The organism is Flavobacterium sp. (assembly GCF_025352015.1).
Lineage (GTDB): Bacteria > Bacteroidota > Bacteroidia > Flavobacteriales > Flavobacteriaceae > Flavobacterium.
This window is the reverse complement of record NZ_JANXUG010000112.1, coordinates 57672-115342: the sequence shown is the minus strand read 5'-3', so window position 1 is coordinate 115342 and position 57671 is coordinate 57672. Positions and strand designations below refer to the sequence as shown.

Annotated in this window: 48 protein-coding genes (2 of these 48 cut by a window edge); 24 read left to right on the top strand and 24 right to left on the bottom strand. The window is 35.5% G+C overall.

Going from position 1 to position 57671, the window contains the following annotated elements; all coding sequences use genetic code 11:
* Both Q0Q96_RS11675 and uvrC read right to left on the bottom strand, forming a co-directional pair.
* On the bottom strand, positions 1 to 593 hold the 5' end (the start) of the coding sequence (locus Q0Q96_RS11675; protein WP_293875596.1) for a patatin-like phospholipase family protein. It extends 1621 nt beyond the left edge of the window; 593 of the gene's 2214 nt are visible here — the first part of the coding sequence; it begins with the start codon at positions 591 to 593; its stop codon lies beyond the left edge, outside the window.
* A gap of 8 nt (positions 594 to 601) precedes the next feature.
* Positions 602 to 2401, bottom strand: coding sequence for an excinuclease ABC subunit UvrC (gene uvrC / locus Q0Q96_RS11670; RefSeq protein WP_293875594.1), 1800 nt, complete (start codon positions 2399 to 2401; stop codon positions 602 to 604).
* A 58-nt stretch (positions 2402 to 2459) separates the two neighbouring features.
* Here uvrC and Q0Q96_RS11665 point away from each other — a divergent pair, with 58 nt between their 5' ends.
* Positions 2460 to 3029 carry a 5-formyltetrahydrofolate cyclo-ligase gene (locus tag Q0Q96_RS11665; protein WP_293875592.1) on the top strand — a complete coding sequence of 190 codons (570 nt, stop codon included), beginning with the start codon at positions 2460 to 2462 and terminating at the stop codon, positions 3027 to 3029.
* On the opposite strand, the gene Q0Q96_RS11660 is transcribed toward Q0Q96_RS11665, so the two are convergent.
* The 6 genes from Q0Q96_RS11660 to gdhA form a co-directional block, all read right to left on the bottom strand.
* Complete coding sequence (locus Q0Q96_RS11660; RefSeq protein WP_293875590.1) at positions 3001 to 3624, bottom strand: lipoprotein signal peptidase; 624 nt, start codon at positions 3622 to 3624, stop codon at positions 3001 to 3003. The two genes, Q0Q96_RS11665 and Q0Q96_RS11660, sit on opposite strands and share 29 nt — an antisense overlap.
* Positions 3625 to 3711: 87 nt before the next feature.
* Complete coding sequence (locus tag Q0Q96_RS11655; RefSeq protein WP_293875588.1) at positions 3712 to 4092, bottom strand: TraR/DksA C4-type zinc finger protein; 381 nt, start codon at positions 4090 to 4092, stop codon at positions 3712 to 3714.
* A 7-nt stretch (positions 4093 to 4099) separates the two neighbouring features.
* Positions 4100 to 7501, bottom strand: coding sequence for an isoleucine--tRNA ligase (ileS, locus tag Q0Q96_RS11650; RefSeq protein ID WP_293875586.1), 3402 nt, complete (start codon positions 7499 to 7501; stop codon positions 4100 to 4102).
* 126 nt (positions 7502 to 7627) lie between these two features.
* On the bottom strand, positions 7628 to 8341 hold the full coding sequence (recO, locus tag Q0Q96_RS11645; RefSeq protein ID WP_293875584.1) for a DNA repair protein RecO: 714 nt from the start codon (positions 8339 to 8341) through the stop codon (positions 7628 to 7630).
* A gap of 72 nt (positions 8342 to 8413) precedes the next feature.
* Positions 8414 to 10708: a two-component regulator propeller domain-containing protein gene (locus Q0Q96_RS11640; protein WP_293875582.1), complete on the bottom strand. Its 2295-nt coding sequence runs from the start codon at positions 10706 to 10708 to the stop codon at positions 8414 to 8416.
* A 120-nt stretch (positions 10709 to 10828) separates the two neighbouring features.
* Complete coding sequence (gene gdhA, locus Q0Q96_RS11635) at positions 10829 to 12172, bottom strand: NADP-specific glutamate dehydrogenase (RefSeq protein ID WP_293875580.1); 1344 nt, start codon at positions 12170 to 12172, stop codon at positions 10829 to 10831.
* Between the two features lie 252 nt (positions 12173 to 12424).
* On the opposite strand from gdhA, the gene Q0Q96_RS11630 reads away from it, so the two are divergent.
* Positions 12425 to 13207, top strand: a complete 783-nt coding sequence (locus Q0Q96_RS11630) for a glutamate dehydrogenase (protein ID WP_293875578.1) — start codon at positions 12425 to 12427, stop codon at positions 13205 to 13207.
* A gap of 3 nt (positions 13208 to 13210) precedes the next feature.
* Here Q0Q96_RS11630 and hflX read toward each other — a convergent pair whose 3' ends face one another.
* Positions 13211 to 14440, bottom strand: coding sequence for a GTPase HflX (gene hflX, locus Q0Q96_RS11625; RefSeq protein ID WP_293875576.1), 1230 nt, complete (start codon positions 14438 to 14440; stop codon positions 13211 to 13213).
* 189 nt (positions 14441 to 14629) lie between these two features.
* Between hflX and Q0Q96_RS11620 the strand changes: the two genes are divergently transcribed.
* Genes Q0Q96_RS11620 through Q0Q96_RS11610 form a run of 3 tightly spaced genes read left to right on the top strand, consistent with a single transcriptional unit; the run spans position 14630 to position 25416 of the window.
* Positions 14630 to 22561 carry a CUB domain-containing protein gene (locus Q0Q96_RS11620; protein ID WP_293875574.1) on the top strand — a complete coding sequence of 2644 codons (7932 nt, stop codon included), beginning with the start codon at positions 14630 to 14632 and terminating at the stop codon, positions 22559 to 22561.
* 40 nt (positions 22562 to 22601) lie between these two features.
* Entirely contained in the window at positions 22602 to 23522 is a 921-nt protein-coding gene (locus tag Q0Q96_RS11615) for a type IX secretion system membrane protein PorP/SprF (protein ID WP_293875572.1), read from the top strand.
* Positions 23523 to 23541: 19 nt separating this feature from the next.
* Complete coding sequence (locus Q0Q96_RS11610; RefSeq protein ID WP_293875570.1) at positions 23542 to 25416, top strand: OmpA family protein; 1875 nt, start codon at positions 23542 to 23544, stop codon at positions 25414 to 25416.
* A 498-nt stretch (positions 25417 to 25914) separates the two neighbouring features.
* Here the strand turns inward: Q0Q96_RS11610 and Q0Q96_RS11605 are convergent, their stop codons facing one another.
* The 3 genes from Q0Q96_RS11605 to Q0Q96_RS11595 are packed head-to-tail and all read right to left on the bottom strand — an operon-like array spanning position 25915 to position 30718.
* The gene (locus tag Q0Q96_RS11605) at positions 25915 to 27252 is read right to left on the bottom strand and encodes a DUF5689 domain-containing protein (RefSeq protein ID WP_293875568.1); all 1338 of its coding nucleotides are present in this window, start codon (positions 27250 to 27252) and stop codon (positions 25915 to 25917) included.
* 20 nt (positions 27253 to 27272) lie between these two features.
* A complete protein-coding gene (locus Q0Q96_RS11600; RefSeq protein WP_293875566.1) occupies positions 27273 to 27866 on the bottom strand; it encodes a choice-of-anchor J domain-containing protein in 594 nt (197 codons plus the stop codon).
* Positions 27867 to 27877: 11 nt separating this feature from the next.
* Positions 27878 to 30718, bottom strand: a complete 2841-nt coding sequence (locus Q0Q96_RS11595) for a carboxypeptidase-like regulatory domain-containing protein (protein WP_293875564.1) — start codon at positions 30716 to 30718, stop codon at positions 27878 to 27880.
* A gap of 137 nt (positions 30719 to 30855) precedes the next feature.
* Here Q0Q96_RS11595 and Q0Q96_RS11590 point away from each other — a divergent pair, with 137 nt between their 5' ends.
* From Q0Q96_RS11590 to Q0Q96_RS11580, 3 genes are all read left to right on the top strand, one after another.
* Positions 30856 to 31965 (top strand): endonuclease/exonuclease/phosphatase family protein, encoded by a 1110-nt coding sequence (locus tag Q0Q96_RS11590; RefSeq protein WP_293875562.1) that lies wholly within the window; start codon positions 30856 to 30858, stop codon positions 31963 to 31965.
* A 65-nt stretch (positions 31966 to 32030) separates the two neighbouring features.
* Positions 32031 to 32567, top strand: a complete 537-nt coding sequence (locus Q0Q96_RS11585) for a 3-hydroxyanthranilate 3,4-dioxygenase (RefSeq protein WP_293875560.1) — start codon at positions 32031 to 32033, stop codon at positions 32565 to 32567.
* 188 nt (positions 32568 to 32755) lie between these two features.
* Positions 32756 to 34309 (top strand): aldehyde dehydrogenase family protein, encoded by a 1554-nt coding sequence (locus Q0Q96_RS11580; protein ID WP_293875558.1) that lies wholly within the window; start codon positions 32756 to 32758, stop codon positions 34307 to 34309.
* Between the two features lie 90 nt (positions 34310 to 34399).
* Here the strand turns inward: Q0Q96_RS11580 and Q0Q96_RS11575 are convergent, their stop codons facing one another.
* Both Q0Q96_RS11575 and Q0Q96_RS11570 read right to left on the bottom strand, forming a co-directional pair.
* Positions 34400 to 34894 carry a DUF6646 family protein gene (locus tag Q0Q96_RS11575; RefSeq protein WP_293875556.1) on the bottom strand — a complete coding sequence of 165 codons (495 nt, stop codon included), beginning with the start codon at positions 34892 to 34894 and terminating at the stop codon, positions 34400 to 34402.
* A gap of 80 nt (positions 34895 to 34974) precedes the next feature.
* The gene (locus Q0Q96_RS11570) at positions 34975 to 35703 is read right to left on the bottom strand and encodes a metallophosphoesterase (protein WP_293875554.1); all 729 of its coding nucleotides are present in this window, start codon (positions 35701 to 35703) and stop codon (positions 34975 to 34977) included.
* A 12-nt stretch (positions 35704 to 35715) separates the two neighbouring features.
* On the opposite strand from Q0Q96_RS11570, the gene Q0Q96_RS11565 reads away from it, so the two are divergent.
* Complete coding sequence (locus Q0Q96_RS11565) at positions 35716 to 35970, top strand: hypothetical protein (protein WP_293875552.1); 255 nt, start codon at positions 35716 to 35718, stop codon at positions 35968 to 35970.
* Positions 35971 to 36055: 85 nt separating this feature from the next.
* On the opposite strand, the gene Q0Q96_RS11560 is transcribed toward Q0Q96_RS11565, so the two are convergent.
* On the bottom strand, positions 36056 to 36244 hold the full coding sequence (locus Q0Q96_RS11560; RefSeq protein WP_293875550.1) for a hypothetical protein: 189 nt from the start codon (positions 36242 to 36244) through the stop codon (positions 36056 to 36058).
* 68 nt (positions 36245 to 36312) lie between these two features.
* Between Q0Q96_RS11560 and Q0Q96_RS11555 the strand changes: the two genes are divergently transcribed.
* The 3 genes from Q0Q96_RS11555 (at position 36313) to Q0Q96_RS11545 (ending at position 37618) form a co-directional block, all read left to right on the top strand.
* Complete coding sequence (locus Q0Q96_RS11555) at positions 36313 to 36513, top strand: hypothetical protein (RefSeq protein ID WP_293875548.1); 201 nt, start codon at positions 36313 to 36315, stop codon at positions 36511 to 36513.
* 185 nt (positions 36514 to 36698) lie between these two features.
* Positions 36699 to 37040, top strand: a complete 342-nt coding sequence (locus tag Q0Q96_RS11550) for a hypothetical protein (RefSeq protein WP_293875546.1) — start codon at positions 36699 to 36701, stop codon at positions 37038 to 37040.
* Positions 37041 to 37093: 53 nt separating this feature from the next.
* Positions 37094 to 37618: a hypothetical protein gene (locus Q0Q96_RS11545; protein ID WP_293875544.1), complete on the top strand. Its 525-nt coding sequence runs from the start codon at positions 37094 to 37096 to the stop codon at positions 37616 to 37618.
* A gap of 146 nt (positions 37619 to 37764) precedes the next feature.
* Here Q0Q96_RS11545 and Q0Q96_RS11540 read toward each other — a convergent pair whose 3' ends face one another.
* Positions 37765 to 38904: an ATP-binding protein gene (locus Q0Q96_RS11540; protein WP_293875542.1), complete on the bottom strand. Its 1140-nt coding sequence runs from the start codon at positions 38902 to 38904 to the stop codon at positions 37765 to 37767.
* Positions 38905 to 38909: 5 nt separating this feature from the next.
* Positions 38910 to 39776, bottom strand: a complete 867-nt coding sequence (locus Q0Q96_RS11535) for an aldo/keto reductase (protein WP_293875540.1) — start codon at positions 39774 to 39776, stop codon at positions 38910 to 38912.
* A 243-nt stretch (positions 39777 to 40019) separates the two neighbouring features.
* On the opposite strand from Q0Q96_RS11535, the gene Q0Q96_RS11530 reads away from it, so the two are divergent.
* From Q0Q96_RS11530 to Q0Q96_RS11480, 11 genes are all read left to right on the top strand, one after another.
* A complete protein-coding gene (locus Q0Q96_RS11530; protein WP_293875538.1) occupies positions 40020 to 41024 on the top strand; it encodes a MoxR family ATPase in 1005 nt (334 codons plus the stop codon).
* A gap of 76 nt (positions 41025 to 41100) precedes the next feature.
* Positions 41101 to 41967, top strand: a complete 867-nt coding sequence (locus Q0Q96_RS11525; RefSeq protein WP_293875608.1) for a DUF58 domain-containing protein — start codon at positions 41101 to 41103, stop codon at positions 41965 to 41967.
* A 438-nt stretch (positions 41968 to 42405) separates the two neighbouring features.
* Positions 42406 to 44037, top strand: coding sequence for a hypothetical protein (locus tag Q0Q96_RS11520; protein ID WP_293875509.1), 1632 nt, complete (start codon positions 42406 to 42408; stop codon positions 44035 to 44037).
* Positions 44034 to 45035 (top strand): VWA domain-containing protein, encoded by a 1002-nt coding sequence (locus Q0Q96_RS11515; RefSeq protein ID WP_293875507.1) that lies wholly within the window; start codon positions 44034 to 44036, stop codon positions 45033 to 45035. Before Q0Q96_RS11520 ends, Q0Q96_RS11515 begins: the two co-directional genes overlap by 4 nt.
* Before the next feature lie 5 nt (positions 45036 to 45040).
* Entirely contained in the window at positions 45041 to 46081 is a 1041-nt protein-coding gene (locus Q0Q96_RS11510; RefSeq protein ID WP_293875505.1) for a VWA domain-containing protein, read from the top strand.
* A 15-nt stretch (positions 46082 to 46096) separates the two neighbouring features.
* A complete protein-coding gene (locus Q0Q96_RS11505; protein WP_293875503.1) occupies positions 46097 to 46864 on the top strand; it encodes a tetratricopeptide repeat protein in 768 nt (255 codons plus the stop codon).
* A 35-nt stretch (positions 46865 to 46899) separates the two neighbouring features.
* Positions 46900 to 48666 carry a BatD family protein gene (locus Q0Q96_RS11500; protein WP_293875501.1) on the top strand — a complete coding sequence of 589 codons (1767 nt, stop codon included), beginning with the start codon at positions 46900 to 46902 and terminating at the stop codon, positions 48664 to 48666.
* A gap of 17 nt (positions 48667 to 48683) precedes the next feature.
* A complete protein-coding gene (locus tag Q0Q96_RS11495; protein ID WP_293875499.1) occupies positions 48684 to 49430 on the top strand; it encodes a tetratricopeptide repeat protein in 747 nt (248 codons plus the stop codon).
* Between the two features lie 119 nt (positions 49431 to 49549).
* Positions 49550 to 49906, top strand: coding sequence for a hypothetical protein (locus tag Q0Q96_RS11490; protein WP_293875497.1), 357 nt, complete (start codon positions 49550 to 49552; stop codon positions 49904 to 49906).
* Between the two features lie 120 nt (positions 49907 to 50026).
* The gene (gene pheS / locus Q0Q96_RS11485; protein WP_293875495.1) at positions 50027 to 51046 is read left to right on the top strand and encodes a phenylalanine--tRNA ligase subunit alpha; all 1020 of its coding nucleotides are present in this window, start codon (positions 50027 to 50029) and stop codon (positions 51044 to 51046) included.
* 66 nt (positions 51047 to 51112) lie between these two features.
* Complete coding sequence (locus Q0Q96_RS11480; protein WP_293875493.1) at positions 51113 to 51520, top strand: hypothetical protein; 408 nt, start codon at positions 51113 to 51115, stop codon at positions 51518 to 51520.
* A 50-nt stretch (positions 51521 to 51570) separates the two neighbouring features.
* On the opposite strand, the gene Q0Q96_RS11475 is transcribed toward Q0Q96_RS11480, so the two are convergent.
* Positions 51571 to 52566 carry an NAD(P)H-dependent glycerol-3-phosphate dehydrogenase gene (locus Q0Q96_RS11475; RefSeq protein ID WP_293875491.1) on the bottom strand — a complete coding sequence of 332 codons (996 nt, stop codon included), beginning with the start codon at positions 52564 to 52566 and terminating at the stop codon, positions 51571 to 51573.
* A gap of 143 nt (positions 52567 to 52709) precedes the next feature.
* On the opposite strand from Q0Q96_RS11475, the gene Q0Q96_RS11470 reads away from it, so the two are divergent.
* Positions 52710 to 54254: a T9SS type A sorting domain-containing protein gene (locus tag Q0Q96_RS11470; protein WP_293875489.1), complete on the top strand. Its 1545-nt coding sequence runs from the start codon at positions 52710 to 52712 to the stop codon at positions 54252 to 54254.
* A 2-nt stretch (positions 54255 to 54256) separates the two neighbouring features.
* Here the strand turns inward: Q0Q96_RS11470 and nadD are convergent, their stop codons facing one another.
* The 6 genes from nadD to Q0Q96_RS11440 all read right to left on the bottom strand — a co-directional run.
* Positions 54257 to 54838 carry a nicotinate (nicotinamide) nucleotide adenylyltransferase gene (gene nadD, locus Q0Q96_RS11465; protein ID WP_293875487.1) on the bottom strand — a complete coding sequence of 194 codons (582 nt, stop codon included), beginning with the start codon at positions 54836 to 54838 and terminating at the stop codon, positions 54257 to 54259.
* A gap of 25 nt (positions 54839 to 54863) precedes the next feature.
* Positions 54864 to 55436: a guanylate kinase gene (gmk, locus tag Q0Q96_RS11460; RefSeq protein WP_293875485.1), complete on the bottom strand. Its 573-nt coding sequence runs from the start codon at positions 55434 to 55436 to the stop codon at positions 54864 to 54866.
* 77 nt (positions 55437 to 55513) lie between these two features.
* A complete protein-coding gene (locus Q0Q96_RS11455) occupies positions 55514 to 56374 on the bottom strand; it encodes a YicC/YloC family endoribonuclease (RefSeq protein WP_293875484.1) in 861 nt (286 codons plus the stop codon).
* A gap of 60 nt (positions 56375 to 56434) precedes the next feature.
* A complete protein-coding gene (locus Q0Q96_RS11450) occupies positions 56435 to 56635 on the bottom strand; it encodes a helix-turn-helix transcriptional regulator (protein WP_293875483.1) in 201 nt (66 codons plus the stop codon).
* Positions 56632 to 57051, bottom strand: a complete 420-nt coding sequence (locus Q0Q96_RS11445; RefSeq protein ID WP_293875482.1) for a hypothetical protein — start codon at positions 57049 to 57051, stop codon at positions 56632 to 56634. The genes Q0Q96_RS11450 and Q0Q96_RS11445 overlap by 4 nt, the downstream gene beginning before the upstream one ends.
* A gap of 50 nt (positions 57052 to 57101) precedes the next feature.
* Positions 57102 to 57671 carry the 3' portion of a DMT family transporter gene (locus tag Q0Q96_RS11440; RefSeq protein WP_293875480.1) on the bottom strand. It continues 348 nt past the right edge of the window, so only the last 570 of its 918 coding nucleotides appear in the window; the start codon falls outside the window, past its right edge; its stop codon occupies positions 57102 to 57104.

Genomic DNA, 57671 nt, shown 5'->3' with positions numbered 1-57671 from the left:
GAGAATAATGAAGGAAAAGCAGAACTTGCGAGCATCGCTTGCGCTAAATACCCGTTTTTTAAAATCACTTGCTCCCCTTTTTCAATATCAGTGGCTATGCATAAAAACGGAATCGGAAGTTTGCTAAAATCTGAAACATTCCTCACTTTGTGTGTGAGTTTTGACAGCAAACTATAATTATACATTCCTTTGGAAAGGGCAATAGGAATTGCAACTTTAAGATTTTTAAACGGCAGTGAAATCGCATACATTTCGTCGTTTCGTTTCTCGTAAAAACTTTTTGAAGACCGTGGAACGTAATCTTGAAGTAACTCATCAAAATCGGTATTATGAAATATAGAGTCTATTTGTGTAGCGCTATATCCAGTGGCATACAAACCGCCAACTACCGCTCCCATACTAGTGCCACCAATATAATCTATCTTGATGCCCGCTCTTTCTAGAACTTTTAACACGCCTATATGTGCAAATCCTTTTGCGCCGCCACCGCTAAGAATCAAACCAATTTTTGGTCTTTTTTTCTTAATCGTATCTTGAGCAACAACATTCTGAAGAAAAAAAAGACCTATCAGAATCAGCATTGTTTTTTTCATAAAAAGCATTAACGTTTACTTATGTTGTAAAATTCGGAAATTTTTTTGGCTTTTGATACACCTACAACATCAGAAATTTCTTTTTCTGTTGCTAATTTTAATCTTTTTACACTTTTAAAATATTTTAATAATAGCAACATCGTCTTTTCGCCAATGCCAGAAATAGTTTCAATAGTTGAATTTAAAGCCGCTTTACTTCTTTTATCTCGATGATGTGTGATTCCAAAACGATGTGCTTCGTTCCTCAACTGTTGAATAATTTTTAAGCTTTCCGATTTTTTGTCTAAATATAACGGCACCGAATCGCCGGGATAAAACAATTCTTCCAACCGTTTGGCAATACCAATTACAGCAATTTTACCTCGTAATCCCAAATCATCCATACTTTTTAAGGCCGATGACAATTGTCCTTTTCCTCCATCAATGATAATGAGTTGCGGTAAAGACAGGTTTTCATCAAGCATTCGTTTGTACCTTCGATAAACTACCTCTTCCATCGATGCAAAATCATTTGGCCCTTCTACGGTTTTAATGTTGAAATGCCGATAATCTTTCTTGCTTGGTTTGCCGTCTTTAAAAACTACGCATGCTGCAACTGGATTTGTCCCTTGAATATTAGAATTATCAAAACATTCAATATGACGAGGCTCGATCGAAAGTCGTAAATCCTTTTGCATTTGTGCCATGATGCGGTTCGTGTGACGCTCTGGGTCTACAATCTGAATTTGTTTCAATTGTTCCAATCGTTGGTATTTGGCATTGCGTTGCGACAATTCTAAAATTTGCTTTTTATCGCCAAGTTGTGGTACAGTAACTTTTATTTTGTCTCCAAAATCTAAAACAAAAGGCAAAATTATTTCTTTGGATGTCAAGCTAAACCGTTCCCGAAGTTCTACTACGGCAAGTTCCAAAAGTTCTTCATCGGTTTCGTCCAATTTTTTTTTGAGTTCCAATGTAAAGGATCGAATGATTGCGCCATGAGCGATTTGCAAAAAATTTACATACGCCACCGCTTCATCAGAAATAATAGAAAACACATCAATATTGGAAATTTTTGGATTTAAAATAGTAGAGCGTGATTGGTAATTTTCGAGAACTGCTATCTTTTCTTTGACTTTTTGAGCTGCTTCAAACTTCATTTCAAAAGCTAAATCCTGCATCAATTTTTTAAAATCGCGCATGCTATCTTTAAAATTTCCTTTTAGAATTTCTCGAATGGCATCCACTTGTTTTTGATAGTTTTCTAGCAATTCCAATCCCTCACAGGGTCCTTTACAATTGCCAATATGGTATTCTAGACATACTTTAAATTTATGCAATCGAATGTTACTTTCGTTCAAATCGTAGTTACACGTTCGTAACGGATATAACTCTTTAATCAAATCCAAAATAGTATGCACCGTTTTAAAACTAGTGTATGGTCCAAAATATTCAGAGCCGTCTTTGATCATTTTTCGTGTTGAAAATATGCGCGAAAATGGTTCTTTTTTGATGCAAATCCAAGGGTAGGTTTTATCATCGCGCAACAAAACATTGTAACGTGGCTGCAGTTTTTTTATTAAATTATTTTCTAATAAAAAGGCGTCTTGTTCCGATGAAACTACAATGTGTTTAATGGTAACAATCTTCTTAACTAAAACATTAGTTTTGGCTGTATCATGTAGTTTATTGAAATAAGAGGACACTCTTTTTTTGAGATTTTTGGCTTTGCCAACGTATAGAATTTTCCCAGCTGCATCATAATACTGATATACGCCAGGACTGTCCGGTAGCGATTGCAGTTGAAGTTCAAGAGAAGTGATTTCCATTTACGATTGAGAATCTGGATTGATTTCAAAGTTATAAAAATTAAAGTACTTTTGAGGGATGAATAAAAAGGACTTACGTAAAAAGTATAAAGAACTTCGCCAAGAATTATCAGTTGATGTCATTGAGGATAAAAGTTTGGCAATTGCTAACCGATTATTACAACTCGATATTTGGGAGAAAACCTATTTTCATTTGTTCCTCAACATCGAAGAGCAAAAAGAAATTGATACGGAATTTATTCTTCAACTATTAGTAGGTAAAGACAAAGAAATTGTGGTGGCAAAAAGCAATTTTGATACGCTTGAAATGACAAATTATCTGCTGACAGATAGTACTAAATTTCAAAAAAATGAATACAATGTCTACGAACCAGTTGATGGAATAGAAGTTCCTAATTTTAAAATAGATGTGGTGTTTCTTCCTTTATTAGCTTATGATACCAAAGGAAATAGAGTAGGATATGGCAAAGGATTTTACGATACTTTTTTGTCCAAATGCCGTGAAGATGTTGTCAAAATAGGCTTATCTTTTTTTGATCCTGAAGAGGTTATTGACGATGTTTCTTCAACAGATATTTCCTTGAATTATTGTGTTACACCTACGAGTGTGTATATGCTTCCACAATAGTTTTCTTAACAAATGCTTTTTTGTTAAATACAATTAAGATGCCAACGCCTGTTGAAATCGCCATATCAGCAATGTTAAAAATGGCATTAAAAAATTTAAACGATTGACCTCCGTACAGCGGCAACCATTTAGGAAAAGTTCCTTCAAATATTGGAAAGTACAACATATCAACGACCTTACCATGAAACCAAGTCCCTGAAGGTTTGTCTGCAAAAAGTGTTGCTAAATGGCTGTAACTGTCATCAAAAACAACACCATAAAAAACAGAATCAATAATGTTTCCAACCGCTCCTGCAAATATCAGCGCAATGGCGACCATCAAATAATTTGAACTGTGTTTTGTGCTTGCTTCATACAACCAATAGCCAATCCCAAAGACTGCCAAAATTCTAAAAACTGTCAATATTATTTTACCATATTCGCCCGGTATTTTAGCACCCCAAGCCATTCCTTCGTTTTCAATCAGCATTAATTTAAACCAGCTGGTGACATCAATAGTTTCATTGTAAATGAAATTGGTCTTAATAAAAATTTTGAAAAACTGGTCAAGTATTAAAATAATAGCAATGAGTAAAACAGAACTTCGTAATGACATTTTTTTAAATTTTAATGGCTCAAAAATAGTATTTTTTTATAAAAACATCACTTAAAGGGGAGTGATGCTTACTATTACATGAAGTAGTTATCGTTGCATATTTTTCGCTTCTATACTCATAGTAGCATGGGGAACTACGCGTAATCTGTCTTTGCCAATAAGTTTTCCTGTTACTTTACAAACGCCGTATGTTTTATTTTCTACACGAAAAAGTGCATTTTTTAAATCTCGCAGAAACTTTTCCTGACGAATCGCCAACTGCGAGTTGGCTTCTTTGCTCATCGTTTCGCTTCCTTCTTCAAAGGCTTTAAACGTTGGTGAAGTATCATCAGTTCCATTGTTTAAATCATTCATGTAGGCACTCTTTATCAATTCTAAATCGGCTTTTGCCTTGTCCATTTTATTTATGATAATTTCTTTGAACTCTGCTAAATCAGCATCCGAGTATCTCATTTTTTCTTCGATCATCTTTATTCTATTTTGAGATTAATATTCTTGTTTTTATGTTATCAAATTCTATTTCTGTTCCGGTTTCCATAGCAGCTACAAAAACCAATGTTTCTGTTAATGTTTCTGATTTAATATATTTTTCATTGGCAATGACTGCTTTTTCTAATTCGCTATTATACTGCAAATGAACTTTTATTTTATCAGTTACTTCAAACCCGCTGTCCTTTCTGATGTTTTGAATGCGGTTTACCAATTCTCTGGCTATGCCTTCTTTTATTAATTCTTCGGTTAGCGTAATATCTAAAGCTACTGTAATTCCGTTAGCATTTGCGACCAACCAACCCGGAATATCTTGCGAAGAGATTTCAACATCATTGGATGTTAAAATTATACTATTTCCTGAAATAACAAGCGTAAGTTCGCCATTTGTATCTAATTCATCTATTTGTTCCGAAGTTAAATTTTGTATTGCATTGGAAATCAAACCCATATCTTTGCCAAAACGGGGACCTAATGCTTTGAAATTCGGCTTAATTTGCTTTACCAAAACGCCTGATGCATCATCTAAAAGTTCGATTTCTTTAACGTTTACTTCAGCTTTTATTAGGTCTGAAACTGCTTCGATTTCTGAACGCTGACTCTCGTCAAGTATTGGTATCATTATCTTTTGCAGCGGTTGGCGCACTTTTATCATTTCTTTTTTGCGAAGCGATAATACTAATGAGGAAACCGTTTGAGCTTTCATCATTCTGCTTTCCAACGATTTATCAACAAAGTTTTCAACCGAAACCGGGAATAAAGCTAGGTGAACGCTGGTAAAATTCTCTTTTTGAGTTGTGTTAATTAAATCGCGATACAATTGATCCATAAAGAACGGAGCAATCGGTGCTGCTAATTTAGCTACATTTAGCAAGCAGGTATATAAGGTTTGATAAGCTGCAATTTTATCTGTCTCGTATTCGCCTTTCCAAAATCTTCTTCGACACAAACGAACATACCAGTTGCTCAAATTTTCCTGAACGAAGTCAGAAATAGCTCGAGCCGCTTTGGTTGGTTCGTAATCGGCGTATGCTTCATCAACTGTTTTTATCAACGTATGTAATTCTGATAAAATCCAACGGTCAATTTCTGGTCGTTCGTTCAACGGAATTTCGGCTTCTGAAAATGTAAAATTGTCAATATTTGCATATAATGTAAAGAACGAATAAGTGTTGTAAAGTGTTCCGAAAAATTTTCTACGAACCTCAGCAATTCCTTCAATATCAAATTTCAAGTTATCCCACGGATTTGCATTAGTTATCATGTACCAACGAGTCGCATCTGGACCAAATTCTTCAATAGTTTTAAAAGGATCGGTTGCATTTCCAAGACGTTTAGACATTTTTTGTCCGTTTTTATCCAAAACCAAACCATTTGAAACTACATTTTTATAAGCAACTTTATCAAAAACTAAAGTCCCAATTGCGTGCAAAGTATAAAACCAACCACGAGTTTGATCTACACCTTCGGCAATAAAATCGGCAGGAAAATCTTTATTATCGTCTATTTTATCTTTGTTTTCAAACGGATAATGCCACTGCGCATAAGGCATTGCTCCCGAATCGAACCAAACGTCAATCAAATCAGATTCACGTTTCATTGCTTTTCCTGATGGCGAAACTAGAGTGATTTTATCAACTACATTTTTATGTAAATCGACTAAATCGTAGTTTTTTTCGCTCATGTTTCCAACTTTAAAACCTTTGAAAGGATTTACTGTTTCAACGCCAGCTTGGATTGCTTTTTCGATTTCTGAATATAATTCTTCTACTGAACCAATTAATATTTCTTCGGTTCCATCTTCGGTTCTCCAAATTGGCAATGGAATTCCCCAATATCTTGAACGCGATAAATTCCAATCGTTAGCATTTTTTAACCAATTTCCAAAACGACCTTCGCCAGTTGCTTTTGGTTTCCAGTTGATGGTTTCGTTCAAGTCGAACATTCTGTCTTTGATTTCCGTAACTTTGATGAACCAAGAATCTAACGGATAATATAAAATTGGTTTGTCAGTTCTCCAACAATGTGGATAACTGTGCACGTATTTTTCAACTTTAAAAGCCTTATTTTCTTCTTTTAATTGGATAGCGATTTCAACATCGGCAGAGCGTTCTGGTGCTTCGCCATCATTGTAATATTCGTTTTTAACGTACTTTCCAGACAAATCACCCAAATCTTGAATGAATTTACCTTGTAAATCAACCAAAGGCACTGGATTTCCGTTCGCATCTAAAACCAACATTGGTGGCACTTCTGGCGTTGCTTCTTTAGCAACTTTAGCATCATCTGCACCAAAAGTTGGCGCTGTGTGAACGATTCCAGTTCCATCTTCTGTAGTTACGAAATCTCCAGCAATTACTCTAAAAGCATTTTCAGGATTTTGGTATGGCAAAGTCAATTTCATCAATTGTTCGTAACGAATTCCGACTAAATCTAAACCTTTGCATTCAGCTAGAATATGATATGGAATATTTTTATCGCCTTCTTTAAAATTTTCAAAATCGGAAGGTTCATTTGATACAAAAAATCCTTTCCCGAATTGTTTTCCGACAAGGTTTTTAGCTAAAATTACTTTGGTTGGACGAAATGTGTATTGATTGAAAGTTTCTACCAAAACATAATCGATTTTTGGTCCAACAGTCAACGCTGTGTTTGAAGGTAAAGTCCAAGGAGTGGTCGTCCAAGCCAAAATATGAACCTCGCCAAAACCTTGTAAAAAACTTGGTAAGGTTTCTGTTTTTGCAAGAAATTGAGCAACAACCGTTGTGTCAGTAACATCTCTGTAACTTCCGGGTTGGTTTACTTCGTGAGATGATAAACCTGTTCCAGCTTTTGGAGAATATGGTTGAATGGTGTAACCTTTGTAAAGTAAATCTTTGTTATAAATTTGTTTCAACAACCACCAAACCGATTCCATATATTTGGATTTGTACGTCACATATGGATCTTCCATATCAACCCAATAACCCATTTTTTCGGTCAAATCGTTCCAAACATCTGTGTAACGCATTACGGTTTTTTTACACGCTTCGTTATATTCTTCTACCGAAATGGTTTTTCCGATGTCTTCTTTGGTGATTCCTAATTCTTTCTCGGTACCTAATTCTACTGGTAATCCGTGCGTATCCCAACCTGCTTTTCGCTTTACTTGAAAGCCTTTTTGAGTTTTATATCGACAAAAAATATCTTTAATTGCACGCGCCATCACGTGGTGAATTCCAGGTAAACCATTTGCAGATGGTGGACCTTCAAAAAACACGAATGGAATTGCACCTTCGCGAGAAGTGACGCTTTGCTCAAAGACATTATTTTTTTTCCAAAAATCAAGGACTTCAGCCGCTACATTAGGCAGGTCAAGTCCTTTGTATTCAGTAAACTTGGTACTCATTTTTATTGTAATCTTAAATCAGTTTGCGAAAGTAATAAATAGTTGTGAGTTATAAGTTATGAGTTATAAGTTTTTGCAACACCAGGTAAAGGGTAAGTTTTATTTGAAAAGGCATTATTTAAATCATTAAGCGAAAACCTCTTTCAAAACGTCAAGCGATTTTGGTTTTTTAAACCCATCTAGATGAGTGGTGTAGTAAGAAAGCAGCATTTTTAAGAGGATTTGTCTTTCTGTACCTGCAAATATTTTTTGGTCACTATCAAATTTTAAATAGAGAAGCTTTTTGAACATTGCTGTCTCGTGTTCGTTCCAACAATTAGTTCCTGTAAGATTTGTAAAAATTCCTTCTTTGATGTCAAAAAAATTAAATTCAATAGCCGTAATATCGGGATAAAACCCAAGAAATTTGCTCATTTCTAGCATTAATATCAAATGAAAATTTGCTACATCGTCATGGGCATCGAACCATAAAAGTGCTGACTCTAGAAACAGGAATAAGTTTTCGTTTTTTTCTTCTTCTCGAATGCTGTGATGAATAATCTCTGAGAGAAATAGTATGATAGTGCTTTTGACAATGTTGGTGCTAATGCTTTGGTAGGCGTGCGCTAATTTTATTTCTTTGAAATGTTCGAGTGTTCCTTTGTTTTTGTGGCTAGCTTCGATTTCTAGGATTGATAAAGGTTGAAAGTAAGCAATTTTTTGACTTGCTTTTTTTGCTGAAAATGCATTGAGCACAAAATAACTTTTTAAACCATCCGATTGGGTTAAGCATTTTACAATCAGGCTTTTTTCTTGGTATTTTAGTGATGATAAAACGATGGCTTTGGTTTTGACTAACATTTGAATGGGGAATGGTGAATGATGAATGATGAACTGTGCTGAAATTCACAATTCATAATTTACAACTCACAATTATCTTATTATCATGACTTTTTTGACGGCAGTTGCGGAGCCATCTTGCGCCGCAATAAAAATCATGTAAACGCCCGAAGCTACTTTGTATTTGCCAAAAGCGGTCGTGTCCCATTCTATGGTTCCGCCTTCGGAAGTGGTTTCGTACACTAAATTACCTTCGATATCGCTGATTTTTATATTGGCTTTTGATATTAATCCGGCAACTTTGACGGTTCCTGTAAATTCTGGGCGAACAGGATTTGGATAGATGTAAACCGCGTCTAAATTATCATTGGGTTTTGTAGCTGTTCCTTTGAATGAAACGAGCCCTTTATCTGTTGCAAAAAAAACTTCTCCGGTAGTTTCATTAATTTCTATATCATTGACTACATTACTTGGTAACGGAGAATTGTCTGTGGTAAAATGATAAATTTTATCCTGACCATTTGATGAAAATAAAAAAACCCCAGAATCTGCGGTTGAAATCCACTTTTGATTTGAACCATTGACTGCAATATCGGTAATATATTGTTGGTATAAAAGTTCACTTGGTGTTCCGTTTTCCAATATAATTATCGAATTGGCTTTTATTTGATCGGGAGAGCTGTAACTTGCTGTGCTCGAAATAACTCTTAATCCTCGGTAAGTTCCTATCCAAACTTGGTTTCTATTATCTATTGCCAATGCTCTAACGTCTTTTGAGGGTAGGTTTCCTGTTTCTGGGTCTTCGGTTATTTTTTTAAAAACATTGGTGTTTTCGTTAAATGCGATAACACCGTCTTGAAAAGTTGCCATCCATTTTGTGCCACTATTATCAATGGCAATGCGGGCAAAATCACCACTCTCATAACTTGCTAAGATAGTATCCATATTGTAGGCTTGCCATTGACCACCAGATTTTAGAACATTGAGTCCATTTTTTACACGACTGTTGGTTACCCATAAATTCCCGGATCTATCAAAAGCGGTAGCCGAAATTCTAATATTAGTATTTGACGGCGAGGTCAATGATTTCAAACTACTATTACTTTCGTTATAGAGCGTCGTGGGTAAGCCTGAATCAAGTTTTAATAACCCCCTGTTGTACGAACTTATGTAAACTTTATTTTCATCGTTTGGGTTTACTGTAATTCTAGTTAAAGCTTCTGCATTTGGCAAATCGCTATAAGGAATATAGGACCACAAATTGGTTTCATTGTATTTGCTTATTCCAAATTGTGAAAGCGAATAACCAAGGTAAGTATAAGGATTATATGAAATATCATAACCCCCATAAACAGCCCATAAATTTGACGAAGAACTGTTTATAGAAAACATATTGTTCATTTTTGGACCATTTGGCATTAAAAATTCAAAGTTGGTGGGATTACTTAATGTTGCCGAGATTATTCCGTTTTGATCTGTTCCTATGTATATAGTATTGTTGACAACTGTTGCGCAGGTAAATGTGACTACTGTGCTGGTAATTTGAGAAGTTGTAATATGAGCGACCTGAAGTAAGGAAGTATTGTAAACTAAAACATTATTGGCTGATGTTGCCACCAAATAATTATCGTAGGTTCTAATATCTAAACCAGCTTGTCCTAAACTACCTATTTGTTGAAAACTAGTGCCGCTATATTTATAAATATTATTGTTAGTATTGATTCCTATCAATTGATTGTTAAAGGTTACTAAACCGGTCCAGTAACCACCATCAAATACTAGCCATTGGGCATAGTCGTTCAAGTTTGGGTTGGTAATAGCGGCTTTTCTAATACCATAATATTGCGTATTGGCATAAATATCTCCATTTAAAATAGTAGTTTGAAAGACCTTGACCTCTAGTCCGTTTGGACCTATAAAGTAAGTGTCGCCAAATTCTAATGTGTTTAGTTTATATTGTACAATACCAAAATCACAAGAAACATAAACAATCCCATTATATTCCATAAAATGGTTCACTCTTTTGATATTATTCGGGATGTTTTTATTAATAATGTCAACTACTTTTAACATAGTTCCGTCGGCATCATTTATAACAATTAGTAAACCGTTTTCATAACCAACAATTGTCTTGTTAAATGTTTCACTATGATAAATGACAGAAATGGTTTGACCAGAAAGACCATCAATTGTATTGGTCGTTTTCAGCTCATTGGTGGCTATATTTTTGGAAAAAAGTGCATTTTCGGCAGCGGCATAAACTCTTGTGGTTGATTCAGAAACATCTTTTATTTTGTTATAAGAAAAATAGCCTTTCCAATTTTGATTTTGTTGAGCAAAACAAAATTGAATCATCAGCAGTGAAAAACAGAATAAAAACTTTTTCATCCGAAAAAAATTAGTACACAAATATAGTATAAACGTAAAAATTATGCATTTGTTGTATAACCATAAAAAACGTCTTTATTGCTAAAGACGTTTTCAGGTTATGGTTGGGTTTGTTATTATTTATACGATTCCTTGTGCGAGCATGGCATCAGCTACTTTCACGAAACCAGCAATGTTGGCACCTTTTACATAATCTGTATATCCTGTGGGATCTGTTCCATACTTTACACAAGCTGCGTGAATATTAGTCATGATGTCTTTCAATCGTTGATCTACTTCTTCAGATGTCCAGCTTAAACGCAACGAGTTTTGTGACATTTCTAGACCAGAAGTAGCAACACCACCAGCATTTGAAGCTTTTCCTGGTGCGAAAAGAATTTTTGCTTTTAAGAATTCGGTAACAGCTTCAGGAGTTGAAGGCATGTTTGCTCCTTCGGCAACACAAATACATCCGTTGGTGATGAGGATTTTTGCTTCTTCACCATTCAGTTCGTTTTGAGTAGCACATGGTAATGCAATATCGCATTTCACATCCCAAGGACGCTTTCCTGCTACAAATTTTGCAGAAGGATATTTACTAACATAATCAGAAATTCTTCCGTAGTTTACATTTTTTATTTCCATGATGTAAGCCAATTTTTGAGCGCTGATTCCGTCTGCGTCGTAAATATATCCCGAAGAATCGGAAGCGGTAACTACTTTACCACCAAGTTCTGTTGCTTTTTCGATAGCGTATTGTGCAACATTTCCAGAGCCGGAAACCACCACTGTTTTTCCGGAAAAACTTTCTCCTTTGGTGGCTAACATATTTTGAGCAAAATATACATCGCCATAACCCGTTGCCTCAGGACGAATTAATGATCCTCCAAAAGTGATTCCTTTTCCAGTTAATACGCCTGTAAATTCGTTTCTTACTCTTTTGTACTGTCCAAACATATAACCAACTTCTCTTCCTCCTACACCGATATCTCCGGCAGGAACGTCAGTATCTGCACCAATATGTTTTGATAATTCAGTCATAAAAGCTTGACAGAATTTCATGATTTCGTTATCTGATTTTCCTTTTGGATCAAAATCGGCACCACCTTTTCCGCCACCCATGGGCAATGTTGTTAAACTATTTTTGAACGTTTGCTCAAAAGCCAAGAATTTTAGTATGCTTAAATTTACCGACGGGTGAAAACGAATTCCTCCTTTATAAGGTCCAATGGCTGAATTCATTTGAATTCTGTAACCTCGATTTACTTGTGTTTTTCCTGCATCGTCAATCCAACATACCCGGAACATGATTACTCGTTCTGGTTCTACCATTCTTTCCAAAAGCATTTTGTTTTGGTATTTTTTATTTTGTTCTATAAATGGAATTACTGTTTCGGCAACTTCCATAACTGCTTGCATAAATTCGGGTTCATGACCGTTTCTTTTGGCAACCAATTCGATAAATGTGTTAATGCTTTGTGACATAAATTATACTATTATTGTTTTTAAGAAATCGATTTCGTAAAATCGGACAAATATACATTTTATTCAAATAAAGCGACATTTTTTTTTGCCTTGTACTTGTTTTTTTGCTTGTATCACATAAGCATTAAAAACTTTGTATTTTAAAACTCTTTATTTATTTTTTCGTATGTGAATCAAGTATTTTTTATTTTATTTTATATCTGGTTGATGTTTTTATATATTTGTCGATATTTGAATTAATTTAGTATGCAGATGCCCAAGACTTTTATCATAACCTTACTGTTGTTATTTGGTTTATCAAATACTGCTCATGCCCAATTTGGATTTTCTCATGAAATAGGAGCAATCGCGGGTCCTGTTGCTTTTCAATCTGATTATGGTGAGCGTCATAATTTTGCGACGAATGCTGGAAATACTGGCTATGGTATTGGTATTATTCACTATTTGAATTTTTCTTACCGTGCAGAGTGTAACTGTTACACGCCCGAAACGTATTTTAATGATCATTTCAAATTGCGAAGTGAGCTGTCTTATAATAAAACCAATCTTAAGCATTACGGAAAATGGGTTGACCCCAGCAAAACCGGCCTGATTGCAAATCAATTGAGAGCGATGAGAGGAAGCACTGCTGTTACTAATATTGGAATGCAATTAGAGTTTTTTCCTTTAAGTGTTAGACAATTTACGGCGACTTTGGGTTCGTTTGCGCCTTTCATTAGTTTGGGAGGACAGTTTAGTTTTTACAGTCCAAAAGCTTGGTCAGAACTTGGTCCCTTGAACACTCAAATTTCTACCCCTGATAAATATTTATATGCCACAACCAATCAAGGTGGAACCGTTTGGTCAATAGTTTCAAGTGTAGGTTGTCGATATAAATTGACACCACTATCAGACTTGATGGTTGATTTAAGAATGCAATATTATTTCTCGAACTGGGTTGACGGTTTAAATCCTGATCCTACCAGATATCCCGAAAACAGAGCAAACGACTGGAATGTTTGGTTTAATTTTGGGTATATTTATTATCTTAATTAATAGTTACAAATCGCCTTTTTCGACAGCATCTTTATAATCGGGATACAAAAATTGATTATAGGGAAACCGCGTAATGTGAATTTTTCTCACTGCTTCATAAACTTTTTCTCTGAACTCTTCGAAGTTTTCTTTATTGGTAGCCGAAATAAATAAGGCGTTCTTTTTACCAACATTACTCATCCATGTCGTTTTCCATTCCTCAAGTGTGTTGTGCTTGTTTGATCTTTCGGTAATTAAATCATCTTCTTCAATTACATGATTTTTAAAAGCATCAATTTTATTAAAAACCATAATTGTTTGTTTATAGTCACTCTTTATATCCTTCAAAATTTGATTAACAGAACTTATATGTTCTTCAAAATCAGCATGGGAAATATCAACTACGTGCAATAATAAATCAGCTTCTCTTACTTCATCAAGTGTGCTTTTAAAAGATTCTATTAATTGAGTGGGTAATTTTCTAATAAATCCGACAGTATCTGAAAGCAAAAAAGGTAGATTTTTAATAACCACTTTGCGAACTGTGGTATCAAGAGTAGCAAATAATTTATTTTCTACAAATACTTCACTTTTACTGATGACATTCATTAACGTTGACTTCCCTACATTAGTATAGCCGACGAGTGCCACACGAACCATGGTGCCACGATTCCCCCGTTGGACAGACATTTGTTTATCTATAGTTTTTATTTTTTCTTTTAATAATGCAATTCGATCGCGTACAATTCTTCTATCAGTTTCAATTTCTGTTTCTCCTGGTCCACGAAGACCGATTCCTCCCTTTTGACGTTCTAAATGCGTCCACATTCCTGAAAGTCTTGGTAACAAATATTGACATTGTGCCAGTTCCACTTGTGTTCGAGCATAAGAAGTTTCTGCTCTTTGAGCAAAAATGTCCAGTATTAAATTGGTTCGGTCGAGAACCTTGCAGTCTAAAATTTTAGATATGTTTTTTTGTTGTGAAGGAGATAATTCATCGTCAAAAATAACCGTAGAAATCTTTTTTTCTTTGATAAAAATGCTCACTTCGTCGATTTTACCAGTTCCCAAAAAAGTTTTGGGATTAGGTCTTTCCATTTTTTGTGAAAATCTTTTGACAACTTCTCCACCAGCTGTAAAAGTTAAGAATTCTAACTCGTCAAGAAATTCTGTTAATTTTTCTTCATTTTGATTTTGAGTAACGATACCAATAATTACAGTTCTCTCAAAATTTATAACTTCTTTTTCTAGCATTTTATTTTAATTCAATCACAAAATTAGGTATTTGAAAATAAAAAAATAAAAAAATATCTAAAGAATTATAAGTGAAATGTCATTTATTCAATCAAAAAAATTAATATTACTAATTATTTCATAAATTTTACTAAATTTGAACTTCAAAAAATTCTAAAAAATTCATACAATAACCAAAATTTTCATTTCATGAAAAAAATTACATTATTATTATTTTTGCTTTTCATTTCTTTTAGCGGTTATTCACAGTTACCTACCGAAGGTTTTGAAAACACAACTGGAATTTCGGGGCCACTTCCAGCGACTTGGGCATTAGGAACAGGAAACTGGGCTGTCTTTGAAAGAAATTCTAATCCATCGTTTGGCACAGTTCAAAGATGGGGTATTAATGCTTTTGCCACTGGACTTCAATATCAAGGGACTAATTGTGCCTCGGTCAATAGAGAGCAAATTGGCGCAGGAAACACTTCTGAAGATTTTCTTGCAACTCCAGCGGTAACAATCCCCGCTACTGGGATATCTGAATTACACTTTTGGACAAGAATGTTTACAAGTGGAAATCAAGGAACGATATACAAAGTGATGGTTGCACCAGTTGCAGCTGGTCAAACCACTCCAGCAAATTATTCCTTATTACAGCAATGGACTGAATTAGACCTTATAATACCAACATCTAACTTTAATGTTTACACTGAAAAGGTTGTGGATTTATCAGCTTATGCTGGTTTTGACATCTATGTAGCATTTGTTAGAGAATATACACAACCCACAGCTGCTTTGGATGGCGATCGCTGGTTAATAGATAATGTTGGAATTGCACCCCAGTGTACAGCCCCTGTCGCAGCTACTCCAACTGTATTGACTTCGACAACAGCGCAGTTAAATTGGTCAAATCCTAGTGGAGCCACTACATGGGAAATAGAAGTTGTTCCGGCCGCCGGAACTCCAACAGGAATTCCAAACTATCCTGCTTACAGCGGAACGCTTCCTTTTTTAGCAACGGTATTATTACCAAATACAGCATACAAATTTTATGTTAGAGCACTTTGTTCGACTGGATTTACTAGTCCGTGGTCGTTAGCCTCGGGTAACTTTACTACACAAGTAGCACCACCCGTGTGCGGTGGCAACTTAGTGGACTCTGGAGGTACAGCAGGAAATTATTCGAATAATGAAAATAGCACCACTACGGTGACACCTCCAGCTATGAATGTAACAACTGTTACATTTACAGCTTTTAACACCGAAGCTGGCGCCGACGTCTTGAAAATATACGATGGGCCTGATGCAACTTTCCCCCTATTAGCGACCTTATCTGGTACAACATTACCTCCTTCTTATACCTCAACGGCAGTTAACGGAGAATTAACATTCGTATTTACCTCAAATGGAACTGTTACTTCCACAGGTTATGCAGCCAATATTACTTGTGGTATAGCACCAGTATGTAGAATTCCGACCGCAGTGACTTCTAGTCTAATTACAACAACTTCTGTTTCGTTGAATTGGACACAGCCAACAAATCCTGATACAACAACATCTTCAACATGGGATATCATTGCATTACCATGTGGTTCTCCTGCTCCAACAGCTGCAAGTGTCCCAACGGTAAATGATCTTGCAATAGCTCCCCCGTATATTCTTGGTAGTTTAACTCCTGCCACTTGTTACGATATATATGTTAGAGCGGTTTGTTCTGCTAATAGTGGTTGGTCATCTGTACCGAGAACAATATCAACGCTAGTTGCGCCGCCAGTTTGTGGTGGAAACTTTGTAGACACGGGCGGATCAGCGGCAAATTATAGCAATAATTCAAATCTTACAACAATTATTAACCCATCAAATGTTGGCGATGCTGTTACAGTAACTTTTACTTCATTTAACACTCAAGCAGGTATTGATATTTTAAGAGTGTATGACGGTAATAGTGCAGCGGCTCCATTATTGGCAACTTTATCTGGAACCACTTTACCACCATCTTTCACAGCATCTTCTCCTTCCGGAAGCTTAACATTCGTATTCACATCAGATGGAACTATTACTGCCGCAGGTTGGATTGCTAACGTTACTTGTGCACCGCCACCCTCTTGTAGTGCTCCAACTACAATCACCTCTTCGGCATTTACGTATAACTCTGCCACATTAAGCTGGGTACAACCGGCAAATCCTGATTCTTCTGTTGCCAGTTCTTGGCAAGTTTTAGCATTGGCATGCGGTTCGCCTGCTCCTGCACCTACAGCTACAGGATTTGTAACTGCAAATACCAATTCAAATTTTGTGCTCACGCCACTAGCGGCTAATAGTTGTTTTAATATTTATATAAGAGCAGTTTGTGGAGCCACCACAAGCGCTTGGTCTTCAGTACCAATAACAATTAACACCCCAATTGCGCCACCTATTTGTGGAGGCAACTTTTTAGATTCTGGTGGTTTGACAACTGTAATTGGTACAGGAGTGCCAGGTCAATATGGCAATAATGAAAATATTACAACAACAATTTGTCCAACAAATCCAGGGGATGTTGTAACAGTGACCTTTACCTCTTTTAATACAGAGGCGACCTGGGATGGTTTATATGTATATAACGGAAATGCTGTTGTGCCTGCAAATATAATTGCTAGTGCCAATGGTGCAGGAAATGTTCCTGGTGGTATAGCAGGATCCTATTGGGGGAATTTAACAGGAGCTGCAATTCCTGGTCCCTTTACATCAACAAGTTCAGATGGTTGTTTGACATTTGTTTTTAGAAGTGATGGCTCTGGGCTTCGCGATGGTTGGGTTGCAAACGTTAGTTGCGCACTACCTCCAACATGTAGAAAACCAACTTCTTTAGGTACCACTGGATTAACTTTCAATTCAGTTTCCTTAAACTGGGTGCAACCTACAAACCCTGATACTACTGTTGCAACAGCCTGGCAAGTTTTAAGATTACCTTGCGGTTCACCGCTGCCAACAGCTACATCAACAGGATTTATTGATAATATCGTGAATCCATCTTTATTAACTGGATTAAGTTCTGCAACATGTTATGATATATATATACGAGCCGTCTGTAGCCCTATTGACAGTAGTACTTGGTCGGGACCAATCACGATAACAACTCTTGATGCGCCGCCAGTATGCGGTGGGAATTTTGTTGATAATGGCGGTACAACAGCAAATTATGCTGCCAATTCAAATGATACCACAACAATTTGTCCAACTAACCCAGGAGATGTTGTGACTGTAACTTTCACGACTTTTAATACCGAAGCTAACTATGATGCCTTGTATGTTTACAACGGGAATGCAGTGGTGCCGGCAAACTTAATTCCAAGTAATAACCCTCCGGCAAATGTCCCAGGAGGTTTAGCGGGCGGTTATTGGGGAACTACAATCCCTTGTCCTTTTACTTCTGCTGATGCGAATGGCTGTTTAACATTTGTTTTTAGAAGTGATGCTTCAGTACAATTAGCAGGGTGGACAGCCAATATCACTTGTGGGCCACCGCCTGCATGTAACGTTCCGTCGGCATTGACATCAAGTAATGTTAGGCATAATTCGGTTGTATTAAACTGGATACAACCTGCAAACGCAGATGCATCTGTAGCCTCTGCATGGCAAGTTTTAGCATTACCTTGCGGCTCTCCTGCGCCAACTGCAACTGCTACTGGGATTGTGGATGTCACTACTTCACCGCCTTTTCAGCTAACACCATTGACTCCTTCTACCTGTTATGATATTTATGTTAGAGCCAATTGCGGTTCAAGCACCAGCGCATGGGTTTGTACACCAGCTACGGTAACAACTTTAGCTACGCCACCCACTTGTGGAGGTGTGTTTACCGATGCGGGAGGAACAGCATTAGATTATGCAAACAACTCCAATATACCCACTTATATTTGTCCCACAAACCCTGGAGACGTTGTAACTGTAACATTTACCTCTTTTAATACACAAGCCACTTCTGATGGCCTTTATGTATATGATGGTAACGGAATTGTTCCTAGCAATCAAATTTCAAGTACTAATGGACCAGGAACTGTACCTGGACTTATACCTGGCTCATTTTGGGGTGCTTTAACAGGAGGAAATCTTCCAGGTCCATTTACCGCGACTAATCCAGATGGTTGTTTAACCTTTGTATTTAGAAGTAACGGATTTACAACTGCTGCTGGTTGGGTTGCGAACGTAACTTGTGCCCCGGCACCAACTTGTTCAAAACCAACTTTATTGAATGCTTCGGCTATTACTCAAACCTCTGCAGTACTTAATTGGACTCAAGTTCCAAACCCAAATGCATCAGTTGCGAACGCCTGGGAAGTTTTAATATTACCCACAGGTTCTACAATACCGACTGGACCAGGCATTCCCGTAACTAGTACTACATATCCTCAAGGTGGGTTAACCGCCGGAACTGCCTATGTTTTGTTTGTAAGAGCTATTTGTTCCCCAACAGATGCTAGTATCTGGGCAGCTTATAATTTTGCTACAATACCATCAAATGATGAATGTTTTAATGCAACCTTTGCAGTAGTTAACCAAAACTTAAACTGTGTACAAACAACGCCCGGAACATTGATAGGAGCAACTGGGTCTTTACCAACAACAACATGTCCTGGCGCAGCCAATGACGATGTTTGGTTTACTTTTACTGCAACTGCCGTAACACATGTTATTTCTTTTAATAATGTAACAACGCCTGCACCAGTTTTAGACTATGCTATTTTCCAAGGTAACAACTGTGGTGCATTAACACAAGTAGGATGTAACTCTGGAGCCAACTTAATTCCTGGGACAACTTATTATATCAGAGTATATTCTGATTCCGCACTTCCACAGTTTACAAATTTTAATTTGTGTATTGGTACCTTACCTTGTTCTGAAGCACCTGCTTTTTGTACTGGTCAAACTGTAACTTATGCTAATGCGACGAATGTTCCAAGTTTAGGTCAAATAGGTTGTTTATTTACTTCTCCTAATCCAGCTTTTTTCTTTTTGCAAGTAAACCAAGCTGGTCCTTTAAGTTATTTAATTTCTCAAACATCTACTGGTGGAACCGGACTAGACGTTGATTACGTAGCTTGGGGTCCTTTTACTAATTTGAGTACTGCTTGTGCTGGAGTACCCGCAAACCCGCTTGCAGGTCAATCACCACCATTGACACCCACTCAAGGTTGTAATGGAAATTTACATGCCTGTAGTTATTCGGCTGCACCTACTGAAATCATGTGTATACCTAATGCGCAATTGTGTGAGGTTTATGTTATCATGATTACAAACTATTCAAATCAAGTTGGTACTGTAACCTTTAGTCAGACAAATCAAGGTGGTGGAACCACACAATGTTTTCCTATAAATACATTTAATTATCCATCAACCTATTATTGTCAAAATCAACCAAACCCAACACCAGTGTTGGCTCCTGCTGCTACTTCTGGGGTTTATTCCTCTACTGTAGGATTGGTTTTTACAGATTCAGGTACTAATTCAACCTCAAATACAGGAGAAATTAATTTATTAGCAAGTATTCCTGGTCCTTACGTTATTACGAGTACTACTTTAACTAGTACAGGTGGTGCATGTACTAATATTCCAACGATAACTACCACAAGAACTGTGATTATTACAGCGCCCGCGAGTGCCACTATTTCTTATGCTGCAGCAACTTATTGTAACAATATAGCTACTGCACAACCTGTAAATAGAATAGGAACTTCTGGTGGAACGTATTCTTCTTCGCCTTCAGGCTTATTATTAAATTCAAATACTGGTGAAATTATTCCTGTTGCAAGTACACCAAATATTTATACGGTAACGTATACAATTCCTGCAGCAGGTGGTTGTTCTGTTTTTACTACAACAACAACGGTTGAAATTTTAGCTTCTCCAGTGGTTGTTCAAGCTTCAGTTGCTGCTTGTGATACATTTACTTTGCCTGCATTAACAGCTGGAAATTATTATGCCATAGCAGGTGGCGTAGGTTCACCTTTAAATATAAGTACTCCTATTACAAGTACTCAACCTGTATACATATATGTTGTTGGAACAAATGGTTGTATTACCGATAGACAGTTTACTGTAACTATTAATACAGTAGCAACACCTACCTATACGGTTACGCAATCTACATGTACAGCACCAACGGGATCCATAACTGTGAATTCACCTACTGGATCTGGAAGCCCAATACCTTCCAATTTATTTATTTCGGAAGTTACAGATGCAAATTCTGGTTCTTTAACCTATGTTGAGTTATATAACGGCACTGGAGCTCCTGTTAATTTAGCTAATTATAAATTGAAATTTTACACTTGGGGTTCACCTCCAACTGCAGAGAATTTATCATGTAATCTTCAATTATCGGGAACTATTGCAAATAATACTACCAATGTAATTAAAGTAAGTAACGACGCCAATATAGCAGGTGTGGTTCCAAATCAAACTTTTACAGGATGTGGAGGAGTCAATAATAACGATAATATTAGATTAACTACCGCAACGGATGTTGAAATTGATTTATGGGGTGTTACCAACGGATCTACATTTACTCCAAGTGGTCAGCCAGGTTATACCTATAGAAGATTAAATACTGCAACTGTTCCAAGTACTACTTGGAATCCTGCAGATTGGACTGCATTAGATCCAGAAGATTATACTAATTTGGGAAGTTATTCCTTACCCACTTCAAACTATCAATATAGTATAGATAACGGAGTTACTTTCGTGTCGAACCCCGTATTCAGTCCTCTTGCTATTGGGAACTATTCGTTAGTGGTTAAAGATATAGCAACGGGTTGTTTATCGGCACCTATTGCAATTGCAATTAATCCAACTAATCCAACTCCATCGGTTACAACGTTTAGTTATACTACACCTGTTTGCCAAAATGCAACGACTAATCCAATTCCAGATACTTCTGCGGCTGGATTTACAACTGGCGGTACGTTTACCTCTAATCCTGCAGCAGGAATAGACCTAAATGCTACAACAGGGGAGATTAATTTGATTAATACTATTGCTGGGACTTATGTAATAACTTACGGGGTACCATTTAACACGACAACTTGTGTCTCCGCTGGCTCAACAGATTTTACAATAGTTATAAATCCTGTTGTAAACCCAATACTTGGATTTAGTTACACTACACCAATTTGTCAAAATGCACAAGCTACGTTAGCGCCAACTTTAGTTACTGGCTTTACAACAGGCGGAACATTTACGTCTACATCTGGACTTTCAATTGATGGAGCTTCCGGTTTGATTACTTTTGCAACAAGTACGCCTGGTCCTTACACCATCACTTATACTTCCAATGCAGATTTACCATCATGTTTGGTTGGTGGATCTAATACATTTAATATTATCATCAATCCAGTAATTACTCCTGTAACGAGTTTTAGTTACGACACCCCTTTTTGTTCTAATGATGCGATTAATTTACAATCACCAGCATTAGGAACAGGATTTACTAATGGTGGAACATTTACTTCAACAACAAATTTGTCAATTGATGCTGCTACAGGGGTTATTAATACTCAAAGCAGTACACCGGGACCTTATACTATTACTTATACCATTGCTGCAAATGTAGGAACTTGTCAAATAGCAGGAACTGGAACGGCACAGGTAATGATAATACCTCCGGTAATTTTTACGATTGTCGGTGGATGTGAGAGTATAAAGTATGTTCTAACAGCAACTCCCGTTAATGGTTCTTTTAACCCAAGCACGGCGTCGTATCAATGGTACAATACTCAAGGACTAATAGTTGGCGAAAACGCTCAAAGCTTAACCGTACCGGCTACAGGTAATTACACTGTGAAGGTTACAGTTGATGGTTGCGACACGATTTCGGCTCCCTTTAATGTGCTATCAATTATTTGTCAGATACAGAAAGGTATTTCTGTAAACAATGATGGTTTAAATGACACTTTCGATTTAACTGGTTTTAATGTTAAAAAATTGACCATCTTTAACAGATTAGGAATGACAGTGTATACTAGAAATGATTATACAAATGAATGGGGTGGGAAATCTGACAAGGGCGATGACCTACCAGACGGAACCTATTATTATGTAATTGACAGAAATAATGGAGAAGTCAAAACAGGTTGGATTTATATTAATAGAGCACAATAAAACAGTATATAATTTTATTCAAAATAAAACAAAAAACAAAATGAAGAAACTATATTTCATTGCGATATTGGCTTTAGCAATTACAAAGGTAAGCGCACAGCAAGATCCGCATTACACACAATATATGTATAATATGAGTGTGATAAATCCAGCTTATGCTGGTTCAAAAGAAGGCTTGTCGGGCGGTTTTCTTTACAGAGCACAATGGGTTGGTATAGAAGGTGCACCAACAACAGGAACCTTTTTTATTCATAGTCCTGTAGGCCGAAATGTTGGTTTAGGTCTTTCAATTATTTCAGATAAGATTGGACCTGTACAAGAAAACAACTTTTATGGCGATTTCTCGTACACCTTAAATTTAGGCGGTGAACATCGATTGGCTTTTGGTTTAAAAGCTGGTGCAACCATGCATAAAATTGACTTTAATACAATTTATCCAACGCTGCCTCAACCATCAACAAATGATCCGTTTTCTGGTGCAAATCCAAACAATACCTTTTTAAACATTGGTTCTGGAGTTTTCTATTACACCGATAAATATTATATCGCTTTATCTGTTCCTAACATGTTAAAGTCAAAATATTTAGATTTTAATGGAAGGCAGTATGGAACTGAAGTAATACATTATTTCTTGACGGGAGGTTATGTGTTTGATTTAAATCCAAATCTAAAATTCAAACCTTTTGCTATGATAAAATCATCGGTAAACGCACCAGTCTCTTTCGATGTTTCTACGAACTTTATGTTTTTTGATAAATTAGAGTTAGGAGCTACGTATAGATTGCAAGATTCATTTGGAGCTATGGTAAATTTTGCTATTACACCAAGTTTACGAGTAGGATATGCTTATGATCATATCGTTTCAGATTTAAAAGTTGTAGCACCTGCTTCACATGAATTTATGCTGCTATTTGATCTAAATTTCCCGAAAAAAGTATCACGTTCACCAAGATATTTCTAACCAAAAAGTACTTCTAAAAATGAAAAATCTATACATAGCATTAAGTTTTGTAGTCATCAGTTTTACTGTTTCGGCTCAAAATAAAAATACAAAAACTGCCGATAAATTATTCAACAGATATGAATATGTTGACGCAGCAAAAGAATATTTGAGATTGACTGAAAATGGAAAAGCGGATCCTTATGTTTACAAACAATTAGCCGACACTTATTACAATATGTTCAATTCAGCCGAAGCCGTAAAATGGTATTCCAAAGCAACAGAGACTAATCAAGATGCTGAAACCTATTATCGTTATGCTCAAATGCTGAAAGCCAATGGAAAGTATGAAGAAGCTAACAAACAAATGCAAAAATTTGCTGCAGCTGTTCCAACAGATTCTCGCGCAAAGGCTTTCAAAGAGAATCCTAATTATGTTCCAAGGTTATTGGATAAAACTAAATTATACAATGTTAATTCATCCGACATAAGTAGTACGAAGTCAGATTTTGGAGCGGTTCTATATGATAATAATTTGTATTTTGCTAGTGCGAGAAATGTTGCCAGAAAAAACTATGGTTGGACAGATGAACCATTCCTTGACATTTACAAGGCAGATTACAACACCGATGGATCCATTACAAATGCAACTACCGTGTCCGATTTGAATTCAAAATGGCATGACGGTCCAGTTACCATAAGTACTGATGGAAATACTGCCTACTTTGCTAGCGAAAGTTACAAAGAAAAAATATCAGAAAAAGACAAAAAAGCGAATGCAAAATTCAGTCAAGTATATTTATTCAAAGCAGTCAAAAATGGCGATAAGTGGGGCGAAATTACTGCATTACCTTTTAATGGTAAGACTTATTCAACCAGTAATCCAAGTTTAAGCAGAGATGGTAAAACCTTATATTTTTCATCTAATAGACCCGGAAGTTTGGGCAGTGGAACTACAGACATTTGGAAAGTTGCAGTTAATTCAGACGGAACTTATGGAGAACCTCAAAACCTAGGTAACCAAGTAAATACTGAAGGAAATGAAAGTTTCCCTTTTATTGCTGATGACAACAAAACTTTATATTTTGCTTCAAGCGGAAAACAAGGTTTTGGCGGTTTAGATGTTTTTAAAATTGATTTATCCAATAATTCAGAGGCAAGTAATTTAGGTAATCCTATAAATACTGAAAAAGATGACTTCGCTTTTACGTTTAACGAAAGTAAAAAAATTGGCTTCATATCTAGTAATCGTAACGGTAACGATGATATTTTCGTAGTAAGTCCTATATGCGGGGTAGATGTAGAAATTGTTGTTACGAACGCAAAAACAAGCGCTATTTTAGCTAACGCAAGCGTTTCTATACTTGATGACAAGAAAAATATTATCTCTACCGAAATGTCGAATGCTAAAGGTGAAGTAAAATACCGAGTGGAATGCGACAAGGCTTACGTAGTTCAAGCTTCGAAAGATGGATTTGAAGGCAATACTTTTGCTATTACCAAAAGCAAAGTACCAACTGCAAAAGTGGATGCGGCTTTACAACCAATTGATGTTATCGTAACTGAAAATGAAATTATTTTGAAACCCATTTACTTTGACTTCAACAAAAGCAATATCACACAAGATGGCGCCTTTGAATTAGACAAATTGGTTCAAGTAATGAAAAACAATGATAAAATGCTTATTGTAGCAAAATCACATACAGATAACAGAGGAAGCGATGAATACAACTTATTATTATCTGATAGAAGAGCAAAATCTACCGTTCAATATGTAATTTCGAAAGGGATTTTAGCAAGTAGAATTTCTGGTAAAGGAATGGGAGAATTAGAGCCAAAAGTAGATTGCGGAAAAGATTGTACTGAAGAGCAACATGCTCAAAACCGTCGTTCTGAATTCTTGATTGTCAAGTAAGCATCACAATAAAATTAATCAATAAAAAGTCCCGTTAATTGTAATTAACGGGACTTTTTTTGTGGTAGATTTTGATGACTCTATAAGCGTTATAAATAATACAATGAGATAGCGACAATAAAAAGTGAAATAGAAAGAGTAACAAGTAAAGCAAAAAAAAATTAATAAAGTGGGACATGTAACAAATGCAGCTTAAGAAGTAAAACGAGCAGAACAAAAAGTAATTTGTGATGCACTTAAAGCAACAAATGACAAGCTCAAATTAATTATTGAAGAAAAACTATTTTAAATATTGCTTTTAGTATGTTTTAAGGCTTACTATGACATCATAAATTGGAATACAATATTCCTTGTGCTTAATAAAAAATAAGTTGCTTCATGTCTTATTTTACTCCATTGATAAAATGTCGTTTTTAATGATGAAAAAAATACATTTGTATAAAAAAAGAGTCCCAAATTAACTACGGGACTCTTTTTTATAATTAAAAATGTTATTTGTTAATTAACAACGATATTATCTATATCGACCGTAGTTGTAACTGGTGGTCCAGTTGTAATATTTGTACCCGTGTATTCAAAAACAAAATAACCATTACCAGTTACCGTTGTTGGAATGTTGTAGGTTCCAGCACTAGAGAATGCCGTAGTAGATGCCGATGGCAAAGTAAAACTTGTAGTTATATCATATAATGTAGCGTCAGAAATTTTCATTCCTGGAACATAATCGGCTGTACGGTATATTTTAAGTCCTAACGAGTTGGTAAAATATCCAACTTTTATATCAAATTTAAAAGTGCTTGCAGCGGTCATATCAACAGGAATTACAAAGTATGCTTTGTTACGTTCAACAGCTCCACTAAAGGCTGACATTTCCAAAGCACCTGCTTTAATCAACCATCTTTTTGTTCCAACTGGAGAAAAATTCAAATAATTAGGAAACGTAACTTGACTGTTTGCGAAACTAGAAAAATTTTCATTTAAACTGGAAAAGAAAGTATAGGTTCTTGGGTTAGTTAAATGGAAATCTGCCTCGCTTCTTACTATAAACTGAAAGTCTGATGAATATTTTGTCATTACACCACGAATACTTCCTCTACCTGCAGGCACATTATCCGCAGAAAAAATTGCATATTGACTAATTCTGCAATAACGAGTTGTACCACCTATTGTGGCATCAACTAAATCATGATTTGTAGCAAATCCCCCTGAATCTATATCAAAAAAAGTTCGTGCGATAGAGTTATCCGCAAACTGAACGTTGTCGATTTCTACTAAAGTATTTTGAACCGCATCTGATGCAGCATCTGCCAATGACAAGTGTCGCACTAAAGTATCTTCATTAACAATAACGGCAGATGGAAATAGGTAATTAGCCAGAACGGTACCCGAAATACCTGTTAATTTTGTGGCGTCTGCAGGATCAATAAGGCCTATTTGCATTGAACCATACACTTTAGCAATTGCCAAACCTTTCAGCTTAATATAAATTTTTCTTCCTGCAAAAAAACCTCTTTTGAAAAGCATTGTTTGATCAGCACTAATACTAAACCCTATTGGTGTTGTTGAGCCTGTTTGAACGTCTTGTAAAGAAAGTGATTTGTAGAAAGTTCCAGCTGCATCTGTTGATGTAACATAGGCTTCTATAATATCATCTCCTGTATAAACAGTTGGTGTAGAATTTGCTAAAATATTAATGTCTGCAACCGATTTTGTTGTTGTGAAATTATAAGTTGTCACTTCCTGACTTACCGCGTTATAAGTGTCGCTTTTTGTACAGCTTGAAATGGTTATCAAAGCAATAGACAGTAAACTAAATTTTAATATGAATATTTTCATTTTATTTTAATTAAATAATGTTAATAAAAAACCCTTACGTTATCTACTTGATAACCTCCAGTTAATGAGGAAGTTCCTTTTACTTTGAAAGCAAAATGCAATGTTCCGGTATAAGTTGATAAATCAATTATTCCTGAGTTTACATATACATATTTAATGGTATTTTGGGTAGGGTAATCAAATGGAATTTTTACCCAACTTGCGTTATCAAAAGTTATGCCGTCATAATCTGTTGAAACGTATAGCTCTAAAGAGTTATCGATACTTCTTACGTAACCATCTTGACAGGATTGAAAAAATAATTTTTCGCCCACTTGAGCATCCATATCAATTGGTGGAGAAATTAACCAAGTTACATTAACGGGTTGCCCAGATGAATAAGAACTAAATTTTGCATAACCATTATTTTTATAGGATCCTTGCGTCCAAAGTTTTGTTCCGGTTTGAGCGTATCTAATCCATCCTGTCGCCGTCAAATCTGTGTTGTCAAAATTTTCTGCAAACAAAGTTGTTTTTGCAGATGGAACTTCTACATCGCTATCTTTAGTGCAACTCGACAACATTGAAGCTATCATGCTTACTAAAAGAACTACTTTAAATTGAATTGTTTTCATAGTATGTTTTATTAAAAATTAATATATAAATTTAAGAAAAATGTTCTACCATAGCCATAAAAATATTTAGGAGCAAAAGCTGGTGTGGCAACAGCTCCGGCAGCAACATTGTTTGGATTGATATGAGGTGTATTGTCTTGAAGCGACTGGGTGTAATTTGAATTTCTTGCTTGTTCGAAACCTCCTGTTTTATATTTTACATTTAATACATTGCTTATACTAGCATTAAATCCAAAAGTGCTTTTATTTATTTTCCAAGATTTTGATCCGTTAAGATTTAACAATGTAAAATCGTTAAATTTTTCTTGTTTTAACAATGCTGCACCAATTGCTTCAGATGCTCCCGGCACAGGCACGCCTGGAGCAACGGTTACGTCATCGTAAAAACTAGCGGTTCTTGTTATAGGAGCCACATCAATATAATTGTTTGCCAAATAATTTACATTAGCACCAATTGACCAAAATTTTGGGTCTCTATACTCTAATCCTAACGACGCCGCTGTTTGTGGCATTCCTGATTGTCTGTAATTTTTAAGTTTTGCTTCTCCATAATTAATAACCGGAGAAGTATTAGTGGCTGTAGCTCGTGCGTCGACATTTAAGGAAACATTTGGATTGTTGTCATAAATATACTCGCCATAAGCACCACTTGCCGTTAGTTTTAAACTAGAAGTTATTGGGTATTCTGCACCAAACTCTAAACCAATATTTCTTTTGTTAATATTGGTAACTGTTTCGGCAACAAAGGCACTTTGTTCAATTATGGATGTTGAAGGATCGTCAACAGAAACACCGTCACCAAAGAAGAAAGAAGTTTCTGTTTGGTTTTTTATTGAGGTGTAATACGCAGTTAGTCTGGTTTTTAATTTTGGACTGTTGATAACGTAACTCACGTCAGCCGTAGATACATTTTCGTTTGTTAATCCAGACACTGTATTATTATTTATTCGTGCATTGTTAAAAACATTTCTCAAATTAGGAGCTAGTGTCATGTAACCTGCATTCAGCATTAAAAACTGTTTACCTGTAATTTTATAAGTAATGCCCCCTTTGAATCCAAAATTGTCAAAAGTCATTTTACTGCTTTTACCAAATGAGTTTGTTGGATAATAACCATTTTTAAACAATCCTTCTCTTTGATATTCTGAACGAGAGTAGTTTTGTGCCAAAAAGAAATCTACTTTTTTATAAACAAATTTAAACTGTGTAAAAGCATCTATGTTATTTGAGGTTAAGTTATAATTATAACCAAAAGCGTCTCCAACACCTACAATTCTTCCTGGATTGTTTAAATCTGATTGTTGTTGGTTATATCCCACTCCAAAAAGGGTAACATCTTTGAAATAACTTCCTCCCAAAAGATCAATCATTTTTTGATAATTGTGCGAATTCAAATTTCTGTAGGTTGCTCCAGCATTTAATACAATATGATCCGATAATTGTGTATTCAAAATGGTATTTGCCGTAAACTGTTTATCATCGGTTCTATCCTCATACAAAGTATAGTAACTGTGTCCGTCAATACTGTGCTGATTAGCGTAAACTAATCCATCCCAATTTAATTGACCATCAGCTAAAAAAGCTGCTTTTTTTAATCCGGCTTCTGTAAAATCGGGTGTATAGTTTCCATTAGTATCATATAAGGATGTTTCATAACTAGGCAAATTTTTATAATACGTTGGATCTGGATTATCAGCGCCTTGGAATGTAAGTCTACTATTGCCTATCTTTCCAAATTGATAAGAAACATTGGTATTTAAATTCGTTTTTGACGTAACTTTCCAATAATGACTTAAAATAAGAATCGGTTCCTCGATGTTTCTAATTCTTGAATTTCGTTTTCTGCCATTTTGATAACCCCAATAAGAATTGTAGGTTTCGCTTTTTAAATCGTTTACTTCCTGAGTATTTGGCGAGTTTTTCCCTCTATTATTCTGTCCCACGATTGAGGTAAAATTCAAACTGTGCTTCTCACTTAATTTTTTTTCAACACTTGCAAAAAAGGAATTAGCATTATAAGTTGTGCCCTCAAAATAACCATCATCTGTAAAACGTCTCGATGCCGAAACCACATACGCCCAACCATCTCTTCGCATGCCTGAAGCTACAGTCCCCATTAATCTACCAGTGTAATTGGTATTGGTAACGCCCGCAGATATTCTGTTCCCTGGCCTGTATATAGAAGCTCTTGTATTGATTTCGTTCGTGCCCAAAATACCTCCAAAAGAATAATCAGAAGGACCAATTCCAGTTGTAAATTCCTGATTTCTGGTTGCGTCATTCAATCCTCCCCAGTTGCTAAATTGTGGTCTTCCGTCATAAATCTTATTCATTACAATACCATTTATCATGGTAGTTCCATACTGACTATCTAAACCTCTTATTCTGAATCTTGCTTGACCCCAGTTAAAAGCTGCAGATTGTTGAAAAGCATCTCGCGAGGCTTGTAACAAACTAGAGGTGCTTTCTGATCCACTATTGTCGTCCCCTAAATCGTTATCAGTGATAGCCACTAAAGCAATTTGTTGATCTACACTTATATCTTCTTCCAAAATGATAATTCCTAAATCTAAAATTTTTCCCGAAACCACATCAACCGAAAGTAATTGGTCTTTATAACCTGTATTTCTAATTTGAAGTAATTGACTACCTGGGGCTACTTCTTTAAAAGTAAAAACTCCAGAAGCATCTGACAAGGCAGTTAAATTGGTATTTTGAATTGAAGCAACAACATTTTGTAACGGTTTTTGTGTTCTTGTGTCCAAAACTTTCCCGATAAATCCGGTACTGCTTTGAGCAAAAACAAAAACTACTTGCATCACAAATAATGTACTAATAACAAGTTTTTTCATAAATAAAATAAAATTAATTTTTAAATGATTAAACCTTAAGAAAAACTTAAAGCGGTCAAATGTACATATTTTAATAATATTATATACTTTTGGCTCGAAGTTTGTAAAAAACTTGACAATAACTTAATGTACCTTATATGAGAATTAAAAATTTTACAGTTCTTTTCTTTGTGTTATTCGCAATTTTTGGAGTAAATGGCCAAGCAAAAAAGTATATAGTGCATACCGTTGCATTCTACAATTTTGAAAATTTGTTTGACACGATTAATGAAGCAAACAATGATGAGGAATGGCTGCCAAACGGTGTTCAAAATTGGACTTCAAAAAAATACCGTCAAAAACTACATAATCTAGCAAAAGTATTATCTGAAATTGGGACAAGCGAAAACCCAAATAATTCTCCAACATTTATTGGCGGTGCCGAGATTGAAAACAGAATTGTTTTAGAGGATTTAATAAAAGAACCCGCATTAATCAATAAAGAATATGGTATAGTTCACTTTGACTCGCCTGACAAAAGAGGAATTGATGTAGCATTGTTATATCAAAAAAAACATTTTAAACCTACCAGTTACAAAAACATTCCATTGTTAATCTACAAGAACCAACTTAACAATAAAGTCAAAGAAAAAAATGAAAAAGATGATGTTGCCGACGACAAATCAGAAGTTGATAAAAATTTAGACCGAGTATTTACCAGAGATATACTATTGGTCACCGGTTTACTTGATGGTGAAGAAATTAACATTATGGTAAACCATTGGCCATCACGATCGGGTGGCGAGAAAAAAAGTTCCCCATTTCGTGAAGCCGCAGGAAGGCTAGATAGAAAAATTATGGACTCCATTTATAAAATTAATCCAAATGCTAAAATCATCAATATGGGCGATTTGAACGATGGAACCTATAATAAAAGTGTGAAAGAAGGCGTTGGCGCGAAACGCAAAAGAGAGGAAGTACAAAAATTTGGGGTGTACAATCCGTTTGAGGAAATGTTTTATAAAGGTAATGCTACATTATTTTATAGAGACGCAGGCGACATATTCGATCAAATTATGGTTTCTGAAACCTTAATCCAAAAAGACTTTTCTTCTTTCCGTTACTGGAAAGCTGGTATCTATAATAAACCCTACATGATAACCACCGTCGGACAGTATAAAGGGTATCCCTTACGACACAGTATGACCGAAATAGGCTATAGTGATCACTTTCCTGCTTACATTTATTTAATCAAGGAAACAAAATAACACATTTTAAAAGGTTAGTTAACGCTAACCTTTTTTATTTTTAGTAATTTCGTTAAAAAATTATCATGGCAATCTTGAACCCCTTTAACCTCCAAAAATGGTTAGCCGAAAACCGTCATTTATTAAAACCTCCGGTAGGTAACAAAAACCTTTATATCGATTCAGAAGATTATATTGTCATGATCGTTGCTGGTCCCAATGCCCGAAAAGACTATCATTATAACGAAACCGAAGAATTGTTTTACCAACTCGAAGGCGACATCACGGTATATGTTCAGGACAGTGGCGAAAAGAGAGCCATGAAACTATCAGCCGGAGATATGTATTTACATCCCGCAAAAACACCACACTCACCAAACAGAACTGAAGGTTCCATTGGTTTGGTCATCGAGAGAAAACGTGTTGGTTCTAATGCAAAAGACGGTTTGCTTTGGTTTTGTGACCACTGCAACCACAAACTTTACGAAGTTTATTTCCCTCTTACCGATATCGAAAAAGATTTTCTGCAACATTTCGAACATTTCTACAACACCAAAACTTTAAAAACCTGCGACAAATGCGGAACCATAATGGAATCCGACTCGCAGTTTATAGCTAAATAATTTTTAGGAGCAATCCTGCCTGCCGATAGGCAGGTTCCAGCTGTCCACTATATCTTTTTTATCCTGAACTTTTTTCAGGATTCTGAAACAAGTTCAGGATAAAAAGGAAGCCGTTTCCATCTGGGCTAAAAATCAAAATAATCAGTTACTTTTGCAATCACTATTTTTTTTAAACAAACCTAAATACAATGGCATCAATAGCACAAGAATTCGGTATGACCGAAGCATTAAAAGCTTTAGGAATTACAACAATAAACCAAGGAACCTCAACAGGACAAAACCACTTTTCTAACGGAGAAATCCTCGAAAGTTATTCGCCAGTAGACGGTCAACTCATTGCAAGTGTAAAAACATCAACCGCCGCCGATTATGACAAAGTGATGCAATCAGCAAACGAAGCTTTTAAAACGTTCAAACATATGCCTGCGCCACAACGTGGCGAAATTGTGCGTCAGTTTGGAGAAAAATTACGTAAAAACAAAGAAGCTTTAGGGAAATTGGTTTCCTATGAGATGGGAAAATCGTTGCAGGAAGGTTACGGCGAAGTCCAGGAAATGATTGACATCTGCGATTTTGCTGTTGGTCTTTCCCGTCAATTACATGGATTAACAATGCACTCTGAACGTCCCGGACACAGGATGTACGAGCAATACCATCCACTGGGAATTGTAGGAATCATTTCTGCATTTAACTTCCCTGTAGCCGTTTGGGCTTGGAACACAGCATTAGCCTGGATATGCGGTGACGTTTGTGTTTGGAAACCTTCCGAAAAAACACCGTTGTGTGGCATTGCTTGTCAAAATATTATTGCCGAGGTACTCAAGGAAAACAACCTTCCTGAAGGAATTTCATGTTTAATAAATGGTGATTATAAAATAGGAGCATTAATGACTTATGACAATCGAATTCCTTTAATTTCGGCTACAGGTTCTACTCGGATGGGGAAAATTGTAGCGCAAGCGTGTGCCGCCCGTTTAGGAAAATCACTTTTAGAATTAGGAGGAAACAATGCCATTATTGTTACGCCAGATGCTGATGTAAAAATGACGGTTATCGGAGCGGTTTTTGGAGCGGTTGGAACGGCAGGACAACGTTGTACTTCTACTCGTAGACTAATCATCCACGAAAGTATGTATGACAAAGTTCGTGATGCACTCGTTTCTGCTTACGGACAATTAAAAATTGGAAATCCATTAGATCAAAAAAATCATGTTGGTCCACTTATCGACAAACATGCTGTTGAAATGTATAACAGCGCCTTATCAAAAGTTGTTGAACAAGGTGGAAAATTATTAGTTGAAGGCGGCGTTCTTTCGGGAACTGGTTACGAAAGTGGATGCTATGTAAAACCCGCCATTGCCGAAGCTAACAACTCATTTGAAATTGTACAACACGAAACTTTTGCGCCTATTTTATATTTACTTAAATATTCGGGCGATGTTACAAATGCCATTGCGCTTCAAAACGGAGTGGCTCAAGGATTATCATCCTCCATTATGACCAACAATTTGCGTGAAGCCGAAGCATTCCTATCGGTAGCAGGTTCAGATTGTGGAATCGCCAATGTTAATATAGGAACTTCGGGTGCCGAAATTGGTGGCGCTTTTGGTGGTGAAAAAGAAACTGGTGGCGGACGCGAATCTGGTTCAGATGCTTGGAAAGTATACATGAGAAGACAAACCAATACCATCAATTATACGACAAGTTTACCCTTGGCACAGGGAATAAAATTTGATTTGTAGTTTTTGAAGAAGAAAGATTAAAGAAAAAAAAGCGTCCTGCTATTGGGACGCTTTTTTAATTTTATTAAATTTAAGTTTCGAAGAAACCTTTTATAAATTGAAAGAAGCACCTATTTGAAACACAAACTGATTGTTGTATTCCTCAAATCCATAGGAGTTTGCATTGTATTTTGCCAAAGGAATCCCCGCTTCTGTATATACTCCAAATCCATTTGTAAAGAAATACCTGAAACCTAAATGTGCTCCAAAATTTCTTGTGCCTAAATTTAACCCAGGATAAATATCCATCGCTTTATCTAGTTTAAAAACATTTCCCAAATTAGCATTAAAACGAACTTTGGCATCAGCTCTGTCGGCAAAAGTTGGTTTAACTCCAGCAACTTCTTGAACGGAGAGCAAATAGGAAGCAACAAATCCGTACGACATGTTTTCTCCAATACCAAAATCGGTAGAGATATTTATTCCCGTTCCGTGGTTTTGAATATTTAAACCAACCTGTGCTTTAATATCGCCTTTCCCTTTGAATGCTTGTGCATTTGCTAAATTTACTATAGCAATGGTAACAATTATAATTATTTTTTTCATTTCGTTAAAAGTTTATTTGTGTGCAAATATAAAGATTTCAATACTCTGAAATCAAAAATCGCCATTCATAATTAAAAAATTTAATTCCTTCCTTTTTCATTAAAATACAAATCGCTCAAGGGTTCACTTTGCCAAAACTCTTTAGAATCTACATCCATAATGGTAAGCGATCCTTTGAAGGCAGCTCCAGTATCAACATTCCAAATACAGGCTTTTTGAACAGGAATGGTTTCATTAATCTTGGTTACTGGTGTGTGCCCAATGTATATTTCGTTGTACAACGTTAGTCTTTTTGGGTAATAAAAACTGTTTTTAGGAATTGACAAATCCAAACATAAAGCTGTTTCCCAAAGTGTTCTGTCCCAATAAAAAAGCCGTGGAAAGTATTCATACGCTACGCCATTCATACTGGTAAATCCGGCATGAATAAATAATCGATTTTGCTCATCTAGATGATAATTCTTCAAGTTTTTTAAAAACTCAATGTGACTGTTTTTTGTAGTAGCGTTCACTATTGCATATGCCGTTACGGTTGACTCTCCACCATGTTTATACCACTCACGATTGTCTTTGCTGTCTGCTAACCATTTATAAACCAATTCATCATGATTGCCTTTGATGAAAATGCAGTGTTGCTTTTTATTCAAAGCTATTAAATAATCAAGTACTTGCGGCGATTCGCTCCAGCCGTCAACATAATCCCCGAGGAAAATTAGGGTATCGTTTTTAGAAACGTTGGCTCGTTCCATAATTTGATGTAATGCCCGCAAACCGCCGTGGATGTCGCCGATTACTAGTGTTCTGTTCATGTTTTAATTATTGTGGCAGGTGGTTGTTTTAATTTGGCAGGAGGGTATTTTACTCTGGCAGGTGCTTATTTTATTTTGGCAGGAGGGTATTCTAGTTTTGCGGGTGGATATTTCATTTTATCTGTTGATTATTCTAGTCTGTCGGGTGCTTGTTTTGTTTTAGCAGGTGGTTATTTATGTTTAATTGGAGCTTATTCTAGTTTTTATAGAGAGATTCGAAGGGTTTTCACAAAGATTTGCAAAGTTTTTATTTGGTCTTATTTTTAGTTTTTGATTTGCTAATTTAGATAAATATAATGATTGTTGAATCTTGTTAAAAAAAATCCCCTCTTTTTATGGAGGGGAAGTTTTTTTATTTGACTTTTTTAAATTTTATTCTTGATACTGCTTTGTACTCTGTGGAATTGGCATCGAGGATGGTGAAGAGGTAGTCTTTTGCGGCATTGGCGTTATCGACTAGGTTTAGACTGGCATTATACATGGTGTTGTTTCTGGTGGTTCGAGCTGTGTTGAGTGGTGGCTTATGCTCCGTTAATTCCATAGAAATCGCCTACATCATTACTTATTGAAATAGAAATAAGCAAACTTTCAGCAGAGGATCAAATATTCATGTTCGGAAAAGAATTTGCCAAAATTACTTCTGATGAAAAACTAGTTTTCATTCAAGACCAAGATTATATTTTTAGTATTGACACTATGATTTATTTAGAACTAGATATGGGTTTCCGAATGATAAAAAGAGGTAGTTATCACTTGCAAATAATGAAAGACAAAGTACAGGTTACTATCAATCTGTCATCCTCCAGATAATATAATTTAAAAGCAATAATTTTAAAATAACGCATTATGAAAAAGGCAAAATACATATTGGTATTACTACTACTGCTTAATAAAGCAGCAGCCTTTTCGATGGTGGTTATTAACACCCCAATGAAATCATTACCGCTTTAATTGAAGAGATTAAAGCAGTCAATTTAAAATATGAAGTGTTGTTATTGGACAAACAATACAAATTAAACAAAATAAACAAAGCGCTTACTGTAGCATTTGGAACTGACCAAAAAATAGATTTACTAATCAAAAAAGACAAAATTACTTCTGAAATTAAAACGTTAATGATTGAAAATTCAGGAGAAATTTCTAAAATCAGGTATTTAAAAGGATTGCAAATTATCAAGATTCTGTATGAAAAATTATTGGGTTTAGAACATCATTTTGCATCAGTAGCGTCATTGAACGAAATCAATAAAATTTCAAATCCCAACCAATATCCCGAATTTGAAAAACTCAAAGATTTAATTGCATCCAAAAAGGATAAAAAAAGGCTATTGATTTAACCTCTGTTCTAGGCTCTAATACCATAGTATCACTAGTGCAACCGTTTACCAACATGATAGGTTCCGCATTGTCGAAAGATAATAAAGAAAAAGAGCTGGCAAAAGCAGAATGCATTATTGATTTCACCCTGCGAATGCAAAATGATTTGAACACCATTTATTTTGAAACCTCATTTTTGCAAAAAAGCAACGACAGAATGAAGCTCGATATTGAGCTGCTTTTTAAAGATTATACAAAACCCATAGGTTATGAATCCACTTTAGCGCAATGTCGCTCAAACGATGATTGGGAAACAATTGTGCAAAAAATGGAAGATTATTTAACTAAGATAAAAATTACCGTAGGATTACAGCAACACAAAATGCAAATAAACCTAGAGTTTCCTATTGATAGATTGCTACAATTTATTGGACAGTACAACAGTTTTATAGATCAGGGCGGAAAATTTTACGAAAAATTTAAAATTATTTTAAACAGTTATCAAAACCAAAAACAGTGCGAAAGTAAGTTGCCTATAGAATATAAAAAACTTAAAGCCGATATTGATATTGCTATCGACAAATTTAACGTTGCCTAGAAACTTGTTGAGGTTAATGGTTCAAAAATGAAAGAAATTCTATATGGCATAAATGAGTTTGATTGATGTAATTGTTTTGTTGGAAGTATATTAATTTTTTTCTGAAGAAAACGACAGTCTGCAGCTGTCGTTTTTTTAATCCCGCTTTAATTATATTTCATTTTTCTCAAAACCCGCATGGCTTCTTTAAAACTCATGTAAACAGCGGCTTTTTTATTTGCTTTTAATAGCGGTTTTGCATCAATCAATTTTTGTTTGGCGTCTTCAAAACCATTGAGATAGCATATCATCAACGTAGACGAAAGGTTTTCCAAATCTTTTTCTTCCCGTTCTGATAATGCGATTCCTCTTTGGAGTTTAGTAATCAAAGCTACATTGGAATTATAAATATGGTGCAACATTTTTTTGTTGAATGCTGGTGGCTCAAAAAGCATTTTGTTTTCAATTTTATAATAACCGTTATCAAAAAAAGAAATTTTTTGCTGTTCGAGCGGATAATAGCTCGTTTTGTCATTCAATCCCAAGGGAACATATTCAATAATCGTAAAACTTTCTTCGTCATAGCTAATAGATACCACATCGAGCGCCGAATAAAATAGTTTTACTTGCTCGTTTATCAATTCAATATCAACTCTTGAAAGATAAGTGCTGTCTCTAATTTTTTTTGGATTTCCCGCCCAGCATATCACAAACAATTCTTTAAAAACTTTGTATTGCGAAACCATGTCGCCGTGGCGCTCAATCATAAAATTCATAACCCCATCCAGCGTGTAAGCAATGCTATTGCGCGAACTGTTTTCAATACTGATTACGGTTTCAATATTTTGCTTTGAGTACGAAATTTTATCTTCTGTAGGCACCGAATTGCTTCCAACCCTCACAAAAACGGAACCTGCAAAAATGGTATGAATGTTTTTCTTAAAAAACGAAGTCTTATGTTTGGGTTTTATGGTTACCAAACCTACTACTCTATCCTTGGGCAAATTCGGAAACGGTACATTTTCGTACTGAATTTTGGGTGGATTTTCGAGATACGCATTCACCAAATTCTGAATCCTACTATCATCAAAAAAATCATCGCCAGTTATTTCATTGTCTAAATCCTCAACGCCAACCACGATGTAAGAATTATTCGAAGGATTAGAGTTTGACAACGCACAAATGTGTTTCAAAAATTTGGCTTTCCCCTCTTTAGTATGCAAATTCAACTGGCGCTTCTTATCATAAAAGCTACACTCATCGTTGTGAGCGAGTAGGTTTTTTATAAGAAGGCGTTTGTTTATCATTTGGTTTACGGCACTTTATTTCCCATACTTTCTGCCCAAATAGCAAACCAATCTTGTTGTTCGAGTTGCAATTCTGTAGCTTTCATCAAGGCTTGAATTCGGGCAATGTTTACCGTTCCTGCTACCGGAATTACTTTGGCAGGATGTTTCAAAATCCAAGCTAATAATATGGTGTCGGCACCCAAATGGTATTTGTCTACCAATTGTACTAATAGATTTTTGAGTCGTCTAGTTTGCTCAATGTCTTCTCTAAAAACGGTTCCTAACGGATTCCAGCTCATGGGACGGATATTGTGCAGTTGCATATAATCAAAACTTCCGTCAAGCATAGCCTCGTGATGTGTTGCCGAAAACTGTACTTGGTTATAACTGATGGTTGTTTTTTGTCTAATTAATTCGGTTTGAGAAGCGGTGAAATTGGAAACGCCAAAATCAATAATCTTGCCTTCTTGTTTCAATTTGGTAACGGCTTTGGCAATTTCATCTGCTTGCATTAAAGGGCTTGGACGATGCAACAATAAAACATCTAAATAATCGGTTTGAAGATTTCTTAAAGAATTCTCAACCGACCAAATTATGTAAGCTGCTGAATAATCATAATGTTTGACTGGGTTGTTTTTATATCCTTTACTTTTTATGCCGCATTTTGAAATTAATTGAATTTTTTCTCTAGAAATTTTGCTTTCGCCAAAAGCTTTTCCAAATTGTGCTTCGGTGGTGTAATCGCCATAAATATCGGCGTGGTCAAAGGTTGTAATTTTATTTTCGATACATATATGGATGAGATGCTCCATCTCATGAACCGAAAGTTTTTTGTCCCAAATTCCCCAATTCATAGTTCCAGCAATAATGGACGATAATTGTGTTTTCATTTTTATTTTTCTTTAGTTGTGAAGAAGTTGGCTTTTTAAAATTAAAAAAAATCTATTTTTGTCACCGAAAAATCTCTAAATCAGATTTGGTCTTAAAATTATGAAAAGAAAATCATAAATCATCCTTAAAATAGGGATGATTACAAAAGTTTTAACGGATTATTAACATCGTGTAAGAGATAAAATTTTGATTTTTGAACGGTAAAATCAAAAAGATTATACATTAGAATAAATAGAGTAACTATGGAAGAAAATGCTACAGCTCTAGACATTAGAGCTATTAATGAAAAAATAGAAAGAGAAAGTGCTTTTATTGATTTATTAACAATGGAATTGAACAAGGTCATCGTAGGTCAAAAACACATGATAGAACGCTTGTTGATTGGACTACTTGGTCAAGGTCATATCCTGTTAGAAGGAGTTCCAGGGTTAGCAAAAACTTTGGCAATAAATACTTTATCACAAGCTATTCACGGGAGCTTTAGCCGTATACAATTTACTCCAGATTTATTGCCAGCAGACGTTATCGGAACGATGATTTATAACATCAAAGCCAACGAATTTTCCATTAAAAAAGGACCTATATTTGCCAATTTTGTTTTAGCCGATGAGATTAATCGTGCCCCAGCCAAAGTACAATCGGCGTTGTTAGAAGCCATGCAGGAAAAGCAAGTAACTATTGGCGATACAACATTCAAATTAGACAAACCTTTTTTAGTTCTTGCCACTCAAAACCCTATTGAACAAGAAGGAACCTATCCGTTGCCCGAAGCACAAGTCGATCGTTTTATGCTCAAAACCGTTATCGATTATCCAAAAATGGATGAAGAAAGATTAGTTATCCGCCAGAATTTAAAAGGGGCATACGAAAAAGTAAATGCGGTAATTTCTGTTGAACAAATCCTAAAAGCACAAGAAGCGGTTCGCGAAGTGTATATGGACGAAAAAATCGAAAAATATATTTTAGATATTGTCTTTGCTACTCGTTTTCCAGAAAAATATAAACTCGAAAGTTTAAAACCACTCATCAGTTTTGGTGCTTCGCCACGTGGAAGTATCAACCTGGCAACAGCCGCAAAATGTTATGCTTTTATCAAACGTCGTGGTTATGTAATTCCAGAAGATGTTCGCGCCGTTGTACATGACGTATTGCGCCACAGAATTGGAGTTACCTATGAAGCAGAAGCAGAAAACATTACCTCTGTTGACATCATCAACAAAATAGTAAACGAAATAGAAGTACCTTAATAGTCATAAAGTCAAAAGTCCAACGTCGTAAAGTACCGACATTAAGACATTTGACATTAAGACATTCGACTAAATGATGGAAACAAAAGACCTTCTCAAAAAAGTTCGTAAAATCGAAATCAAAACCAGAAGATTGAGTGATCATATCTTCTCGGGCGAATACCACACGTCTTTTAAAGGTCGTGGGATGACTTTTTCGGAAGTGCGTCAATACCAATTTGGCGATGATATTCGTGCCATCGATTGGAACGTAACCGCACGTTACAACGAACCGTATGTCAAAGTTTTTGAAGAAGAACGCGAATTGACCATGATGTTGATGGTCGACATTTCGGGTTCAGAAAGTTTTGGAACCAAAAATCAATTGAAGAGTGAAATTATTACCGAAATTGCGGCAACCTTGGCTTTTTCTGCGACCCAGAACAATGATAAAATTGGTTTGATTTTATTTTCAGACCAAATTGAATTATACATTCCCCCTAAAAAAGGGAAATCTCACGTTTTGAGGATTATCCGTGAGCTAATTGAATTCCAGCCTAAAAGCAAAAAAACAGATTTATCACAAGCCTTGAAATTCCTATCGAGTACGCAGAAAAAGAAAGCGATTGTATTTGTGATTTCTGATTTTATGGTGGATGAAGATTATGAAAAAACCTTGAAAATTGCATCAAAAAAACACGATTTGACTGGCATACGAGTGTATGACATTCGTGAGGAGAAAATGCCAAACATTGGTATGGTCGAAATGGAAGATGCAGAAACCAGAGAAATTTTAGTCGTAAACACTGGTTCAAAAAAAAACCGTTTGAGCTATGAACAGCACTATCGAGACAAAGTAAATTACTTCAAGGATGTCTTTTCAAAATGCGGTTCGGGAACTGTAAATACAAGAGTTGACGAAAGTTATGTGACAAAATTATTGGGTTATTTTAAATCCAGATAATAATTTAAGATTGATGATTAACGATTTGAGAATGCATATTTATAAAAACATAAAATTAATAAACATGTATTAGAATAAAGATTAATTGATTTTGCTGCTAATGTAATTTTGTTTTCGAATGCAATTGAAAAATCATACACAGGAAATCATTTGGGATCACAAATTATTCGTTCTTCTTCTTCTCTTACATTAAATTATGGATAAGCTCAAAGCGCAGAAAGTCCGTAAGATTTTATTCATAAAATGGGAATATGCCCCAAAGAGTTAAGAGAAACTTTTAATTGTTTGAAAATTATTAAAAGGCAAAACTAACATCCAATATAGAATTGATTATTAAATTAAAAACAGAAGCCAACGAACTTATTTCAATCTTTGTTTCAAACATTAAAACAGCTAAAACAAACTCTGAAATCAAAAATCGTTAATCTTCAATCAACAATGAAAATAAAGTTATACATATTATTTTTTCTACTTTCAACCACGCTTTTTGCCCAAAAGGTCACAACTGCTGTTAATGTTACTAAAAACAAAATCGGCGCCGAATTCAAGTTAACGTTGAAAACGGATGTTGATACATTATCGAAAGTAAAATTTCCGGAAGCCAAAAATTTTGGTGATTTAGAAGTAATTCAATCGTATAAAATTGACACCGTTAAAAATGGCGCACGGTATCAATTAGTAAAAAAATATGGGTTAACCCAATTTGATTCAGGGAAATATCTTATTCCAAGAATTCCTGTTTTGATTAACGGGAAATCTGTTTTTTCGGATAGTATCAAAGTAGAAGTCAATAATATCATAGTTGATACACTTAAGCAAAAGATGTACGACATAAAGGATATTGCTATAGTTGAAAGTCCGTTAGGGACTTGGTGGATTTACCTTTTAATCTTGTTAGCAATAGGAATTGCTGGTTATTTCATTTATCAATTCATCAAAAAAAGACAAACTAAACCAAAAGTTGAAGAAATAGTTTTCAAATCACCAATCGAAAAAGCAACGACTTTATTACAACAATTAGAAACCAAAGAACTTTGGCAAAAAGGTGAAATCAAGCATTATTATTCGGAACTTACAGATATTGCACGTAATTATATTGAGGAAGAAATTCATATTCCCGCCATGGAAAGCACAACTTCTGAACTGATTGAAGGATTGCGAAAAGCGGCCAAACAAAAGAAACTGAAACTCTCCAACGAAACAGTGGAAAATCTCGAAAAAGTTTTAATGCAAGCCGATTTGGTAAAATTTGCCAAAATAAAACCGTTAGATTATGAAATTGAAGAAGATAAAAAACGTATTTCAAGCTCCATCGTAATCATTCATAAATCGATTCCGGAAGTTGTAGAAAATGATGATGAATTGACGTTATGGAACGAACAACAGAAAGAATTGGCGCGTTTACAAAAACTGAAAAAACAAAAGCGCGTTCGAATTATTTCCACTATTGGAATCGTATTCGGAATGCTGTTGCTTTTTATTTTAGGCTTGATTTATTTCAAAGGATTTGACTATGTAAAAGATAATTTCCTTGGTCATCCAACCAAAGATTTAGTTGAAGGTCAATGGGTTTATAGCGAATATGGAAATCCTGGCGTAAGAGTAGAAACACCAAAAGTATTGAAGCGAATTGATGCCACAAAAACACTTCCTACAGACGCTATGGCGTTGATAAAGGAGATGCAGACTTTTGGTTACGGTAGCCTGTTGGAAGATTTCTACCTGTCGGTTTCAACAGTAACTTACAAACAGGAAACGCAAATAGATTTAGATAAAACCGCCGAAGGTTACCTTAAAATTATGGAAGCACAAGGCGCACAAAATATCGTCGTGAAAACAGAAGATTTCAATACGCAAAAAGGAATATCAGGTAAAAAAGCATACGGAACGATGACTGTTTTAAATAAAATAAAAGGGAAATCAACAAAAATGTATTACGAAGTATTGCTTTTCAGTCAAAATGGTGGCTTGCAAACTATAATGGTAATGCATCGCGAAGAAGATAAATACGGACATCAGATTGCCGAAAGAATGTTGAACTCGGTCGAATTACAAACAGCACAACAATGAAAGAGGTTAGTTTTTTAAATCCTGAATTTTTCTGGTTGTTTTTAGTACTTCCTGCGGCACTATTGTGGCAAATTTGGAAAAGAAAACAGCAAAGTGCTACTTTGAAAATAAGTTCGGTAAAAGGTTTCAAAGCTCAAAAATCTTTCTTGGCTAAACTAAAACCTTTTTTGTTTGTAATACGATTATTAGCATTAAGTTCGTTGATTATCGCCATGGCTCGACCAAGAAAAGTGGATATTAGCAGCCAAACCAAATCGACCAAAGGAATAGATATTGTCATGGCAATTGACGTTTCAGGAAGTATGCTTGCCAAAGATTTAAGTCCAAACCGAATGGAAGCCTTGAAAAAAGTAGCTGAAAACTTTGTAGAAGGACGCCCAAATGACCGAATCGGACTTGTAGTTTATGCCTCGGAAGCGTATACGAAAACGCCTGTTACAAGCGACAAAGCCATTATTCAGCAAGCTATCAAAAGTATTAAATACGACAATGTTTTGCAGGACGGAACCGGAATCGGAATGGGTTTAACCACTGCCGTCAATCGTTTGAAAGACAGCAAAGCCAAAAGCAAAGTTATTATTCTAATGACAGATGGCGTAAATAACGCCGGTTTTATAGAACCAGAAACGGCGTCGCAAATTGCAAAAGAATACGGAATCAAAGTGTATACCATCGGAATTGGAACCAATGGCAATGCGATGTTTCCATATGCTTATGCTCCTGGTGGTGGATTTTTATTCCGGATGATGCCTGTTGAAATTGATGTGAATTTATTACAGACAATTGCCCGAAATACTGGTGGAAAATATTTCAGAGCCAGTAGCAATAGCAAATTAGAATCGATTTATAAGGAAATCAACAAACTAGAAACTACCGAAATTCAGGAGCTAAAATTCTATGATTATGATGAAAAATACAGATTGTTTGTTTGGATTGCCGGGATTTTAGTTTTGTTGGAATTTGGTTTACGAAATACAATTTATAGAAGTTTTATTTAGAGAATATGTACGAGTTAGAAGAAAAATGGTATTTATACTTTTTGTTTGTCATTCCAGTGATGACGCTACTTTTCCTGTACATTCAATTCTGGAAAAGGAAGAAACAACGGGAGTTTGGCGATTTGGATTTAATCAAAAAATTAAGCCCGGAAAAATCAGCTTTCAAACCTGTTTTGAAATTAGTTGTAGTTTTATTGGCATTGACTTGTTTGATTATTGGATTGGTTAACCCAAAAATAGGAACTAAAATGGAAACCGTAAAACGCGAGGGAATTGATATTATTTTTGCGCTTGACGTTTCTAAAAGTATGCTTGCAGAAGATGTGGCACCAAGTCGTTTAGAGAAAAGCAAGCAATTGGTTTCACAGATTATCAATAATTTGGGCAGTGACCGAATTGGAATCATTGCGTATTCCGGAAGTGCTTTCCCTGTTTTACCTATTACTACGGATTATAATGTTGGAAAAATGTTTTTGCAAACCATGAATCCCGGAATGATTTCGGCACAAGGAACCTCGATTGACCAAGCGATTAATCTGGCTGTCACCTATATCGATAAAAAAGATAAAACCAACAAGCTCTTAATCATTATTACCGATGGTGAGGATCATTCCGATGCGGCTGCCGATGCTGCCGAAGAAGCTAAAAAAGTTGGTTTGAAAATAATGACAATCGGTGTTGGAACCGAAAAAGGCGGGACGATTCCGTTGAAAAAAAATGGAGTTGTCGAAAGTTTTCAACGCGACCAAAATGGCGAAGTGGTCATTACCAAAAGAAACGCAGAAGTGTTGAGAACCATTGCCAAAAGAGCCGGTGGCGGTTATGTTGACGGGAACTCTACCAAAGAAGTTTTGGATTATGTGAAACACGCATTAGACAATATCCAAAAAACAGAATTTGAAAGCACACAAATGACCGACTTCAAATCGCAGTTTCAATGGTTTTTAGGATTTGGTTTTTTCTTGATGTTGTTGGATGTTTTCTTGTTGGAGAAAAAGACAAAATGGGTAAAAAAGATGAATTTATTTAATGAAAAAGATAATTAGATAAAAGACTGATAGATGATAGACCGAAACAAATATGCGACCCTGATTTTTATTGTTTTATGTTCCTTTTTGGCGAAAGCACAAGACAAGGAAAAGGACAATCATTTGCCAAAAGGAAACGATTTTTTTGTCGAAAAAAGATATGCTGATGCCGAAGCCGAATATCGGATTTCAGAATCTAAAAACCCAAAAAAAACTATTGCATCCTACAATTTAGGAAATGCTGTTTACAGACAAAATCAATCTAGCGAAGCCAAATATCACTACGCCAAGGCTTTAAAAAATGCCAAGTCGAGGTCCGAAAAACATCAAGCATTTCATAATATTGGAAACACGTTGATGAAAGATAAAGATTATGCTGGCGCTGTCGAAGCCTTTAAAAATGCTTTACGAAATAATCCAGCTGATGAACAAACTCGTTATAATTATGCTTTAGCCAAAAAGATGCTGAAAGATAATCCTCCGAAGAAAAACGACAAAAAAGACAAGGACAAAAAGGATAAGAACAAAGAGAAAAAAGACGATAAAGACAAAGATAAAAAGGAGGACAAGAAAGACGGAAAAGACAAAGACAAGGATAAAAAAGACGGCGATAAGAATAAGGATAACAAAGAGAATAAAGATCAAAATCAGGGAAAACCACAACCGCAGCCTGGCGGTATTTCAAAACAACGCCTAGAGAATTTATTAGACGCGGTAAACAACGAAGAGAAAAAAATTCAGGATAAAGTAAACAAACAAAAAGTACAAGCCAATCCTAAAAAAGCTGAAAAAGATTGGTAATCAATTTGAAAATTATATATTTTGAAGATTTGAAAATGAAAAAAGTAGTTATTTTAATTTTACTCATTTTGGGGAATTCTCTTTTTGCTCAAGTGCAATTTGAAGCAAAAGTGAGTAAGAATTCTTTGGGACTGAACGAACGACTTCGCATTGATTTTACAATGAATGCCGATGGCGATAATTTTGTGCCGCCCAATTTTGAAGCCTGCGGTTTTAAGGTCGTTGGTGGACCAAGTCAATCAGTAAGTCAATCGTGGATAAACGGAAAAAGCTCTTTCAACAAATCGTATATTTATATTTTATTGCCTACACAAAAAGGAGCTTTAACCATCAAACAAGGCTCCATCGAAATTAATGGTCAGACTTATAAAACGTTGCCCATAAAAATCAATGTTAGCAATGCTGTGGAGATTCCAAAAGATCCAAACGATGCTCCAGCCATCAGTGCAAATGATAATATATATTTGGTTGCTGATATTTCAAAAACCAATCCATACCTCAACGAACCTATAACTGTTGTTTACAAATTATACTTTAGTTACAACATTGGCATCTCGAATTGGCGCGAGCTGAACAAACCAAAATACAATGATTTTTGGAGCCAAAATATTGATGTAAAACAATTAGTGCCGCAAGACGGCACATTCAAAGGCGAACGTTATCGTTATGTGGTATTGCGAAAAACAGTTTTGTATCCACAAAAATCTGGCAAATTGGAAATTGAACCGCTTTCACTTGATATTGATTGCCAAGTCCCAACCAACAGAAGAAATTTTTGGGGACAACCCTTAATGACTCAAGATAGTAAGCGCGTTTCTGCAGGAAGCAAAGTAATCAATGTTCGTGCCTTGCCAGAAACTGGAAAACCCGAAGCCTTTTCTGGTGCTGTTGGTCATTTTGATTTCAAAGTAAACCCTTCAAAAACAGTTTTGAAAAATGGGGAATCCTTTGATTTAGATATCAGTGTGGTTGGAACAGGAAACTTAAAATTATTTACGCTCCCAAAACCCGTTATGCCTTCAGCTTTAGAGATGTACGATCCTGTTAATAACGAAAATGTAACTACACCGTTAACAGGAATGACAGGAAAAATTTCTGATAAATACACTATAATTCCTCAATACAAAGGTAATTATCAAATCAAACCATTGCAATTTACCTATTTTGATTTGGGCACTTCACATTATAAAACCATTACATCCAAACCTTTAACCATTACGGTGTTGGAGGGTCCAAGCGTGGCAAGTTCGCAAAAAACAAACCCGAATAATGTTTCCAAAACGAAATTTGAAGTGGCTAAATCATTTGCTTATAACAAACAAGTAGCCCATTTGAAACCTATCAAAAAAGATGCTTTTCTAGGTTCGGGATTATTCTATTCTTTACTGATTTTACCTTTTTTGGCAATTCCATTTTTGATTGTAGCCAGAAGAAAAAAAGAAGAAATGGACAATGATATTATGGGAAACAAAATCAAGAAATCGAATGCGTTAGCTAAAAAATACTTGGGATATGCCAAAAAACAGTTAGGCAACAAAGAACCATTTTATATTGCACTTGAAAAAGCCATGCACAATTTCTTAAAAGCCAAGATTAATTTAGAAACATCGGAAATGAGCAAAGAAAAAATAGCAGAATTATTGCTTTCGCGAAAAGCAAATGCAGCAACAATCTCCGAGTTTATTCATCTAACCGAAAATTGTGAATTGGCTCGTTATGCGCAATCTTCTGAAACGGCAATTCAGCAAGATTATGAGAAAGCCGTTGAAATTATTTCTGAATTGGAAAAGCAACTTAAATAATTGACAATTAAATAAAAATGAAAAAAATACTATCCATATTCCTTTTAATTTCCCAAATTTTATTGGCTCAATCTGCTTTTGACCAAGGAAATCAATATTATCAAAAAGAAAATTATCAAGCGGCTATCACTAGTTTTGAAAACATTTTAAATTCGGGAAAACAATCGGCAGAATTGTATTTTAACATCGGGAACTGTTATTACAAACTGCACAAAGTAGCACCTGCGATATACAATTACGAGAAAGCATTGTTGTTAAGTCCAAACGATACCGAAATCAAAACCAATTTAGAATTTGCCCGAAAAATGGCAATTGATGATATAAAAGTAATCCCCAAAGTAGGTTTAAACAAAATTATTTTAGCCCTTACTTCAAAATACCATTATGATACTTTGGCTTGGATTGCTGTCATGTTTGCGATTTTATCGTTACTGTTTTTTATTGGTTTTTATTTTTCAAAAAAAGTCATTTTAAAACGCGTTTTTTTCATCGGAATGTTTCTTTGGATTATTTTAATTTGTTTGAGCACTGTCTCTGGTTTTTATGAAAAAATGAGAGTCGACAACGAAAAACCGGCTATTATTTTTGCTGAAACTACGCCTTTAAAAAGTGAACCAAAAACTGGTGGGCAGGATACAGCTCTATTGCATGAAGGCACAAAAGTGTATATTCTAGAAAGTATTGCGAATTGGGAAAAAGTCGAACTTACGGACGAAACAGTAGGCTGGATTGACGAAAGCGCCAGTAAGGAAATTAAAAATTAGTATTGAATGCTTGGATATTGCTGCGCAATCTGTTTTCAATCGTTAACTTTGTATTCTTAATTTTATCGCGATTGAGCGTTTCAAAAATCTCAAATCGTTAATCAACAATCCCAAATCAAATGTCAAGAGACGAACAATTAAAAAATCGGTGGAACAACGTAGTGCAAATACTTTCCAATCAATTTGCTGAAGGAGATGTGCTTGATTTGGATGCAATTATCTATTTAATAGGCGTGCAGGAATTAGGAAAAGTGCACCAATCCTTCGAAAAGGACGAAAAACTCAACCTAATGCACATCGCTATCTGCCGATTGTTAGAACCTTACGGCTTTTACGAATTTGATTTTGTCGATAAAGAAGGTTGGCCACATTATAAAGTTAAAGAAGAACTCCCGCCATTGAGAGCTGGCGAACAATCGATTTTGATGAAAGAAGCTATCGTAAGTTATTTTTTGGAGAAAGAAGTAATAAAGTAATTTGTTATTAGTAACCGGTAATTAGACAAAGTATGTCACTATTTATTTCTTAAACTAATCGCTAATCACCGATCACTAATCACTAAAAAATCTTAAATTTGCAACTTTACAAATTGACCGATGATAGACAAGATTAAAGAAAACATTGAAGAAGCTAAAGCATTCAGCACCAATAACAAGGAAGTTTTAGAATATTTTCGTATAAAATTTTTAGGTAGTAAAGGCTTGTTAAAAGAGTATTTTGCCGAATTTAAAAACACTCCTAACGACCAAAAAAAGGAATTCGGGCAAGTTATCAACACGCTGAAATTGGTTGCCGAAGAAAAAGTAAAATCCATTCAAGAGGAGTTGGAAAGTAAGGAAGAAGTCAAAGGGATTTATAATGATTTATCTCGTCCTGCTGAACCCGTTACTATCGGTTCTCGTCATCCTATTTCACTGGTAAAAAATCAAATTATTGATATTTTTTCTACCATTGGATTCAACGTTTCCGACGGTCCAGAAATAGAAGACGATTGGCACAATTTTACGGCTTTGAATTTGCCAGAATACCATCCTGCTCGTGATATGCAAGATACGTTTTTCATCCAGACCAATCCTGATGTTTTATTGCGCACGCATACTTCATCGGTTCAAGTTCGTTACATGGAAAACAATAAACCGCCCATTAGAACCATTTCTCCAGGAAGAGTTTTTCGTAACGAAGCGGTTTCCTCCCGTTCGCATTGTATTTTTCACCAAGTGGAAGGATTATACATTGATAAAGAGGTTTCATTTGCCGATTTGAAGCAAACGCTTTTATATTTCACTAAAGAGATGTTCGGAAAATCCAAAATACGTCTACGCCCTAGTTATTTCCCATTTACTGAACCTAGTGCCGAGGTAGATATATATTGGGGCTTAAAAACCGAAACCGATTATAGAATTACCAAAGGAACAGGTTGGCTAGAAATCATGGGTTGCGGTATGGTGGATCCCAATGTTTTGAAAAATTGTGGCATCAATCAGGAAGAATATACTGGTTTCGCATTCGGAATGGGGATTGAGCGTATTGCGATGTTACTCTACCAAATAGGAGACATCAGAATGTTTTTCGAAAATGATGTACGTTTCTTAGAGCAATTCAAATCGAGTATTTAAATTAAGTCAAATGTCATAAAGTCTTAAGGTACTTTTATGTTTTTGACTTTTAAACTTTTGATTATTATGAAATCAGACATCAACATTCCAAAAGTAGAAAACGTATTTCTTGCCGCCATTCAAGAATGGAGTGATGACTTTATGGAAAAGGTTTGGTATGTGTATCTCGTTAACGATTCTGACTTTGATTTAGAAAGTGTAATGGTCGTTTCGCAAGCTTTCGGAACGCTTGATGGCGAAATGAAAAAAACATCGCTCTTGCGCCATGTTTTTCTAAAAGTGTCCTCTGTTTCTGTTGTAAAAATTGAACTATTAGAAACAAATGTTTTACGATTGAATAATGAATTTATGGTTACTTATTTTATCGGAAGCACTTTATATGATAAGAAATTTATCTTCAAAGCGCAATCTATCACTCCCGATTATGTAGAAGAAGTGCCAATTTTGTTTGTGGATGGTGTGATTGTGAGGTAGAAAACCAGATGGAAGTATGAAAAAAGATTGTACTCTTTTCTCTTTAAATCTTAATCCAATTTCTCCGTTAACTTTTTAAACACTCTTTTCGCATCTTTTCCTTCGTACAAAATTTCATAAACCGCATCAATAATGGGTGTTTTAGCTTTGTATTCTTGATTGAGTTTATAGGCGCTTTTCACGGCATAGTAGCCTTCGGCAACCATACTCATTTCCATCATGGCTGATTTTACCGTATATCCTTTTCCTATCATATTGCCAAACATTCTGTTTCTAGAAAAAACTGAATACCCTGTCACCAATAAATCGCCCAGATACGCCGAGTTATTTATATTACGCTTCATTTTATGCACTTTACGAATAAATTTTTTCATCTCACGAATAGCATTACTCATAATCACCGATTGAAAGTTATCGCCATAGCCCAATCCATGAGCAATTCCGGCAGCAATAGCATAAATGTTTTTAAGCATCGCAGCATATTCTGTACCAATGATATCGTCTGAAATTTTAGTTTTAATATAATTTCCCGCCAATACTTTGGCGACAATTTTTGCTTTTTCGGCATCGCCACATGCAATTGTTAAATAGGAAAGTCGCTCCAATGCTACTTCTTCAGCATGACACGGACCCGTGATCACACCAATGTTTTCGATAGGAACGTCAAACTCTTGATGAAAATGTTCTCCTACAATCAAAAACGTTTCGGGAACAATCCCTTTAATGGCAGAAAAAATTACCTTATCTTTTATACTTACCGTTAGTTTTTTTAACTCTGTACTTAAAAAAGCCGATGGAATGGCAAAAATGATAAAATCGGCATACGCAACCGCTTCGTTTATATCAGAAGTAAGCTTGAGTTTTTTAATATCAAATTCAACCGAACTTAAATAATTTGGATTGTGTTTTTGTATTTTAATATGATCAATCGCCGACTCATTTCGCATGTACCAAGCAATTTCATCAAGGTTAACGCACAACATTTTTGCAATGGCTGTTGCCCAACTTCCGCCGCCAATCACTGCAAATTTTGGAAATTTATCCATAAATAAAAAAATTTTACCTCTCAAAAATACTCATTTTTAAAACAATTGTTGGTCTTTTTTTTTAACTAAATCAATTCTGTTTAACGAACTTATCTATTCTATTTTTTAATTTACATTTGTATAACTTTTAACAACCAGACTGTATGAATAAAATTAGTATTTTATTATTATTTAGCTTAACCGTTGCTCATTCACAAGTACCCGTTATCAGTTATACGACACCTAATGTTTTTACAAACGGACAAACAATTACTGACTTAATACCAACAGCTACTGGAGGAGCCATTATAGCGGAAACTTTGGTTTCAACTTTTGCTGGTTCTGGAACTGTAGGTTCCGCCGATGGAAATGGTATAGCAGCAAGTTTTAATTTACCAACAGTTGTTACAATTGACAGTTTCGGAAATATTTTTGTGGTGGATAGAAGCAATCATAAAATTAGAAAAATTACTCCCGCTAGAGATGTTACTACTTTTGCTGGTTCAGGGTCAATTGGGTCTGCCGACGGAATCGGAACTGCAGCAAGTTTTAAATATCCCGATGGTGCTGTTTTTGATTCGCAAAACAATCTTTTTGTATCCGATCAAAGCAATCATAAAATTCGAAAAATCACACCCGATGGAACCGTTTCTACTTTTGCCGGAACTGGTTTAATTGGTTCTGCTGATGGGATAGGAATTTTAGCCAGTTTTTATTATCCTGCAGGAATGACGGTTGATGCTGTAGATAATTTATATGTCGCCGATTATGGGAATAATAAAATTAGAAAAATTACGCCCAACGGCACTGTGACTACTTTTGCGGGAACAGGCATTGCTGGTTCCGCTGACGGAACCGTTTTAACTGCCCAATTCAATGGTGCAACTGGAGTTTGTATAGATCCTTTGGGAAGTATTTTTGTAGCTGATTATTATAGCAATAAAATTAGAAAAATAAGTACAATAGGCGATGTTACAACCATTGCTGGTACAGGAACTATTGGTTCTACAGATGGTATTGGAACAAGCGCTAGTTTTTATTATCCAGCAATTGTAGCAATTGATTTGAATAATAATTTATTTATAACCGACGAGGAAAATCATAAGATTAGAAAAATTACACCCGATGGAATGGTCTCGACTTATGCTGGAACTGGAGTCATTGGCGCTACTGATGGTCTTGCAACGGTGGCACAATTTAATTCTGCAACGGGTGTTGCAATTGACCATTCCAACACTGTTTTTGTTTGTGATTACGGCAACAACAAAATCAGAAAAATCAAGACGTATGGTTATTCCATTTCGCCCGCTTTGCCAACTGGTTTACTCTTTAATACTTCTAATGGAAGGATTAGTGGAACGCCCACTGTAGTTTCTCCCGCAACCGATTATACAGTTACTGCTTCCAATAGTGATGGTATGAGTACTTTTGTACTAAATATAGCCGTGAATCCAGAACTTGGTATCCCAAATTATGTAATTCCCAACATACAAATTTATCCAAATCCCGTAACCGATATTTTAACTATAACGCCTTCCGAAGGCATAACGGCTATAAAATTAGTAACTCTTTTAGGTCAAGAAATAGTGCTAAATTCAACTAGAAGTGTTGGAAATAAAATTGACGTTTCCGGCTTAAGTGATGGTTGTTATATCGCTAGAATAAGTTTTGGAAACATCATTAAAACGATTCGGTTTTTGAAACAATAAAGTCACTTTCTGTAAAAAGCACTGCTATCGATATACTGCCAAACTTTATGCGGTAACATTGGTGCTATATTCTTTTTGTTTTTGATGCTTTCACGGATAAATGTGGATGAAAGTTCCATTAACGGTGCGCCAACATGATGAATTTTATGATGATTTATAAACTGCCCATCCATGTCGCCAGAGTTTAATCTTGGATACACATAAATATAATGATTTGCCAAAATCACCTCATAGTTTTTCCACTTGTGGAGCGAGTTCAGATTGTCTTCGCCCATAATTAAGGCGAACTCATTTTTGGGATATTTTTCTTTTAAATGTGCCAGCGTATTTACAGTATAATTTGGCTGTGACAGTTTAAATTCAATGTCCGAAGGTTTGATTTTGGTGAAATCTTCCGTTGCTAAAGTTACCATGTGCAAGCGCTGATAATCATCAAGTAATGTGTGTTTTTGTTTAAGCGGATTGTGTGGTGTAACCACCATCCAAATCTGATTCAAATCAGAATTTTCAACCATGTGATTCGCAATAATAACATGCCCAATGTGAATTGGGTTAAACGTTCCGAAATACAATCCGATTTTCATGTTTTTAGTGATTATTGAAGAGTAATTACTTCTTAACAAATGCTTTCACCAACTGATACGCTTCCTGTTTCGCAACGTCCAAATCATAGTTCTTAATAACCGTATCAAACTGCGGCGCGGTTGCCAACTCAACGTGTGCTTTTGCGATGCGCATATTTATTTTATCGTCGCTCTCGGTGGAACGTTCTTTTAGTCTACGTTTGAGTTCATCAACACTTGGTGGTTTTACAAAAACAGCCAACGTTTCTTCTGGGAATTTATGTTTGATTCGCAATCCGCCAGATACGTCAATATCAAAAATTACGTTTTTGCCTTTTGCCCAAATACGCTCGATTTCACTCTTTAGTGTTCCATAAAAATTATCACGATAAACCTCTTCCCATTCTATAAAATCATCTGCTTTGATATGCTTTTTGAAATCGGAAATCGATATAAAATAATAATCTTTTCCATTCACTTCTTCGCCACGAAGTTCTCGTGTTGCAGCCGAAATGGAGAATTCCAAATTCAGTTCAGGTTGCGCTAATAAATGCCTGACTATGGTGGTTTTTCCTGAACCTGATGGCGCAGAGAATACTAGTAGTTTTCCTTTGTTCATTTTTTAAGTGATTAGTGAGGAGTAATTAGTAATTAGTAAAGCGGGGTAAGGCTAATTACTAGTTACTAATTACTTTTTTACAAAACATTCAAAACTTGCTCCTTGATCTTTTCCAACTCATCTTTCATCATCACAACCAGTTTCTGCATTTCGGTATGATTGGATTTTGAACCCATAGTATTGATTTCTCTGCCCATTTCTTGTGTGATGAAACCTAATTTTCTTCCGTTGGCTTCTGTTCCTGCTATGGTTTCGATGAAATAGTTTAAATGGTTTTCCAAACGTACTTTCTCTTCGGTAATATCGTATTTCTCCAGATAAAAAATCAATTCCTGTTCAAATCTATTTTCATCTACGTTTTCTTTTAATTCATCCAAAGCGTTACGCAATCTTGTTTTTACAGTTTCAACGCGTTCAACATCATACGCCACTGCACTGTTCATTAAAGTCATAATATTGGCAATACGATGGAGGAATTCTCTTTCCAGCGAAACGCCTTCGTCTTTTCTGAATTGGGCAATGTTTTGCATCGCCTCATCAATAACTGTTTGGATTTTTTCCCATTCGTTTTCATCAATTTCATCGCGCTCTGTTTTTAGGGCATCCGGCATTCTGACAGCCATTTTCATCAATTCGGTTTCATCAGCATTTGGAATTACGGCTTTCATTTGGTTGATATAACCTCTAACAATTGGCACATTAATTTTTGACGAAGTTTCTTCGCCTGTTGCTTCTATATACAATGAAAAATCAATTTTTCCTCGCTCTAAACGTATCGAAAGCTGATTGCGCAAACCCAATTCCATTTCACGAAAAACGGAAGGCATTCTGGTATTTAAATCCAAACCTTTTGAGTTTAGCGATTTAATTTCTACTGTAATTTTTTTGGTTTGAAATTGTAGTGTTGCTTTCCCAAAACCAGTCATTGATTGTATCATTGATGTTTTTTATAGACCTCAAATATATCCAAAAATGACGATTTATGGAAAGTTTTTTGATTAGTCTTCTTCTTCCAATTCAAAAAGTTGCTCAACCGTTACTTTAAAAAATAAGGAAATTTTTAATGACAGAATTGTTGAAGGTACATATTTTTTAGTTTCAATCGAATTTATCGTTTGCCTTGACACCTGAACTTTATCAGCTAACTCTTGTTGAGTTATATTTAATTTTGCTCTTTCTACTTTGATATAATTTCTCACTCTTTGTCATTATTTTGTTTTTTGTTTTTCCATAGATTTACGTAATGAAAAGTCAGATGTAAAGAGCACATAAAGAATATTAGTTGCGTTGCTGAATAATTTTTAGGGTTTTCACCCGTAGCAATATCGATAATGTTTCTAGTAATTAACGTTGCAACCATCATTGCAAATGTTCCTGCAAATTCTTTTAATCTTACAAGAACGGTCATTTCATCTTCAATTTTGTCTCTTGAAAAAATAATCATACAACAAATAATTATTAAAAAATCTACAGTTAGTGTACCCATGATTTGCTTGTTAAATAAATCGTCGGGGTGAAAGAGTTTTAAAATCACTGCTAAAAAAATAGTAATTATTAGTAATGACAAACCAATTTTTTTAAAGTAATTCGGTAATAATTTAATTTGTCCTGACATAAGAATATTATTAATTTGTAAAGTTAACTTTTTTAAAAGACAAATATGATTTACTTTTTATTATTTTCAGAATTATGTATAATTTTTTTATTTTTCTTCTGCGTCACAAGAAATACCCCAAAAAATATCAACCCCGCCGAGACTATTTTGACCAATGTTAACTCGTCTTTTCCTAAACTCATAGCAAAAACAGTGGCAAAAAGAGGCTGCAGATAAATGAAGACCGCAACCGTTGTTGGCTTTAGTTCCCGCATGGAAATTAGGTTTAATAAATACGTGAAAAAGGTTGTAAATACTACCACAAAACCTATTTTCCAAAGAATATTTACCGGAATCACTGCCCATTGAATTTCCAGATATTCATTCCAGCCAAAAGGCAAAACCATCAGTAAACCAAACGTATAAATCCATTTAACGAATGTGAATGCGTTGTATTTATCCATTAGTTTTTTGACAACTATCAAATAAAAAGCATACGAAACCGCATTGATGAAAACCAATAAATTCCCGAGCGACGCATTCGTAGCATTGCCAATTGATTTTCCATAGAGAATTAAAAATCCAGTGCCAAAAAGCCCAAGCAGAATTCCGAGAATCTTTCGAAGTTTAATTTTTTCCCT

Bases quoted from the DNA above. Each gene is read 5' to 3' on its own strand.
- uvrC (WP_293875594.1), bottom strand. From the start codon at position 2,401: ATGGAAATCACTTCTCTTGAACTTCAACTGCAATCGCTACCGGACAGT.
- Q0Q96_RS11665 (WP_293875592.1), top strand. From the start codon at position 2,460: ATGAATAAAAAGGACTTACGTAAAAAGTATAAAGAACTTCGCCAAGAA.
- Q0Q96_RS11660 (WP_293875590.1), bottom strand. From the start codon at position 3,624: ATGTCATTACGAAGTTCTGTTTTACTCATTGCTATTATTTTAATACTT.
- Q0Q96_RS11655 (WP_293875588.1), bottom strand. From the start codon at position 4,092: ATGATCGAAGAAAAAATGAGATACTCGGATGCTGATTTAGCAGAGTTC.
- ileS (WP_293875586.1), bottom strand. From the start codon at position 7,501: ATGAGTACCAAGTTTACTGAATACAAAGGACTTGACCTGCCTAATGTA.
- recO (WP_293875584.1), bottom strand. From the start codon at position 8,341: ATGTTAGTCAAAACCAAAGCCATCGTTTTATCATCACTAAAATACCAA.
- Q0Q96_RS11640 (WP_293875582.1), bottom strand. From the start codon at position 10,708: ATGAAAAAGTTTTTATTCTGTTTTTCACTGCTGATGATTCAATTTTGT.
- gdhA (WP_293875580.1), bottom strand. From the start codon at position 12,172: ATGTCACAAAGCATTAACACATTTATCGAATTGGTTGCCAAAAGAAAC.
- Q0Q96_RS11630 (WP_293875578.1), top strand. From the start codon at position 12,425: ATGCCCAAGACTTTTATCATAACCTTACTGTTGTTATTTGGTTTATCA.
- hflX (WP_293875576.1), bottom strand. From the start codon at position 14,440: ATGCTAGAAAAAGAAGTTATAAATTTTGAGAGAACTGTAATTATTGGT.
- Q0Q96_RS11620 (WP_293875574.1), top strand. From the start codon at position 14,630: ATGAAAAAAATTACATTATTATTATTTTTGCTTTTCATTTCTTTTAGC.
- Q0Q96_RS11615 (WP_293875572.1), top strand. From the start codon at position 22,602: ATGAAGAAACTATATTTCATTGCGATATTGGCTTTAGCAATTACAAAG.
- Q0Q96_RS11610 (WP_293875570.1), top strand. From the start codon at position 23,542: ATGAAAAATCTATACATAGCATTAAGTTTTGTAGTCATCAGTTTTACT.
- Q0Q96_RS11605 (WP_293875568.1), bottom strand. From the start codon at position 27,252: ATGAAAATATTCATATTAAAATTTAGTTTACTGTCTATTGCTTTGATA.
- Q0Q96_RS11600 (WP_293875566.1), bottom strand. From the start codon at position 27,866: ATGAAAACAATTCAATTTAAAGTAGTTCTTTTAGTAAGCATGATAGCT.
- Q0Q96_RS11595 (WP_293875564.1), bottom strand. From the start codon at position 30,718: ATGAAAAAACTTGTTATTAGTACATTATTTGTGATGCAAGTAGTTTTT.
- Q0Q96_RS11590 (WP_293875562.1), top strand. From the start codon at position 30,856: ATGAGAATTAAAAATTTTACAGTTCTTTTCTTTGTGTTATTCGCAATT.
- Q0Q96_RS11585 (WP_293875560.1), top strand. From the start codon at position 32,031: ATGGCAATCTTGAACCCCTTTAACCTCCAAAAATGGTTAGCCGAAAAC.
- Q0Q96_RS11580 (WP_293875558.1), top strand. From the start codon at position 32,756: ATGGCATCAATAGCACAAGAATTCGGTATGACCGAAGCATTAAAAGCT.
- Q0Q96_RS11575 (WP_293875556.1), bottom strand. From the start codon at position 34,894: ATGAAAAAAATAATTATAATTGTTACCATTGCTATAGTAAATTTAGCA.
- Q0Q96_RS11570 (WP_293875554.1), bottom strand. From the start codon at position 35,703: ATGAACAGAACACTAGTAATCGGCGACATCCACGGCGGTTTGCGGGCA.
- Q0Q96_RS11560 (WP_293875550.1), bottom strand. From the start codon at position 36,244: ATGGAATTAACGGAGCATAAGCCACCACTCAACACAGCTCGAACCACC.
- Q0Q96_RS11555 (WP_293875548.1), top strand. From the start codon at position 36,313: ATGTTCGGAAAAGAATTTGCCAAAATTACTTCTGATGAAAAACTAGTT.
- Q0Q96_RS11545 (WP_293875544.1), top strand. From the start codon at position 37,094: ATGATAGGTTCCGCATTGTCGAAAGATAATAAAGAAAAAGAGCTGGCA.
- Q0Q96_RS11540 (WP_293875542.1), bottom strand. From the start codon at position 38,904: ATGATAAACAAACGCCTTCTTATAAAAAACCTACTCGCTCACAACGAT.
- Q0Q96_RS11535 (WP_293875540.1), bottom strand. From the start codon at position 39,776: ATGAAAACACAATTATCGTCCATTATTGCTGGAACTATGAATTGGGGA.
- Q0Q96_RS11530 (WP_293875538.1), top strand. From the start codon at position 40,020: ATGGAAGAAAATGCTACAGCTCTAGACATTAGAGCTATTAATGAAAAA.
- Q0Q96_RS11525 (WP_293875608.1), top strand. From the start codon at position 41,101: ATGGAAACAAAAGACCTTCTCAAAAAAGTTCGTAAAATCGAAATCAAA.
- Q0Q96_RS11520 (WP_293875509.1), top strand. From the start codon at position 42,406: ATGAAAATAAAGTTATACATATTATTTTTTCTACTTTCAACCACGCTT.
- Q0Q96_RS11515 (WP_293875507.1), top strand. From the start codon at position 44,034: ATGAAAGAGGTTAGTTTTTTAAATCCTGAATTTTTCTGGTTGTTTTTA.
- Q0Q96_RS11510 (WP_293875505.1), top strand. From the start codon at position 45,041: ATGTACGAGTTAGAAGAAAAATGGTATTTATACTTTTTGTTTGTCATT.
- Q0Q96_RS11505 (WP_293875503.1), top strand. From the start codon at position 46,097: ATGATAGACCGAAACAAATATGCGACCCTGATTTTTATTGTTTTATGT.
- Q0Q96_RS11500 (WP_293875501.1), top strand. From the start codon at position 46,900: ATGAAAAAAGTAGTTATTTTAATTTTACTCATTTTGGGGAATTCTCTT.
- Q0Q96_RS11495 (WP_293875499.1), top strand. From the start codon at position 48,684: ATGAAAAAAATACTATCCATATTCCTTTTAATTTCCCAAATTTTATTG.
- Q0Q96_RS11490 (WP_293875497.1), top strand. From the start codon at position 49,550: ATGTCAAGAGACGAACAATTAAAAAATCGGTGGAACAACGTAGTGCAA.
- pheS (WP_293875495.1), top strand. From the start codon at position 50,027: ATGATAGACAAGATTAAAGAAAACATTGAAGAAGCTAAAGCATTCAGC.
- Q0Q96_RS11480 (WP_293875493.1), top strand. From the start codon at position 51,113: ATGAAATCAGACATCAACATTCCAAAAGTAGAAAACGTATTTCTTGCC.
- Q0Q96_RS11475 (WP_293875491.1), bottom strand. From the start codon at position 52,566: ATGGATAAATTTCCAAAATTTGCAGTGATTGGCGGCGGAAGTTGGGCA.
- Q0Q96_RS11470 (WP_293875489.1), top strand. From the start codon at position 52,710: ATGAATAAAATTAGTATTTTATTATTATTTAGCTTAACCGTTGCTCAT.
- nadD (WP_293875487.1), bottom strand. From the start codon at position 54,838: ATGAAAATCGGATTGTATTTCGGAACGTTTAACCCAATTCACATTGGG.
- gmk (WP_293875485.1), bottom strand. From the start codon at position 55,436: ATGAACAAAGGAAAACTACTAGTATTCTCTGCGCCATCAGGTTCAGGA.
- Q0Q96_RS11455 (WP_293875484.1), bottom strand. From the start codon at position 56,374: ATGATACAATCAATGACTGGTTTTGGGAAAGCAACACTACAATTTCAA.
- Q0Q96_RS11445 (WP_293875482.1), bottom strand. From the start codon at position 57,051: ATGTCAGGACAAATTAAATTATTACCGAATTACTTTAAAAAAATTGGT.